This window comes from Limnohabitans sp. JirII-31, from assembly GCF_002778315.1.
GTDB lineage: Bacteria > Pseudomonadota > Gammaproteobacteria > Burkholderiales > Burkholderiaceae_C > Limnohabitans.
The window spans coordinates 1-54479 of sequence record NZ_NESA01000002.1; the positions used below are offsets into that span (position 1 = coordinate 1).

The 54479-nt window shown below is 59.9% G+C and carries 60 protein-coding genes and 1 pseudogene (1 of these 61 running past the window's edge); 27 read left to right on the plus strand and 34 right to left on the minus strand.

Features of this window, described 5'->3' with window-relative positions:
- From B9Z41_RS03550 to B9Z41_RS03560, 3 genes and pseudogenes are all read left to right on the plus strand, one after another.
- A pseudogene (locus B9Z41_RS03550) lies at nucleotides 1-103 on the plus strand (electron transfer flavoprotein subunit beta/FixA family protein); the annotation flags it as partial.
- Between the two features lie 32 nt (nucleotides 104-135).
- Complete coding sequence (locus tag B9Z41_RS03555; protein ID WP_100145155.1) at nucleotides 136-1068, plus strand: electron transfer flavoprotein subunit alpha/FixB family protein; 933 nt, start codon at nucleotides 136-138, stop codon at nucleotides 1066-1068.
- A gap of 31 nt (nucleotides 1069-1099) precedes the next feature.
- Complete coding sequence (locus B9Z41_RS03560) at nucleotides 1100-2260, plus strand: HPP family protein (RefSeq protein WP_100145157.1); 1161 nt, start codon at nucleotides 1100-1102, stop codon at nucleotides 2258-2260.
- A 2-nt stretch (nucleotides 2261-2262) separates the two neighbouring features.
- On the opposite strand, the gene B9Z41_RS03565 is transcribed toward B9Z41_RS03560, so the two are convergent.
- From B9Z41_RS03565 to B9Z41_RS03575, 3 genes are read right to left on the minus strand one after another with little or no spacing between them, the layout of a single operon-like run.
- Nucleotides 2263-2793, minus strand: coding sequence for an isochorismatase family protein (locus B9Z41_RS03565; RefSeq protein ID WP_100145160.1), 531 nt, complete (start codon nucleotides 2791-2793; stop codon nucleotides 2263-2265).
- Nucleotides 2794-2804: 11 nt separating this feature from the next.
- Nucleotides 2805-3635 carry a pirin family protein gene (locus tag B9Z41_RS03570; RefSeq protein ID WP_100145162.1) on the minus strand — a complete coding sequence of 277 codons (831 nt, stop codon included), beginning with the start codon at nucleotides 3633-3635 and terminating at the stop codon, nucleotides 2805-2807.
- 13 nt (nucleotides 3636-3648) lie between these two features.
- A complete protein-coding gene (locus tag B9Z41_RS03575; protein ID WP_100145164.1) occupies nucleotides 3649-4137 on the minus strand; it encodes a hypothetical protein in 489 nt (162 codons plus the stop codon).
- A gap of 104 nt (nucleotides 4138-4241) precedes the next feature.
- Between B9Z41_RS03575 and B9Z41_RS03580 the strand changes: the two genes are divergently transcribed.
- Entirely contained in the window at nucleotides 4242-5138 is an 897-nt protein-coding gene (locus tag B9Z41_RS03580) for a LysR family transcriptional regulator (protein ID WP_100145166.1), read from the plus strand.
- Here the strand turns inward: B9Z41_RS03580 and B9Z41_RS03585 are convergent.
- Nucleotides 5135-5683: a YggT family protein gene (locus B9Z41_RS03585; RefSeq protein WP_100145168.1), complete on the minus strand. Its 549-nt coding sequence runs from the start codon at nucleotides 5681-5683 to the stop codon at nucleotides 5135-5137. The two genes, B9Z41_RS03580 and B9Z41_RS03585, sit on opposite strands and share 4 nt — an antisense overlap.
- Before the next feature lie 61 nt (nucleotides 5684-5744).
- Here B9Z41_RS03585 and B9Z41_RS03590 point away from each other — a divergent pair, with 61 nt between their 5' ends.
- Genes B9Z41_RS03590 through queC form a run of 3 tightly spaced genes read left to right on the plus strand, consistent with a single transcriptional unit; the run spans nucleotide 5745 to nucleotide 7628 of the window.
- Nucleotides 5745-6311 (plus strand): TIGR00645 family protein, encoded by a 567-nt coding sequence (locus tag B9Z41_RS03590; protein WP_100145170.1) that lies wholly within the window; start codon nucleotides 5745-5747, stop codon nucleotides 6309-6311.
- Nucleotides 6312-6327: 16 nt separating this feature from the next.
- Entirely contained in the window at nucleotides 6328-6894 is a 567-nt protein-coding gene (locus tag B9Z41_RS03595) for a DUF2889 domain-containing protein (protein WP_100145172.1), read from the plus strand.
- Between the two features lie 20 nt (nucleotides 6895-6914).
- Nucleotides 6915-7628: a 7-cyano-7-deazaguanine synthase QueC gene (gene queC, locus B9Z41_RS03600; RefSeq protein WP_100145764.1), complete on the plus strand. Its 714-nt coding sequence runs from the start codon at nucleotides 6915-6917 to the stop codon at nucleotides 7626-7628.
- Here queC and B9Z41_RS03605 read toward each other — a convergent pair.
- Together B9Z41_RS03605 and B9Z41_RS03610 are read right to left on the minus strand one after the other, a co-directional pair.
- Nucleotides 7625-8032, minus strand: coding sequence for a type II toxin-antitoxin system HicB family antitoxin (locus B9Z41_RS03605; RefSeq protein WP_100145174.1), 408 nt, complete (start codon nucleotides 8030-8032; stop codon nucleotides 7625-7627). The two genes, queC and B9Z41_RS03605, sit on opposite strands and share 4 nt — an antisense overlap.
- Before the next feature lie 3 nt (nucleotides 8033-8035).
- Nucleotides 8036-8263, minus strand: a complete 228-nt coding sequence (locus B9Z41_RS03610; protein ID WP_143474142.1) for a hypothetical protein — start codon at nucleotides 8261-8263, stop codon at nucleotides 8036-8038.
- 93 nt (nucleotides 8264-8356) lie between these two features.
- On the opposite strand from B9Z41_RS03610, the gene B9Z41_RS03615 reads away from it, so the two are divergent.
- The gene (locus B9Z41_RS03615; RefSeq protein ID WP_100145766.1) at nucleotides 8357-8599 is read left to right on the plus strand and encodes a type II toxin-antitoxin system ParD family antitoxin; all 243 of its coding nucleotides are present in this window, start codon (nucleotides 8357-8359) and stop codon (nucleotides 8597-8599) included.
- Entirely contained in the window at nucleotides 8596-8919 is a 324-nt protein-coding gene (locus B9Z41_RS03620; protein ID WP_100145178.1) for a type II toxin-antitoxin system RelE/ParE family toxin, read from the plus strand. Before B9Z41_RS03615 ends, B9Z41_RS03620 begins: the two co-directional genes overlap by 4 nt.
- 65 nt (nucleotides 8920-8984) lie before the next feature.
- Here the strand turns inward: B9Z41_RS03620 and B9Z41_RS03625 are convergent, their stop codons facing one another.
- From B9Z41_RS03625 to gspG, 13 genes are read right to left on the minus strand one after another with little or no spacing between them, the layout of a single operon-like run.
- The gene (locus B9Z41_RS03625; RefSeq protein WP_100145180.1) at nucleotides 8985-10826 is read right to left on the minus strand and encodes an ABC transporter ATP-binding protein/permease; all 1842 of its coding nucleotides are present in this window, start codon (nucleotides 10824-10826) and stop codon (nucleotides 8985-8987) included.
- A 6-nt stretch (nucleotides 10827-10832) separates the two neighbouring features.
- The gene (locus B9Z41_RS03630; RefSeq protein ID WP_100145182.1) at nucleotides 10833-11735 is read right to left on the minus strand and encodes a 5'-nucleotidase; all 903 of its coding nucleotides are present in this window, start codon (nucleotides 11733-11735) and stop codon (nucleotides 10833-10835) included.
- 47 nt (nucleotides 11736-11782) lie between these two features.
- Entirely contained in the window at nucleotides 11783-12997 is a 1215-nt protein-coding gene (gene gspF / locus B9Z41_RS03635; RefSeq protein ID WP_100145184.1) for a type II secretion system inner membrane protein GspF, read from the minus strand.
- A gap of 18 nt (nucleotides 12998-13015) precedes the next feature.
- Nucleotides 13016-14404 (minus strand): GspE/PulE family protein, encoded by a 1389-nt coding sequence (locus tag B9Z41_RS03640; RefSeq protein ID WP_100145187.1) that lies wholly within the window; start codon nucleotides 14402-14404, stop codon nucleotides 13016-13018.
- A gap of 3 nt (nucleotides 14405-14407) precedes the next feature.
- The gene (gene gspD, locus B9Z41_RS03645) at nucleotides 14408-16546 is read right to left on the minus strand and encodes a type II secretion system secretin GspD (RefSeq protein WP_100145189.1); all 2139 of its coding nucleotides are present in this window, start codon (nucleotides 16544-16546) and stop codon (nucleotides 14408-14410) included.
- Between the two features lie 5 nt (nucleotides 16547-16551).
- Nucleotides 16552-17412 (minus strand): type II secretion system protein N, encoded by an 861-nt coding sequence (gspN, locus tag B9Z41_RS03650; protein ID WP_100145191.1) that lies wholly within the window; start codon nucleotides 17410-17412, stop codon nucleotides 16552-16554.
- A gap of 4 nt (nucleotides 17413-17416) precedes the next feature.
- Nucleotides 17417-17962, minus strand: coding sequence for a type II secretion system protein GspM (gspM, locus tag B9Z41_RS03655; RefSeq protein ID WP_100145193.1), 546 nt, complete (start codon nucleotides 17960-17962; stop codon nucleotides 17417-17419).
- On the minus strand, nucleotides 17959-19164 hold the full coding sequence (gspL, locus tag B9Z41_RS03660) for a type II secretion system protein GspL (protein WP_158236130.1): 1206 nt from the start codon (nucleotides 19162-19164) through the stop codon (nucleotides 17959-17961). Before gspL ends, gspM begins: the two co-directional genes overlap by 4 nt.
- 8 nt (nucleotides 19165-19172) lie before the next feature.
- Nucleotides 19173-20162, minus strand: coding sequence for a type II secretion system minor pseudopilin GspK (gspK, locus tag B9Z41_RS03665; protein WP_100145197.1), 990 nt, complete (start codon nucleotides 20160-20162; stop codon nucleotides 19173-19175).
- Nucleotides 20159-20854 carry a type II secretion system protein J gene (locus B9Z41_RS03670; protein WP_100145199.1) on the minus strand — a complete coding sequence of 232 codons (696 nt, stop codon included), beginning with the start codon at nucleotides 20852-20854 and terminating at the stop codon, nucleotides 20159-20161. The genes gspK and B9Z41_RS03670 overlap by 4 nt, the downstream gene beginning before the upstream one ends.
- A 10-nt stretch (nucleotides 20855-20864) precedes the next feature.
- The gene (gene gspI / locus B9Z41_RS03675; protein ID WP_100145201.1) at nucleotides 20865-21251 is read right to left on the minus strand and encodes a type II secretion system minor pseudopilin GspI; all 387 of its coding nucleotides are present in this window, start codon (nucleotides 21249-21251) and stop codon (nucleotides 20865-20867) included.
- Complete coding sequence (locus B9Z41_RS03680; RefSeq protein WP_100145203.1) at nucleotides 21248-21682, minus strand: prepilin-type N-terminal cleavage/methylation domain-containing protein; 435 nt, start codon at nucleotides 21680-21682, stop codon at nucleotides 21248-21250. The genes gspI and B9Z41_RS03680 overlap by 4 nt, the downstream gene beginning before the upstream one ends.
- Before the next feature lie 10 nt (nucleotides 21683-21692).
- Nucleotides 21693-22124 carry a type II secretion system major pseudopilin GspG gene (gene gspG / locus B9Z41_RS03685; RefSeq protein ID WP_100145205.1) on the minus strand — a complete coding sequence of 144 codons (432 nt, stop codon included), beginning with the start codon at nucleotides 22122-22124 and terminating at the stop codon, nucleotides 21693-21695.
- A gap of 21 nt (nucleotides 22125-22145) precedes the next feature.
- On the opposite strand from gspG, the gene B9Z41_RS03690 reads away from it, so the two are divergent.
- A complete protein-coding gene (locus B9Z41_RS03690) occupies nucleotides 22146-22586 on the plus strand; it encodes a general secretion pathway protein C (protein WP_100145207.1) in 441 nt (146 codons plus the stop codon).
- A 30-nt stretch (nucleotides 22587-22616) separates the two neighbouring features.
- Here B9Z41_RS03690 and ilvA read toward each other — a convergent pair whose 3' ends face one another.
- Nucleotides 22617-24194: a threonine ammonia-lyase, biosynthetic gene (gene ilvA, locus B9Z41_RS03695; protein ID WP_100145209.1), complete on the minus strand. Its 1578-nt coding sequence runs from the start codon at nucleotides 24192-24194 to the stop codon at nucleotides 22617-22619.
- An 89-nt stretch (nucleotides 24195-24283) separates the two neighbouring features.
- Between ilvA and B9Z41_RS03700 the strand changes: the two genes are divergently transcribed.
- The 3 genes from B9Z41_RS03700 (at nucleotide 24284) to B9Z41_RS03710 (ending at nucleotide 26164) form a co-directional block, all read left to right on the plus strand.
- Nucleotides 24284-25198 (plus strand): DUF535 family protein, encoded by a 915-nt coding sequence (locus B9Z41_RS03700; protein WP_158236131.1) that lies wholly within the window; start codon nucleotides 24284-24286, stop codon nucleotides 25196-25198.
- A gap of 123 nt (nucleotides 25199-25321) precedes the next feature.
- Nucleotides 25322-25771 carry an OsmC family protein gene (locus tag B9Z41_RS03705; RefSeq protein ID WP_100145213.1) on the plus strand — a complete coding sequence of 150 codons (450 nt, stop codon included), beginning with the start codon at nucleotides 25322-25324 and terminating at the stop codon, nucleotides 25769-25771.
- 45 nt (nucleotides 25772-25816) lie between these two features.
- The gene (locus tag B9Z41_RS03710; protein WP_143474143.1) at nucleotides 25817-26164 is read left to right on the plus strand and encodes a nucleotidyltransferase domain-containing protein; all 348 of its coding nucleotides are present in this window, start codon (nucleotides 25817-25819) and stop codon (nucleotides 26162-26164) included.
- A gap of 1 nt (nucleotide 26165) precedes the next feature.
- On the opposite strand, the gene coq7 is transcribed toward B9Z41_RS03710, so the two are convergent.
- On the minus strand, nucleotides 26166-26789 hold the full coding sequence (coq7, locus tag B9Z41_RS03715; protein WP_233202501.1) for a 2-polyprenyl-3-methyl-6-methoxy-1,4-benzoquinone monooxygenase: 624 nt from the start codon (nucleotides 26787-26789) through the stop codon (nucleotides 26166-26168).
- Nucleotides 26790-26953: 164 nt separating this feature from the next.
- Here coq7 and B9Z41_RS03720 point away from each other — a divergent pair, with 164 nt between their 5' ends.
- A complete protein-coding gene (locus B9Z41_RS03720; protein ID WP_158236132.1) occupies nucleotides 26954-28180 on the plus strand; it encodes a porin in 1227 nt (408 codons plus the stop codon).
- Nucleotides 28181-28274: 94 nt separating this feature from the next.
- Complete coding sequence (locus tag B9Z41_RS03725) at nucleotides 28275-28991, plus strand: nitroreductase (protein ID WP_233202502.1); 717 nt, start codon at nucleotides 28275-28277, stop codon at nucleotides 28989-28991.
- Between the two features lie 3 nt (nucleotides 28992-28994).
- Here the strand turns inward: B9Z41_RS03725 and B9Z41_RS03730 are convergent, their stop codons facing one another.
- The 8 genes from B9Z41_RS03730 to B9Z41_RS03765 are packed head-to-tail and all read right to left on the minus strand — an operon-like array spanning nucleotide 28995 to nucleotide 36175.
- On the minus strand, nucleotides 28995-30176 hold the full coding sequence (locus B9Z41_RS03730) for a thiolase family protein (RefSeq protein WP_100145221.1): 1182 nt from the start codon (nucleotides 30174-30176) through the stop codon (nucleotides 28995-28997).
- On the minus strand, nucleotides 30155-31594 hold the full coding sequence (locus B9Z41_RS03735) for an AMP-binding protein (RefSeq protein ID WP_100145223.1): 1440 nt from the start codon (nucleotides 31592-31594) through the stop codon (nucleotides 30155-30157). Before B9Z41_RS03735 ends, B9Z41_RS03730 begins: the two co-directional genes overlap by 22 nt.
- Nucleotides 31594-32163: a biotin transporter BioY gene (locus B9Z41_RS03740; RefSeq protein ID WP_100145225.1), complete on the minus strand. Its 570-nt coding sequence runs from the start codon at nucleotides 32161-32163 to the stop codon at nucleotides 31594-31596. The genes B9Z41_RS03735 and B9Z41_RS03740 overlap by 1 nt, the downstream gene beginning before the upstream one ends.
- A 45-nt stretch (nucleotides 32164-32208) precedes the next feature.
- Entirely contained in the window at nucleotides 32209-32802 is a 594-nt protein-coding gene (locus tag B9Z41_RS03745) for an energy-coupling factor transporter transmembrane protein EcfT (protein ID WP_100145227.1), read from the minus strand.
- A gap of 3 nt (nucleotides 32803-32805) precedes the next feature.
- The gene (locus tag B9Z41_RS03750) at nucleotides 32806-33534 is read right to left on the minus strand and encodes an energy-coupling factor ABC transporter ATP-binding protein (RefSeq protein WP_100145229.1); all 729 of its coding nucleotides are present in this window, start codon (nucleotides 33532-33534) and stop codon (nucleotides 32806-32808) included.
- A 9-nt stretch (nucleotides 33535-33543) separates the two neighbouring features.
- Nucleotides 33544-34029 carry a MarR family winged helix-turn-helix transcriptional regulator gene (locus B9Z41_RS03755; RefSeq protein ID WP_369823279.1) on the minus strand — a complete coding sequence of 162 codons (486 nt, stop codon included), beginning with the start codon at nucleotides 34027-34029 and terminating at the stop codon, nucleotides 33544-33546.
- 2 nt (nucleotides 34030-34031) lie between these two features.
- A complete protein-coding gene (locus tag B9Z41_RS03760) occupies nucleotides 34032-35225 on the minus strand; it encodes a Gfo/Idh/MocA family protein (protein WP_100145232.1) in 1194 nt (397 codons plus the stop codon).
- The gene (locus B9Z41_RS03765) at nucleotides 35222-36175 is read right to left on the minus strand and encodes a PDR/VanB family oxidoreductase (protein WP_100145234.1); all 954 of its coding nucleotides are present in this window, start codon (nucleotides 36173-36175) and stop codon (nucleotides 35222-35224) included. The genes B9Z41_RS03760 and B9Z41_RS03765 overlap by 4 nt, the downstream gene beginning before the upstream one ends.
- A 113-nt stretch (nucleotides 36176-36288) precedes the next feature.
- On the opposite strand from B9Z41_RS03765, the gene B9Z41_RS03770 reads away from it, so the two are divergent.
- The 3 genes from B9Z41_RS03770 to B9Z41_RS03780 are packed head-to-tail and all read left to right on the plus strand — an operon-like array spanning nucleotide 36289 to nucleotide 39592.
- The gene (locus B9Z41_RS03770; RefSeq protein ID WP_100145236.1) at nucleotides 36289-37554 is read left to right on the plus strand and encodes a Rieske 2Fe-2S domain-containing protein; all 1266 of its coding nucleotides are present in this window, start codon (nucleotides 36289-36291) and stop codon (nucleotides 37552-37554) included.
- Nucleotides 37555-37598: 44 nt separating this feature from the next.
- Complete coding sequence (locus B9Z41_RS03775) at nucleotides 37599-38597, plus strand: tripartite tricarboxylate transporter substrate binding protein (RefSeq protein ID WP_100145238.1); 999 nt, start codon at nucleotides 37599-37601, stop codon at nucleotides 38595-38597.
- A 2-nt stretch (nucleotides 38598-38599) separates the two neighbouring features.
- Nucleotides 38600-39592 carry a 4,5-dihydroxyphthalate decarboxylase gene (locus tag B9Z41_RS03780; protein WP_100145770.1) on the plus strand — a complete coding sequence of 331 codons (993 nt, stop codon included), beginning with the start codon at nucleotides 38600-38602 and terminating at the stop codon, nucleotides 39590-39592.
- Nucleotides 39593-39663: 71 nt separating this feature from the next.
- Here the strand turns inward: B9Z41_RS03780 and B9Z41_RS03785 are convergent, their stop codons facing one another.
- Complete coding sequence (locus B9Z41_RS03785; RefSeq protein WP_100145240.1) at nucleotides 39664-40671, minus strand: tripartite tricarboxylate transporter substrate binding protein; 1008 nt, start codon at nucleotides 40669-40671, stop codon at nucleotides 39664-39666.
- 31 nt (nucleotides 40672-40702) lie between these two features.
- On the opposite strand from B9Z41_RS03785, the gene B9Z41_RS03790 reads away from it, so the two are divergent.
- Nucleotides 40703-41410, plus strand: coding sequence for a class II aldolase/adducin family protein (locus B9Z41_RS03790; RefSeq protein ID WP_100145243.1), 708 nt, complete (start codon nucleotides 40703-40705; stop codon nucleotides 41408-41410).
- Between the two features lie 46 nt (nucleotides 41411-41456).
- Here the strand turns inward: B9Z41_RS03790 and B9Z41_RS03795 are convergent, their stop codons facing one another.
- On the minus strand, nucleotides 41457-42773 hold the full coding sequence (locus B9Z41_RS03795; protein ID WP_100145245.1) for a Glu/Leu/Phe/Val dehydrogenase: 1317 nt from the start codon (nucleotides 42771-42773) through the stop codon (nucleotides 41457-41459).
- 159 nt (nucleotides 42774-42932) lie between these two features.
- On the opposite strand from B9Z41_RS03795, the gene B9Z41_RS03800 reads away from it, so the two are divergent.
- The 8 genes from B9Z41_RS03800 to htpX all read left to right on the plus strand — a co-directional run bounded on the left by B9Z41_RS03800 (nucleotide 42933) and on the right by htpX (nucleotide 50073).
- Entirely contained in the window at nucleotides 42933-43874 is a 942-nt protein-coding gene (locus B9Z41_RS03800; RefSeq protein ID WP_100145247.1) for a LysR substrate-binding domain-containing protein, read from the plus strand.
- Between the two features lie 156 nt (nucleotides 43875-44030).
- Entirely contained in the window at nucleotides 44031-44930 is a 900-nt protein-coding gene (locus B9Z41_RS03805; protein WP_100145249.1) for a transporter substrate-binding domain-containing protein, read from the plus strand.
- A 57-nt stretch (nucleotides 44931-44987) separates the two neighbouring features.
- Nucleotides 44988-45722, plus strand: coding sequence for an amino acid ABC transporter permease (locus B9Z41_RS03810; protein WP_100145251.1), 735 nt, complete (start codon nucleotides 44988-44990; stop codon nucleotides 45720-45722).
- A 2-nt stretch (nucleotides 45723-45724) separates the two neighbouring features.
- A complete protein-coding gene (locus B9Z41_RS03815) occupies nucleotides 45725-46393 on the plus strand; it encodes an amino acid ABC transporter permease (RefSeq protein WP_100145253.1) in 669 nt (222 codons plus the stop codon).
- A gap of 15 nt (nucleotides 46394-46408) precedes the next feature.
- Nucleotides 46409-47146: an amino acid ABC transporter ATP-binding protein gene (locus B9Z41_RS03820; RefSeq protein WP_100145255.1), complete on the plus strand. Its 738-nt coding sequence runs from the start codon at nucleotides 46409-46411 to the stop codon at nucleotides 47144-47146.
- Between the two features lie 155 nt (nucleotides 47147-47301).
- Nucleotides 47302-48333, plus strand: a complete 1032-nt coding sequence (gene pyrC, locus B9Z41_RS03825) for a dihydroorotase (RefSeq protein ID WP_233202504.1) — start codon at nucleotides 47302-47304, stop codon at nucleotides 48331-48333.
- Nucleotides 48318-49118, plus strand: a complete 801-nt coding sequence (locus tag B9Z41_RS03830; RefSeq protein WP_233202505.1) for a DUF3025 domain-containing protein — start codon at nucleotides 48318-48320, stop codon at nucleotides 49116-49118. Before pyrC ends, B9Z41_RS03830 begins: the two co-directional genes overlap by 16 nt.
- A 76-nt stretch (nucleotides 49119-49194) precedes the next feature.
- Nucleotides 49195-50073: a protease HtpX gene (htpX, locus tag B9Z41_RS03835; RefSeq protein WP_100145772.1), complete on the plus strand. Its 879-nt coding sequence runs from the start codon at nucleotides 49195-49197 to the stop codon at nucleotides 50071-50073.
- Between the two features lie 4 nt (nucleotides 50074-50077).
- Here the strand turns inward: htpX and B9Z41_RS03840 are convergent, their stop codons facing one another.
- The 3 genes from B9Z41_RS03840 to B9Z41_RS03850 all read right to left on the minus strand — a co-directional run.
- Nucleotides 50078-52009: a radical SAM protein gene (locus B9Z41_RS03840; protein ID WP_100145261.1), complete on the minus strand. Its 1932-nt coding sequence runs from the start codon at nucleotides 52007-52009 to the stop codon at nucleotides 50078-50080.
- A 5-nt stretch (nucleotides 52010-52014) separates the two neighbouring features.
- A complete protein-coding gene (gene cysK, locus B9Z41_RS03845) occupies nucleotides 52015-52929 on the minus strand; it encodes a cysteine synthase A (RefSeq protein WP_100145263.1) in 915 nt (304 codons plus the stop codon).
- Nucleotides 52930-52997: 68 nt separating this feature from the next.
- Nucleotides 52998-54479, minus strand: partial view of an NAD(P)/FAD-dependent oxidoreductase gene (locus B9Z41_RS03850; protein WP_100145265.1) — the 3' portion only. 363 nt of this gene lie beyond the right edge of the window; the window shows 1482 of its 1845 coding nt (coding positions 364-1845); its start codon lies beyond the right edge, outside the window; its stop codon occupies nucleotides 52998-53000.

Sequence of the window (54479 nt, forward strand, 5' to 3'; positions counted from 1 at the left end):
GACCCTGAAAGTCAGCGAGCCGCCCAAGCGCAGCGCGGGCATCAAAGTGGCCGACGTGGCCGCTCTGGTGGACAAGCTCAAAAACGACGCCAAAGTTATCTAAGCACACGCAGAACCGATCAAGGACCACACACCATGACATCTCTCGTCATTGCAGAACACGACAACGCCAGCATCAAGGCGTCTACCCTCAACACCGTCACCGCAGCCCTGACCATGGGCGGTGACGTGCACGTGCTGGTCGCGGGCCACCACGCAGCGGGCGCAGCAGCAGCCGCAGCCCAAATTGCTGGCGTGGCCAAAGTGCTGCACGCCGATGGCGCCACCCTGGCCGACGGCCTGGCAGAAAACGTGGCCGCCCAAGTGCTGGCTGTGGCAGCCAGCTACAGCCACATTCTGTTTCCGGCCACCGCAGGTGGCAAAAACGTGGCACCCCGCGTAGCTGCGCTGTTGGATGTGGGGCAAATCAGCGACATCACCCGCGTGGACAGCCCCGACACCTTTGAGCGGCCCATTTATGCGGGCAACGCCATGGCCACGGTGCAGTCGACAGACGCCACCAAGGTGATCACCGTGCGCACCACAGGCTTTGATGCGGCAGCCGCCACCGGTGGCTCCGCCAGCACCGACAGCGTGGCGGCAGTGGCTGACTCGGGCCAAAGCAGCTTTGTGGGGCGTGAAGTCACCAAGAGCGACCGCCCTGAGTTGACCGCGGCCAAGATCATTGTGTCGGGTGGCCGCGCTTTGGGCAGCGCTGAAAAGTTCAACGAAGTGATGACGCCGCTGGCCGACAAGCTGGGCGCGGCCTTGGGAGCCAGCCGTGCGGCGGTGGACGCGGGCTACGCGCCCAACGACTGGCAGGTGGGCCAAACGGGCAAGATCGTGGCACCGCAGTTGTATGTGGCGTGTGGCATCAGTGGGGCCATTCAACACTTGGCGGGCATGAAAGACAGCAAGGTGATCGTGGCGATCAACAAAGACCCCGAGGCACCGATCTTCAGCGTGGCGGACTTTGGCCTGGAGGCCGACTTGTTCACCGCTGTGCCCGAGCTGGTCGCAGCGCTGTAAGTGGGGTAGCTCGGTGGTGTAATTCACCGCTATGTCATCTTCTCGTTCGTCTTTGGCGGTCCGTTGGACGTGGCTGCGCCGCCTTTGGCCTGCGGCCCTCAGCACCACGCCGCAAGAGCGCTTGCGTGCGCTGGCAGGTTTGGGTCTGGGGGTGTTGGTCACTGCTTGGGTCAGCCACTGGCTGGCTGGCACCGCTGGCTTGTGGTTGGTCGCACCCATTGGGGCCAGCGCCTTGCTGGTGTTTGCCGCGCCGTCGAGTCCTTTGGCACAGCCTTGGGCAGTGGTAGGGGGTAACACTTTGTCAGCGTTGGTGGGGGTGGCGTGTGTCAGCCTCATGCCTGACCCCACCCTGGCAGGGGCGTTGGCGGTGACCTTGGCCTTTGCCTTGATGACGGTGTTGCGTTGCTTGCACCCCCCAGGTGGTGCGGTCGCTTTGCTGGTGGTGTTGAGCCAAAGCCATGCCTGGTCGTTTGCACTGTTTCCCGTCCTCACCAACTCTTTGCTGCTGGTGTGGGTGGGGGTGGTCTACAACAGCTGGACGGGGCACCCCTATCCGCACCAGCAAATGGCACAACCGTCGGTGTCTGAAGACAACGGCGCGGTGAGCCGTTTCACGCGTGCCGATTTGGACACGGCACTGGCGCACTACAACCAAGTGCTGGATGTGAGTCCTGATGATTTGATTGACTTGTTGCGTCACGCCGAGTCCGCCGCTTACCAGCGGACTCTGGGGGAGTTGCGTTGCCAAGACATCATGACACCCAACCCCACGGTGGTGGAGTTTGGCACCGCCTTGCGTGAAGCCTGGGATTTGATGCGCCGCCTCAACATCAAAGCGCTGCCTGTGATCGACAAGGCGCGCCGTGTGGTGGGCATCGTGACGGTGGCCGATTTTTTGCGTCATGCGCGGCTGGATGAACACACCGGGTTGGCGGGGCGTTTGCACAGCATGCTCAAGCCCTCAGGCCTGGTCGAGACCGAGCACGCCGAGGTGGTGGGCCAGATCATGACGCGTCAGGTGCGTGTGGCCAGTGCCTCGCGCCATGCGGTGGATTTGTTGCCGCTGTTTTCAACGGCGGGTCACCACCATCTGCCCATCATTGACGAACACCAGCGCTTGGTGGGTATCTTGACGCAGACCGATTTGGTCAAAGCTCTGGGGCGTGCAGTGCAGCCGCCTTTGCAGGCCTGAGGTCACATCAAGACCGAAAATGCCACAGCCCCCACGGGCGATGCCCAGTGGTCCACCAGTTCGGCCACCATGGTCCGTGTGGTGCGCAGTTGCGCACCTGAACGGTCCAAATAGCGCCATGCCAAGGCTTCGTCGATGGCGTGGCCTGCGCCACAAGCATCTTGCATGACATGAACTTCAAACCCGTGGTCCAGTGCCTGGATGGCCGGCCCTACAAGATGGCTTTCTGTAGTTGCGCCCGCGATCACAAAATGGCGTTTTTGGGTGGCAAGACAAGCCTGTTTGAAACATGGGCCGTCCCATGTCGTCATCACATGGCTGTGGTGACGGCCTGTGGGGTGAGCTGAGTTTTGAGGACGCAGGCAGATGATGGGCATGCCTGTGCCGATGGCAAATTGATGCAAAACGCAGGTGTTGTGTTTGAGTGCTTGCAAAGACGTTTGACCGTGCCATACAGGGTGGTTGGTTGGCTCATCGATCAAGATCAAGGCGGTGTTGCCGATGTCGGGTGACTGTGTGGTGGTGTGTTGCATGAACGATGTCCTCAAGGCCGCTGCGGGGGGAGCGTTGGCTGAAGGGCGGCAATGCGCTGCAGCCCTTGGTGCAGTGCTTCGCGCGAGGTGTGGACCGAGTGCGGCCCGAGCACCAAGTGGTAGGGATGTTGGGCAGCAGAGCCCAACAGGAAGGTGCAATCGCCCAGTGCAGTGAAAGTGATCGGGTCATGGCCTGCCTCAAACATCGCGAGCTCTGAATGCAAGCGTTCGTCGTTGGCTTGCAGGGTTCCGGTGCGTGCAAAGGTCCAAGCGAGGTCATGCGAGATGGGCGGTTGGTAGTGCCACGATTGCCCATTGTTCAACTGCACCCAGAAGTAGTTGGCGTCGATCGGTGCCTGTATGGGGCTGATGGCCTGACCGTACTGTCCCAGCAATACTGTCACGGGTCCGTCGACAGGAACTTCGCGCGCTTGGATGAAAGATGCGCTGGGCGCTTGGTGTTCATGAGCAGGGGGCAGCGCAAACCAGACTTGAAAACCTTGCGCAGCGTCGGTGTTCAAGGGCGTTGCACGGTGCCAGATGCCTGCACCTGCCACCATCCATTCGATGCCACCGCGGCGGACGATGTCGGTTTGTCCGCTGGAGGTTTGATGCTGGATGTCAAACGTCAGCGGGTAGGTGAGCGTGGCAATGCCAGAGTGTGGATGAAACCCAAATTGAGGTCCGGCACCACCTTCGATGTTCACATGGTCTAAGAACACAAAAGGTTTGAGCAGCGCACCCAAGTCGTTGGGGCTCATCAATCGGGTGATGGGGCCATGGCGTTGGCCTGAGGTGCGTGTGACGATGCGTCGTTGCATCATGGGGGTGTGCGTTGGCATGAAACGGGCTGCCTCAACGGCGCTTGAACGGGGGCAAACCAAACGGCGTGATAAGAATGGCCAAAAACCAAATCACGGGGCCACTGATGCTTTCCAGGCTGAAGGCAATCACGCCCGAGGTCACCATCGCCAGCAAAAAGGTCATGTCTGCAATGCCAATGATGGCCACGCCTAAAAAGTAGCCCAGCCATGAGGCTTGCGTCCAGATGAGCCAAGCCACCACGAGGCCCAAGACACCATAGCCACCGACGTCTAAGCAGAAGTTCAGCAGCAACTGGCCTTGCGCGTAGGCGGTGGCGGCGTCTTGGGTATGTTGGAAGGCGTTGTGGGGTACCCGGCTGCCGCCAACGACCATGTTCCAAAGGCCTGGCGTACCTTGGCTCAGGTATTGGTGGATGCCCTCGTAGCCCACCCAGATGTGCAAGATGGACCAAAGCAAAAAGAGCATGGCGCCAACTTTGGCGGCAGGTCCGGCAACAGGATGTGTGGCTGTATTCGTCATGAAAAGTCCTTGTAAATTCACGTCAGTGAATTGTCTTTTGCAACTTATATGGGATAAATATGCTTAAATGATTTTTATTGATGCATATGCGGAGTAATAAGACCGTGGAAATTTTCAAAAACATGCACGTGTTTGTAGAGGTCGCCAAGGGCAGCAGCTTTCGGCGTGCGGGCGATGTGTTGGGCATGCCCAGCTCCACCGTGTCACGCCGCATCGCCGAGTTGGAGCGTGAGGTGGGTTTACGCTTGTTCCATCGCACCACGCGGCGCGTGGATTTGACGGAGGCTGGCAAAACCTACTTCGACAACTGCCAGCGCATCGTGCAAGAGGCAGAGCTGGCCCACCTGGAGTTGGCCAGTTTGCATGCCAAGCCCAGTGGGTTGATTCGGGCGTCCATGCCGGTGGATTTCAGCGTGATGTACATCAGCAAGGTGTTGACTGAGTTTGGTGTGGTGTACCCAGACATTCAGTTTGCGTTAGACCTCAACCCAGGACAGTCGAATTTGCTGACCGACGGGGTCGACTTTGCCATCCGAATGGGCCCCCCCAAAGACAACCATTTGATTGCCAGACAGATGGCCACTTTGAAAACGGGTTTGTATGCGTCACCTGGGTATTTGGCGCAGCACGGCACGCCTGAACAGCCACAAGACTTGTTGGCTCACCAATGTTTACGCATGCGAGACGCGCCTTGGGTGTTGACGCGTGCCACAGATGGTCACAGCGAATCGGTGCGTGTTCACGGTCGTGTGATGGCCAACAACTTTGGAATGCTGCGCAATTTGGCTTTGGCGGGTGAGGGCATCATGATGAATGGCGAAAAAATGTTTCAGTCCGACCGTGACAGCCATGTGTTGGTGCGTGTCTTGCCAGAGTGGGACATGCCTTCGGTGCCGGTTTATGTCTTGACAGCGACGCGTTTATTGCCAGCCAAGGTGCGCGTCTTCATTGATTTTTTAATGACAAAAATCAACGACGTTGAATTGCCGGTGACGCCTTAGGTGCCGAGATGGCGCAGCACAATCTCAAGGACTTGCAACAGCACCAGCAACGCCAGGGGCGACAAGTCCACGCCACCGATTTGTGGGATGACGCGACGCAAAGGTTGCAACATGGGCTCGACCAATTGGCCCAAGGCATAGCCCACATCTGAACCAGCGCGTACCCACGACAGCATGGCATAGATGAGTACCAGCCACACCAGGCTGGAGAGGGCCAGGTTGAGCAACTCCAAGCACGACATGACCAGCAGGTCCACCCAATAGGGGATGTGCCCCATCATCAAACCCAGCAGCACAAATTTCGCCAGCACCAAGGCATAGGCGGCCAACAAACTGGCGGTGTCTAAGCGACCGATGGCAGGCACCGAGCGGCGCAAGGGCAGCACCAACCAGTTGGTCATGGCAAAGACAAACGGTGCCAGTGGGTTACCTGCACGCGCTGACAGGTTGATGCGCATGAGGTGCATGTACATGCGCAACAAGCAAGTGCCCGCCACCAAGCCCACGGCGACTTGCAGCAAGAGTGAGAAAATTTGAATCAGCATGCCGAGGAGTTTAGTGCCCTCAGGCAAAATTTCAGCCTACTCTTGTTGCGAAAGCCTCCCCATGAAACAACTGCCGCGCTTGATCTTTGCCAGTCGCTGGATTCAATTGCCTTTGTACCTGGGCCTGATTGCAGCGCAGGCCGTGTTTGTGTTCCATTTCTGGGTGGAGTTGGTGCACTTGGTGGAGGCCTCGTTTGGCAGCCAGACGGCCATCACCGCACTGGTCAACGCGATTGGCTACAAGTCCGACATCGCCATCACCCATTTGAACGAGTCGATCATCATGTTGGTGGTGCTGGGCTTGATCGATGTGGTGATGATCTCCAACCTGTTGGTGATGGTCATCGTGGGCGGCTACGACACCTTTGTCTCGCGCATGTACCTCGAAGACCACCCTGATGAACCCGAGTGGCTGAGCCACGTGAACGCGTCGGTACTGAAAGTGAAGTTGGGCACGGCCATCATTGGCATCTCGTCCATCCACTTGCTCAAGACCTTCATCAACGCCGCCAACTACGACGAAAAAGTGTTGCTGTGGCAAACCGTGATTCACATCACCTTCTTGTTGAGCGCTTTGGCGATTGCCTATGTCGACCGCTTGACCCGTCACACCCCCGACAGCCATTGACTTTGAAAGTGCCTCCGTGCCATTACCTGCTTCTCAACCCCGCACCCTGGCACACACCCGCCAAGTGAGTTACCAAGGCTTTCGCCGTGACGATGGCCTGTGGGACATCGAAGGCCATCTGTGCGACACCAAGCCGCAAGCGTTTCACATTCAAGGTGAGGGCACTTGGCAAGCCGATGAGCCGATCCATGACATGCGCATCCGCGTCACGGTGAATGCGCAGTTGGTCATTCAGGAGATTGCCGTCGCCATGGACAGCGTGCCGCACGGTGAATGCCCGCCAGCCCAAGAGCCCATGCAGCAGATGGTCGGTTGCACCATGGGGGCGGGTTGGCGACGTGCGATTGACGAGCGTTTGGGCAACGCCAAGGGCTGCACCCATCTGCGCGAACTCTTGTTCAACATGGCCACTGCTGCGTTTCAAACCATCACCTCCAATTTCGGACAAACCCAGCCCGATGTGCCGCCGCCTCATCTGGGGCGCTGTTTGTCATGGGGCTTTGAGAGCCCATTGGTGGCGCGTCAATACCCCATGTTTTTCAAATGGCAACCCAAGAAGCCACCCACGAGCACTGCACCATGACTTTCACGCCACATCGCCCCATTCACCGCAACGCCCTGGTTTTGTTCTCGGGCGGGCAAGACTCCACCACCTGCTTGGCGCACGCGCTGTCGCAGTACGAACGGGTGGAGACCTTGGCGTTTGATTACCGGCAACGCCACCACGTGGAGTTGGAAGCACGGCTGAATGTGTTGCAACACATCAAGACCACCTTCCCCCAATGGGCGCACAAATTGGGTGAAGACCATTTGCTGGACTTGGCGGTGCTGGGTCAGGTGAGCGAAACCTCGCTGACGCGCGACATGGTGTTCAAGATGGAGGCGTCGGGCCTGCCCAACACCTTTGTGCCGGGCCGCAATTTGTTGTTCTTGACCTTGGCGGCAGCGCTGGCCTATCGACGCGATCTGGACGTGATCGTCACCGGTGTGTGCGAAACCGATTTTTCGGGCTACCCCGATTGCCGCGACGACACCATGAAGGCCATGCAAATTGCCTTGTCACTCGGCATGGACCGTCGCTTGTTGATTGAGACCCCGCTGATGTGGATCGACAAGGCGCAGACCTGGCAACTCGCACATGACTTGGGTGAGCGTGCGCAAACGGGAGGGGGCGATGCCTTGGTGCAACTCATCGTCGAACAATCGCACACCTGCTACCTGGGGGACCGCACCCATCGCCATGACTGGGGCTATGGCTGCGGCACTTGCCCCGCTTGCGATTTGCGCGCCAAGGGGTGGGTGCGTTGGCAGGGTTAAGCTGGGTTGCGTCGTCCTAAACCTTCGGCGATCAAAGCCAGAACCAACGCGTTGAGCGACACGCCTTCAGTTTTTGCTCTTGCGGTCAGTTGCATGTGCATGGAGCGTGGAAGCCGAGCCAAGACTTTCCCCGATGCGGAGGCAGGGGTGAAATCATTCGCATTGAATGCAGGGGAAGGGATTTGTTGTCCCATATCCACCATGGCGCTGACCGTGGCAATAAATGCTTCTCGGCCATCGGCAATCGCTTCGAGCGCAGTTGCTCCATCGCCCATGACGCCAGGAATGTCGGGCATGGTGAACATGAAACCGCCCCCCTCAGCCGCATCAATGGGGCTGACAACATGGCTGTAGGCGTCGAAGGGAAATGCAGGTTTCGCTTTTGCTATGCGCTTAACGGTCATGACTTACTCCTGAATTTGATCGATCAACGCAACGAAGCGCTTGATGTAGATGGCCTTGATGGGCCGGTGGGCTGGAACGGTGAGCAGTCTTGCCATGACCCAGTCATTCGGGTTTTGGCGCATTGCATTGAGTAACTTGGTTGCCGTGTCCATGGTTGCAATGATATCGCCGGTGATAGCAATTCGCAAGACAATAGGGCCGTGCTGGTATGGCGTGGCGTGGCATGGCATGGCGTGAGCTGGGCAGAGCATTCGCCCTGGGTCTACACCACCTGAAGCACAAACTTCGGCGCTGCTGCCTTTCTGTGTGTTTAAGATATGCGCATGAGTACCATGAATATTTCACTGCCAGACACTTTGAAATCTTTTGTCGATGACCAAGTCGGTCAGCGAGGCTATGGCAGCGGCGGTGAATATGTTCGAGACTTGATACGTAAAGACCAAGACCGCCAGCAATTGCGATCTATGTTGCTGGTGGGCGCACATTCCGAATCTGCAGCGCCTGCTGATGCCGCTTATTTCGAGCGTCTGCATCAGCGAGTTAAACGAACGACACACCTCAAGTGAAGTTCAAACCAGTCGTTCCACGTGCAAAGGCGAACGAAGACGTTGAGCATGCGATCGACCATTACCTAAAAGAGCAGGCAGACGCAGCTGCTTTGGGTTTCATCAAGGCCCTAGAGCTTGCCTATACGCATATTTCTAGGCATCCGGCGACGGGTTCGCCTCAATATGCCCACCGCTTGGACTTGCCGGGTCTGCGTTCATGGTCACTGAATCGCTACCCCTATCTGGTGTTCTACATAGAGTCGGCGGATGCCATTGACGTTTGGCGTGTCTTGCACATGAGCCGCGACATACCTGCATGGTTGGCACAAGAACTATGAAAGACCGGGCACGCTGGCAGGCGTGAGCTGAGCAGGGCCTGAGCCCTGTGCCCTGAGCCCTGTGCTTACACCACCTCAAGCACAAACTTCTGTGCGCTGCCCTCAGGCGCTGGCGTGAACACCCATTGCGTTTGATGAAACACCGCCACACCGGGGCGGTGGGCGATGGACACCAAAGCGCCACCTTGCGCGCGCACCAGAGCCAGCAGTTGCTCGTACAAAACTTTCTCACCCGCTTCGTCCAGCGCACTGGTGGCCTCGTCGGCAAAGACCCAGCGTGGGCGCTTGAGCAGCACGCGCGCCATTGCCAAACGTTGTTGCTCGCCGCCGGAGAGCTGTTGCGTCCAACGGCTCTCGGTGTCGAGCTGCGTCATCAGGTGCGGCAGCAAGGCATCGCTCAAGGCCTGGCGCAGCGCGTCGTCGCTGTAGTGGTCCGCTGCATCGGGGTAGGCCAGGGCCTGGCGCAAACTTCCTTCGGGAAAGTAAGGCCGTTGCGGCATGAACATGCTGCCTGCGGGCAGTGCCACCAGCGCCTCTGGTGAGGTGATGACGTCTTGTTCCGAGGCGATGCTGGCATAGGGCCAGATGCCCGCCAGCACCCGCATCAGCGTGGACTTGCCGCAACCCGATGGCCCGCGAATCAACACGCTGTCGCCCGGGGCAACATGCAAGGCGGTGTCGGCCAGCAGCACCTCGCCGTTGGGCAAACACACCGTCAAAGGCGCGGTGTCGAGCACGTTCAACGTTGTGTCCGACGCGTGTGGTGCGGTGGGGGATGTGGGTGTGAGGGCGATGGCCGCCATCTGCTCTTGGAAGCTGGTCAACCGCAAGGTGGTGGCCTGCCACGAAGCCAAGCGGCTGTAGTTGCTGATGAACCAACTCAGCGACTCTTGCACCTGACCAAAGGCGGAAGAAATTTGCATCAACTCACCCAACTGAATGGCGCCGCTGAAGTAACGCGACGACGCCACCAGCATGGGGAACACCACCGCCGCTTGGCCATAGCCCGAGTTGAACCAGGTGTAGCGCTTTTGCACCCGCAGCAAGCGCATGAAGTTGTCGAGCACTTGGCCAAAGCGCACTTGCAACGAGGCGCGCTCCACCGTGGCACCACGGTCTAGCGCAATGGCTTCGCCGTACTCGCGCACGCGCATCAGGTGGTGACGAAAGTCGGCCTCGTAGCGTTGCTGTGCAAAGTTGAGCGACGCCATGGACTTGCCAATCCAATGGCCGATCCAGCTGCCAGCCAAGGCATAGGCCAGGGCCATCCACACCATGAAGCCTGGAATGTTGAAGGCCTCACCCCCCAGCTCAAAACTGAACCCACCCGACAAGCCCCACAAGATGCCGACAAAGCTCAGCAAGGTGACCGTGGCGTCCAGCAGTCCCAGGCTCAGACCAACGGTGTCTGAGGTGAACTGCTGCACATCTTCTTGAATCCGTTGGTCGGGGTTGTCGGTGCCGCTGCGGGTGCCGGTGGCACTGTGCTGCGATTGCAATTCGAGTTGGTAGAAAGCGTTGTTGGAGAGCCAGCGTTCTAGGTAATCGCGCGTCATCCAGGCGCGCCAACGCAGCTCCAGCAATTGCGTCAAATAAAAGCGGTACACCGCCACCAAAATGAAGCAAGTGGCCAGCAGCGCAAACACGCGCAGTTGCTGCCAGAACACCTCGGCGTTTCGGTTTTGCAAGGCGTCGTAGAACACGCGGTTCCAGTCGTTGAGCAAAACCATCATGTAGACCATGCCCAGGTTCAGCGCCACGCACGCGGCCAATAGGCCACGGGCATGCCATCGTTCTTCGGCGTGTAAAAAATAAGGCGACGACAAGGCCCAGACTCGGCTGAGTTGCAAACGGCTTTTTTGCCATTGGCTCACCAAGCCCAGAGAGACGGCACGAACAGCGTTCATCGGGATTTACTCGGAAGGGTTGCGCACGCCACTGGCCACATGGCCCGCAGGCACGTGACGGGCAGCTGACTCGATGTGGCCGGTTTGGTCATCGAAGAAAAAGTCGGGTTCGAACTCGCGCAAGAACTCGCCCTTTTCCAGCCCGCCCAAGAACATGGCTTCATCCACCTCGATGTTCCAGTTCATGAGCGTGCGAATGGCGCGCTCGTGGGCCGGCGCACTGCGTGCCGTGACCAAGGCGGTGCGAATGCGCATGTGCGGCGTGCCCGCTTGTTGCAACACTTGCAGCGCGGCCAATAGGGGTTTGAAGGGGCCGGCCGACAAGGGCTGGGCAGCTTTGTCTTTTTCGTGTTGCTGAAACGCGCTCAGGCCTTCGGCTTGGTACACGCGCTCGGCCTCGTCGCTGAACAGCACGGCGTCGCCGTCAAAGGCAATGCGCACTTCGTGCGGGTTGGCCTCGGACGCATGGGCCGAATGCGGGTACACCTGCGCGGCGGGCACACCCGCATCGAGCGCCGAGCGCACGTCGGACAAATGGGTGGACAAAAACAAGTTGGCATTGAGCGGACGCAGGTAACGCCAGGGCGACTGGCCCCGCGTGAAGCTGCCGCGCTGGATGGGCAAGCCGTAGTGCTGCGCCGAGCGAAACACGCGCATGCCACTGACCGGGTCGTTGCGCGAGAGGATCACCACCTCCACGCGCTGTGCCGTGGCGTCGTTGAAGGCCAGCAGCTTTTGCACCAGTGAAAACGCCACGCCCGGTTTGGCCGGTATTTCTAGGCGGTCCAACTGCAACTGCATATAGGCGCGGTCGTCGCCTTGTTCGAAGATGAGGTTCTCTTCCTCGAAGTCGAACAGCGCCCGCGACGAAATGGCCACCACCAACTTGCCATCCAAAGAAACGCTCATGTTTTTTCCATCCCTTGCGTGAATCGTTAATTGGGGTCAGAACCCAATTATTTGATCAGGTTGTTGAGCTGAATGATGGGCAGCATCACCGACAAAACGATCAGCATCACCATGCCCCCCATCAGCACAATCAGCAGGGGCTCGAGCACCGTGGCCAGTTGCAAGGCGCGGCGTTGCACCTCGGCGCTGAGTTGGTTGGCCGCGCTTTGCAGCATGGCGGGCAAGGTGCCGGTTTGTTCGCCCAAGCGCGAGAACATGACCAACAGCCTTGGAAACCGTGGGTGCTGCCCCAGCGCTGATGCCAAGGGCGCACCTTCGCGCACCAGCACCAGCGCGTCTTGCGCGTCGTGGCGCAAGGCGGTGTTGGACAGGGTGTCGGCAGCGGCCTGCAGGGCTTTCAAAATTGGCACGCCTGCTGCGGCCAGCATGGCCAAGGTGCTGGCAAAGCGCGCTGCGTTGTAGCCGCGTGCCAGACGGCCCACCAAGGGCAGTGTCAACCAAGCTGCATCAAAGCGCAAGCGCAAGGCGGGTTGTTTCAGGGCCTGGCGGGCTGCCAAGAACCCCGCAACGATCAACACCAAGCCAGCGAGCCAGAAGTTTTGCACGGCATCACTCAAGGCCAACATGGCGCTGGTTAGAAACGGCAGCGCGCGTTGACTGCTGGTGAACACCTGGGCCACTTGGGGCACCACATAGGCGAGCAAGAACAACACAATCATCAAAGCCACCAAGCTCACGATGGCCGGGTACAAGCCTACAGCCAGCAGTTTGCCGCGTAGCTCTTGTTGCGCTTGCAAGTCGTCGGCCAGTCGCTCAAGCACCAGACCCAAATGGCCACTTTGCTCGCCTGCACCAATGACCGCGATGTAGATGGCCGAGAACTCGCGCGGGTACTGCGCCAGAGCTTTGGCAAACGGAGCCCCGGCGTTGACCTCGGCGCGCAGGGCCGACACCACATCGCGCTGGCGCGGTGTTTCGGCTTCTTCGGCCAGGGCGCTGAGTGCACGCTCCAATGGCAAGCCCGCGCCCACCAGCCCGGCCAGCTGGCGCGTCCAAGTGGCCAGGGCCGAGCCGCCAAAGACCCGCGATTGCCAAATGACGGTGTTGAGCCCCTGGCTGGGCTGCTGCATGGCATCCACCTTGAGTGGCACCAGGCTTTGCGCACGCAGCTGGCTGCGGGCGGTGCGGGCGGTGTCGGCCTCTAGCACGCCCCGGCGTGTTTGGCCTTGGGCGTCGAGGGCTTCGTAGGTGTAGGCAGGCATGGCGTGTGTGGGGTGGCTTCAGTCCCGCGTCACGCGCACCAGTTCTTCAGCGCTGGTGATGCCGGCACGTACCAGGCGTTCGCCGTCGTCGCGCATCAGGGTCATGCCGGCACGCAAGGCCGCTTCGCGCAGTTGCGCTTCGCTGCTTTGTTGGTGAATCAGGGCGCGGATGTCGTCGTTGGTGGTGAGCAGCTCGAAGATGCCGGTGCGGCCTTGGTAGCCGCTGTGGCCACAGGCGTCACACCCTTGACCTGCGCAATGGGTGCAGCGCTTGCGCACCAAGCGCTGGGCCAGCACGCCCAGCAGCGACGAGCTGAGCAAGAAAGGCTCCACGCCCATGTCGGTCAAACGGGTCACGGCACTGGCGGCGTCGTTGGTGTGCAAGGTGGCCAGCACCAGGTGGCCGGTGAGCGAGGCCTGGATGGCGATTTGCGCGGTCTCGTAGTCGCGGATCTCGCCAATCATGATGATGTCGGGGTCTTGCCGCAAGATGGCGCGCAGGGCTTTGGCAAAGTCGAGATCGATTTTGGGGTTGACCTGGGTTTGACCCACCCCCGCGAGTTCGTATTCGATGGGGTCTTCCACCGTCATGATGTTGTTGCGCGTGGCATCGAGCCCTTGCAGTGCGGCGTACAGCGTGGTGGTTTTGCCCGAGCCTGTGGGGCCGGTGACCAAGATGATGCCGTGGGGCTGTTGCACCAGGGCTTCAAAGCGACGCAGGGTCTCGCCCTCCATGCCCACGGCTTGTAATGTGAGACGACTTTCTGATTTGTCCAGCAAGCGCAGCACCGCGCGTTCACCGTGTGCACTGGGCAGGGTGGACACGCGCACATCGATGGCGCGCTGCCCCAAGCGCAGCGAGATGCGGCCGTCTTGTGGCAAACGCTTTTCGGCAATGTCGAGCTCGGCCATGATCTTCAGGCGGGAAATGAGCGCCGCGTGCAAGGCGCGGTTGGGTTGCACCACTTCGCGCAGCGTGCCGTCCACCCGAAAGCGCACGCTGCTGTGGCGCTCGTAGGGTTCGATGTGGATGTCGCTGGCACCGTCGCGCGCGGCCTGGGTGAGCAGCGCATTGAGCATGCGGATGATGGGTGCGTCGTCGGCGGCTTCGAGCAGGTCTTCCACCGCAGGCAGCTCTTGCATCATGCGGCTGAGATCGGTGTCGCTCTCCACCTCGCTCACCACGGCAGCGGCGTTGCTGTCGGCTTGGGCATAGGCCTCGCTCAGGCGCTTGGCCAGGGTGGCTTTGTCGGTGTACTCAAACGCTTGTACGGCGTGGCGGCGCAGCACCTCGCTCCAGGCTCCGGGGTCTGGCGCATCGCTGTGCCACAGCGTCAGGGTGTGGCCATCGTCCTCCAGCAGCAGCTGGTGGGTGCGGGCAAAGGCGTAGGGCAGCGGGCGACGCATGGCTTATTTGCTGGGCGTGGCTGCGGGCACCGAGCCGGGCAGGGCCGGCATGATCGCCGCGCCGCCGGTGTCGAGCGGGCCGTTTGGGGATGGTTGGGCGTTTTGTTGCAAACCCAGCATTTGTTGGTAACGGTTGTTGCTCAAGGCTTCGGTGGCGTTGGCGTCACGCACCACCACGGGCCGCAAGAACACCATCAGGTTGGACTTGGTGCGGCTGCGTGAATCGCTTCTGAACAACCAGCCCAAGCCCGGAATGTCACCCAGGCCCGGCACTTGGCTTTTGTTGCCTGAGTATTCGTCAGACAGCAAACCACCCAACACCACGATGGAGCCGTCTTCTACCAACACGTTCGACTCGATGGAGCGTTTGTTGGTGATGTAGCCCGAGGTGGTGGAGGTGCCGATGCTCGACACCTCTTGGAAGATGGTGAGCTTGACGGTGCCCGTCTCGCTGATTTGGGGTTTGACCTTGAGCGTCAGGCCCACGTCTTTGCGCTCGATGGTTTGGAACGGATTGACCGATCCTGTGGAGCTGTTGTTGCTGGTGTACTGGCCGGTGAGAAACGGCACGTTTTGGCCCACCACGATCTTGGCTTCTTCGTTGTCGAGCGTAAGCAAGTTGGGCGTGGACAGAATGTTGGCGTCGGTGTTGGTCTGCAAAAAGTTGGCCAGGCTGCTGAGCACATTGGTGCCATTGATGTTGCGCACCGTGCCAATATTCAAGCCGCTGGAGATGCTGGCTGTGCTGGCTGTGGTGCCCCCTTGCGACAAGGCGACGATGTTGCCGGTGGTGCCAAAGCTGGTGCCTGCCACGCCGGACGACCCCACGGCAGTGAGCCACTGGATGCCAATTTGTTGGGCCTTGCTGGCGTTGACCTCGGCAATCAAGCTCTCCACCATCACCTGGGCGCGGCGTTGGTCGAGCATGTCAATCACGGCGCGCAGTTGGCGGTATTGCGGTTCAGGCGCGGTGATGATGAGCGAGTTGGTGGCCGTGTCGGCCTGAATTTGGCCGCCGGTGGTGCTGGCGTTTGAGCTGCTGCTCCCCAACGTGCTGCCCATGCTGCTGCCTGCACTGCTGCCGCCCGTACCGCTGTTCATGCCCGGGGGTTGCGATGCCATGGCACTGCTGTTGCCCGTGCTCAGCGATGGGCTAGCACTGCTGCCTGTGCCACCGCTGACGGCAGCGCGCAAGGTGGCGGCGAGCTTGGTGGCGTCGGCGTTTTTCAAATACACCACATGGATGTTGCCGCTGGGGCTGCTGCTGCCGGGTTGGTCGAGTTTTTCAATCAAGGCGCGCACCAGCGCCAGGCGTGCCGGGTTGGCGGCGCGCACGATCAAGGCGTTGCTGCGCGGCTCGGCCATGAGGGTGGTTTTGTAGTCGCTGCCGGTTTGCCCCGGTGTGGTCGCGGCTGCTGAGGTGGTGCCAGACTCGATCAAGCGGGTGACCAAGGGTGCCAGGTCGACGGCGATGGCGTGTTTGAGGGCAATCACTTCCACGTCGCTGGCGTTGGGTACATCCAAGGCCGCAATGATGCGCGCCATGCGCTGCAAGTTGTCGGCGTAGTCGGTGATGACCAGCGAGTTGTTGCCAGGGTTTACGTTGAGTGTGTTGTTGGGGCTGATGAGCGGGCGCAGCACCGGCACCAGGTTGTTGGCTTGCTCAAAGTTGAGCTTGAAAATTTGTGTCACCACCTGCCCACCCGACGCGCCGGGGCTGGCCTTGGACTGGTCCACCTGTTGCACGCTGCCGCCTTGCAGCTTGGCATCGGCTTCGGGCACCACCTTGAACAAGCCTTGGGTTTCCACCACGGCAAAGCCTTGCAAACGCAAAGCGGCCAAGAACTGGGCCCAGGCCTCGGCGGGAGACACGGGTAGTTCGGTGCTCAGGTTGAGCGTGCCTTTGACACGCGGGTCGACCACCAAGTTTTTGTTGGACAAGGTGGCCAGAGTGCGGGCCACGCTCTCGATGTCGGCGTTGACAAAGTTCAGGGTGATGGGCTCTGGCGCGGCAGATTTTTTAGCGGGACCAGCAGCGTACGCCAATGACCCGCCGCTGAGCGCGGGCAGCAACGCCAAGGCCAAGCTGAAGGCCCAAGTCAAGGCGCTGGGTGTGGGCGTGTGTGTGTGTGGCTTGGGCATAGGTCTTAACTCAGTTCCATGATGGATTTGGCACCCCGGCGCTGGCCCAGGATGTTCAATAAATTAGAGAGTGCGGCTTCGAACTCTGGCGCTGCCGATGCCTCACCTTGAAAGCGCAAGCGTTGGTTCAGCCACTGGCCCGTGCCTTGAAGTTGCAAGCTGCCTTCCAGGGTGTCGAGGGTCATGGCCATTGTGTCACCGCCGCGCACTTGCACCCGGTAGCTGCCCAGTGGGCGCAGGGTGGACAAACGCGTGCTCAATTGCAGCAGCTGCAACTCGGCAAGCCCCTGGAGTTGTGCCTGACCCGCTTGCACCTGCCACGACAGGCCTTGGGTGCGCAGCAGCATTTGGCCTTCTGGCTCAATGGTGTTCCACGGTGCGCCCAGGCCCACCAGCCAGTGGGCCGGCCATTGGGAGGGGGAGGGTTGGTCGTCGATGGCCACCCGCAGACCGCCCCACAAGGGCGAGAGCGACAGCGTTAAAGGCTGTGGGGTGCAGCAGGCGCTGGACAGGCGAAGCCCCAGCGCCACACCTGTGCTGCGGCTGAATTGTGGTTGCAACTGCCAGTGCAGCGGGGTGGGCAAGGCTCTGTCGGTGGTGGCATCTGGTACGCCGTTGCGCAGGCCTGTGCTGAGGACCCATTGCGCCGACCCTTGCCACACCGTGCCTTGCGCGTGCTTGAGCAAGACGCGTTGTTGGCTGAGTTGCGCCACGCCGTAGGCCACCCACTGTGCGGGTGCTTGCGTGACCAAGCCCACCAACACACCCAGTGCTGCGCCCCAGCAGGCCCAGCGGCGGCTGTGGGCGGCGCTTGTGGGCTTGGGCGCTGTGCGCTGGGCAAAAGAGGGCGAGCTGCTTGGCGGCACCGGGCTACCTCAAGGTGCTGGTGTCAGCGTTGGGGCTGCGGCTGGGCAATCGCAGCACCAAGCTGCCGCTCCATCTGACGGAGGCGCTGGCTGCGTTGGTTTGTGTCAGGTGCGCTTCGATGGGCAAGGTTTGCGCCTGGGCGCGTATTTGGCTGAGCCAAGTGGCCAAGGCGCTGGCGGGCAAGGCCTTGAGTTGCACGGTCACACGGTCGCCTTGCACATTCAATTGCATGGCCGGCCCGTGAGGGCTGCTGAGGCTTTGCAGCGTGCGCAGCGCTTCGTCGCGTGGCAGTGGCGTGCGTTGTTGCAAGGCCTGGGTTTGGGCTTGCAAGGCTTGCATGTGGGCGACTTGCTGCGTGAGTTGCGCGCGTTGTGCGTCGCTGTGACGCAAGGTGCGCCAAGCCGGGGCCACGGACAGGCTGTAGACCAAGGCCGCCAGCAGCACCCAGCCCAGCCAGGTCAGACTGCGCTGTTTGTTGCCAGACAGGGCTTGCCAGCGGGCAGACACGGTGGCGCGCCAAGAGGTCTTCATGGAGTGCAACCGGGTCATGGTGTGCCCTCGGCTTGCAGCAACCAGGCGTCGTTGCTTTCTTGGCGCAGGCGCAGGCCTTGCGCGTGCAAGGCATTGTTCGCTGAGCTGCTTTGTTCAGTCGTCAAGTTCAGGCCTTGCAGGCGCAGGGTGCGGTCGGCAAAGTGCAGTTGCGTGGGAGTCTGTCCGCTTGGCAGTACGCCGGCCAGCCCTGCCAGCAAGGGCTCAAAGTCGGTGCTGGAGATGGCCCCCGTGCGTTGCTTTAAGGCGTCGACCTCGCGTTGCATTTGCAGTGGGGCGTCCACCACCAGCGTGACATGCGGGAAGGTGGTTTTCAAGATATTGGGCAGAGTCCGTTGTTGCTGCTCAATGGCGTGTTGTTCACGCCAGGCCAGGGCGTTGAGCCCCACCAGTTGCACCACCAGCAGGCTAACCACGCCAACGCGCACCGGGTGCCACGCGGGGGCACGGCGCACGCTTTGCCAACTGCTTTGCAGCCAGCGTTGCAGGCGCTGTCGCCCACCTTGGGTCCATTCGCCCTGGGCCAAGTCCCAGCGGGTTTGGCAGGCAGCGGCCAGCCAGCGCTGCGGCGCGCTTTGCAGCACGGGGGGTTGTGGCAGCAGTTGCTGCGCGCGCGCCACCATGGCGGGCTCGGCGTGGACGCCCAAAGCCGGGTCGCGCAGCGCGGCAAACGCTGGCCATTGCGCGGTGTTGGGCGGTAGCAGGGTGACGCCTTGCGCGTGGGTGAGGACGCAGCTGGCATGGTCGGGCGTGCCTGACACATGGAGCAGGGGCGTTTCGCTGGGGCTGAGTTCGGGCACCAGGCGCTGCACCGTCAAGCCTGCGCCTTGTAAAGGGGCCAGGCTGTCGCGCAACCACTGTTTGTCGCAAACGGCCACCCAAGTGTCGCCGCCGCTTCGGGCCTGTGCGCGGGCGTCGTTGGGCAGCACCAGGTGCAGTTGTTGCGGGTCGTCCAGCAAGCGGTCTTCCAGCAGGCCCGCCAACACCGCGTCCAGGCGGTTGCCTTGACTGCCCGGTGGCAAGGGCACGCTGAACCACGACAGGCGGCTGTGTGGCACCACCGCCACCACTTCGCCCGCATGCAAGGGCAACCCAGCAGCGGCGCTGGTGGCGCTGTGCAACACGCTTTGGCCGTCCGATTCTGCGTAGGCGAAATCAGTGCTTGCGGTGCTGGGGCTGTGAGGAAGGGCGATGATCAGCATGAGAACATTCATTGTAGAGACGGTGTCTGTGCGCTAGCCCACTGACCGGCCTCGCGCCAGAGCACTTTCACCTCAGTTTGATCGCGCTCTAGCAGCGTGTGTTCCTGCATCAGGGTGTGGGCCATGCGCAGCCGTCCAAAAACTTCAAAAAAGCGTGTGTTGACGCTGTGCGTGGCTTCGCTCACGCCCGAGCTTTGGGCCCCGGCTGCTTTTTGAAAATCGGCCAAGCTGGCCCAGTGGCTGCGGCTGCGTTGCTGCACCAAGCGTTGGGCATCGGCCAGCCCCAGGCCCTTCACGCTGGCGAACAGCACTTCGGCACTGGCGGTGTTGACGTTGACAGGGGTGCGCACCGGCAACAAGGTGATGTGCGGCGAGAGCTGGCGCAAGGTGCTGGGTGTGAGGCCGAGCCAGGTGAGCTGCTCGATGTGTTGCGGCATCAATGGGGACGATGCGCTGTTGACTTTGCGCTGTGCGTTGGCCAGCCCTTGAGCCAGCACGCTGAGCTGTTCGGGCGGCAGGTTCAGCGCTTCGAACAGGCGGGCAAAGACTGCCAGGGCTTGGGGGTCAACGCGCTCACCGTCGAACAGGTTGATGATGTTGAGTCGGGCTTGCAAGTCGTTGATCTGGCCCGACAAAAAGACTTGGTCGGCCAGGGTGTCGTCGTCGCGGTTGCTGGTGCCGTCGGGCAGGGCCGACAAAAAGCTCGACAAGCGCGCTTCTTGCAGCGGCACGGCCCAGGGTTCTGCCAGATGGTCGGTGGGGGTGCTGGCCTTGTCGGCCCGCGCGTCTTCGCGCAAGATGACGCGCGCCCAATCAAGCGCGCCCGCCAGCAGCCAGCGGGCTTGGGCATGTTGTCGTTCAGCGCTTTCTACCTCGATGGTGCGCCATTGCTGCCACAAGGCACCTGCCGCCAAGGTAGCCACCAAGGCCACGGTAAGCATGGCCGCCAGCAAGGCGGCACCACGCTGTGGGCGGTGGGTGCTGGGCAGGTGCTTCATGACTTGGTGTTGCTGAAGTTGGGGCGCACCCAGTCGAGGCTCAGGCGGCCGCGCATGCCGGCGCTGGCTGGCAAGTCGATGAGCAGGCGGATGGCGTCGGGCGTGTTGTTGGCGCTACTGCCCGGAGTGGGTGTGGTGGTGTCGCTGCTGGCGGCGCTGGAGAGTGGGTTGGTCCAGGCGTTGCCCCGAAAGTAGCTGAGTTGCCACTGATCAAGTGGCAGCAGCACGGTCTCGCGTGTTTGGTCGTCGGTGCTGGGGTTTTGCGCCCAGCGCGCGGCTTGTTGCCAGGCTTGTGCCAGCGTGCTTCGCTCGGTGATAGCCGGGGATTGCCACCGTACCCATTGGCCGGTGCCGGCCTGAGGCGTGCCTCTGCGGCTCCAGGCCACCACCCACATACCAGGGTCGCTGCCGTCGTTGCCCCACGCACTGCTGCGCCGGGTGATGCGCAGCACTTGGCCGTCCCACAGCACCCCGGCATCGCTGAGGCCGGGCACGGGCTGCATGGCGTCGAGGTCGGCCTGCCACTGGGCCAGCACGGTTTGCAGCACGGCGGTTTGGTCCACGTGTTGCTGGGTGGCCTCGCGGGTGCGCAGCAGGCCGTCGATGCCACGCCAGCTCAAACCCGCCAGCACCGCCATCAGGGTGATGGCGATGAGCAGTTCGATCAGGGTGAAGCCGCGCTGTGTTTTCATGCTGGCTCGGTCAATAACGCCCGAGCACGGTGGCTACGCGCAAGATGGGGTTTTGGGCGTCAAACACCTGGGCTTCGACGCGGCGAAACGAGGGGTTGGGTGTGCTGCGAATGGTGAGTGCCACTGCGAAGTTGCGCTCGGCCTGCACGCAGGGCACGCGGGTGTCGCCCACGCCGGGCAATTGTTGCGACAGGCGCAGTTGGTGCAGGGCGTTGTCAGCGCAAATTTGGGCCAGCAACACGTCGCTTTGACGCTGGGCGTTGAAGATCAAAGCCCCGCTGACTTTCATGCCCGTCATCAAGGCCAAGGCCACGATGGCCAAGGCCACCAAGACTTCGATCAGGGTGAAGCCCTTCCCTGCGTGCGGGGTGTGTGTGCGGGCGCGGTGCTGCGTCATGGCTGCACCACCTGAAAAGGCCGCAGCCCATCGCTGGCAATGCGTCGGGTGGCGATGTTGTTGCCAGTTGTGACGGGCGCGACCAAGGTGATGCCCGCTGGCGCAATGATGGGTTCCGGCCCCAACACCACCGCAGCCGCTTGTGCGGTGGTGTCAGGCGTGAGCCAAGCTTGTTCGTTGGGTGTTTGACGCGGGGCTGTGGGGGCTTGGATGACAAAGCCTTGCGCGGTACTGCGCCAAACCAGAGGGATGCCGCTGGTGCGCGATTGGGCACGGGCAGCTTCGAGGTAGGCGATCAGGCGTTGTGCCTCGCGGTCGAGCTGGGTTTGGTTGCTATCGCGCAAACTCAAGGCCACGCCCGCCATAGCAAAGCCCATGATGGCCAGCACCACCAACAGCTCCAACAGGGTCAGGCCACGTTGGCGCTGCATGCGCGGGGGCTTATTGCCAGCTGCCGATGTCGGCGTTTTTGCCTTCGCCACCGGGCTGACCGTCAGCGCCCAGGGACAACACATCGACTTCACCTTTGACGCCTGGGTTCATGTACTGGTAAGGGCGGCCCCAGGGGTCGTTGGGCAGTTTGTCGATGTAGGGTTTCCAGTTCAGCGGTGCGGGGCCGCTGCTGGGTTTGACCACCAGGGCTTGCAAGCCTTGTTCGGCAGCGGGGTAACGCTGGTTGTCCAAGCGGTAGAGCTTGAGCGCTTGCATGAGGTTGTTCACATCGGTGCGGGCGGCAGTGCCGCGTGCGTCGTCGGCGCGGTCGAGCACATTGGGCACGATCAACGCTGCGAGCACCCCTAGGATGGCCAGCACCACCATCAACTCAATCAGGGTGAAGCCGCGCTGGCGCTTGGGTGTTGGGAGGTGTGTCATGCCCTGAATCATAATCCGCGTATGTTTTTGCCACGTTACCCATTCCTCTTGGTGCGCACTGCTTCTTTGGTGGTGTGGGCGCTGGTGGCTTTCAGTGCCGTAGCGTGGGGCTTGCGTTGGTCGGCCAGTGGCAATGCCGATGCGCTGAGTCCACTGGCCCAGCCCACACCCACTGAGCCTGAATTGGAAGCTGCCGCGCGCAGTTTGGGTGCGTTGCCTGCGGCGGCTGTGGCTGCACCGACCTTGGCCAGTCGTTTTCAGCTGGTGGGGGTGCTGTCGGGCGGGGCGTCGCAAGGTGCCGCGTTGATCGCGGTTGACGGCAAGCCGGCACGGCCCTACCGCGTGGGCCGCGTGGTGGTGGATGACTTGGTGTTGCAGTCGGCGCAAGGCCGACGCGTGAGTTTGGGGGCCAGTGCGCAAGGCCCCGCCACTTTGACGCTGGAACTTCCTGCCAAAAAATAATGTGGTCACCACGCTGTGGTGACACATGTTTCAGCGCTGCAAAAACAAACGGTAAGCCGGGTTGCGCGTTTCTTCCACGTAGGGGTAGCCCAGTGCTGACAAGAAGGTGGCAAATGCCTTGTCGTCGGCCTTGGGCACTTGCAGACCCATCAAGATGCGGCCGTAATCGGCGCCTTGGTTGCGGTAGTGGAACAGGCTGATGTTCCAGCCCGGGCGCATGGCGAGCAAGAACTTCATCAAAGCACCCGGACGCTCAGGGAACTCAAAACGCAGCAAACGCTCTTCGTGGGCCAGCGCCGAGTGGCCACCCACCATGTGGCGGAGGTGTTCTTTGGCCAGTTCGTCGTGCGTGAGGTCGATGGCTTCAAAACCGTGTTTGGTGAAGTGGGCTGCAATCTTGCTGCTCTCGCCTTTGACGCCGGTGGTCAGGCCGACAAACACATGGGCTTTGTCGGCGTCGCTGAGTCGGTAATTGAACTCGGTCACATTGCGTGGTGTTTTACCGCCGCCAAAGCTGGGCAGCTGGCCAATCAGCTCGCAAAAGCGGCGCAGGCTGCCGGGTTGCTCGGGAATGGTGACGGCAAACAAAGCTTCGCGTTCTTCGCCCACCTCGGCGCGCTCGGCCACAAAGCGCAGGCGGTCGAAGTTCATGTTGGCGCCGCACAAAATGGCGGCGTAGGTCTCGCCTTTGGTTTTGTGCTCGGCCACGTACTGTTTGATGGCGGCCACGGCCAGGGCGCCAGCGGGTTCGACGATGCTGCGGGTGTCCACAAACACGTCTTTGATGGCGGCGCACACCGCGTCGGTGTCGACGGTGATGTAGCTGTCGACCAATTTGCGCGAGATGCGGAAGGTTTCTTCGCCCACCAGCTTGACGGCGGTGCCGTCGGAGAACAGGCCCACATCGGTGAGCGCAACGCGTTTGCCTTTGGCGACGGATTGCATCATGGCGGAGGAGTCGTCCATTTGCACACCGATGACTTTGATCTCTGGACGCACCGCCTTGATGTAGTTGGCCACGCCGGAAATCAAGCCGCCGCCGCCAATGGCCACAAACACGGCGTCAAGTGGGCCTTGGTGCTGGCGCAGCATTTCCATGGCGATGGTGCCTTGGCCTGCAATCACCTCGGGGTCGTCAAACGGATGCACAAAGGTCATGCCGTTTTTCTGCTCCAACGTGAGCGCGTGTTGGTGTGCGTCGGAGTAGCTGTCGCCATGCAACACCACCTCACCGCCGAGTGCTTTGACGGCTTCAATCTTCAAGGCGGGTGTGGTCACAGGCATCACGATCACGGCTTTGGCGCCTAAGCGGTTGGCACCCAGGGCCACGCCTTGGGCGTGGTTGCCTGCGGAGGCGCAAATGACGCCTTTTTTCAATTGCGCGGGTGTTAGGTGCGCCATCTTGTTGTACGCGCCGCGCAGTTTGAAGCTGAACACCGGTTGTTGGTCTTCGCGTTTGAGCAACACGGTGTTGTGCAGTCGGCGACTCAGGTTTTTGGCCACTTCCAGCGCGGACTCTTGGGCCACGTCGTAGACGCGTGCCGTCAAGATTTTTTTCAGGTAGTCGGCAGGGGTCAGGGCGTTGGTTTTGGCGGGACGGGTAGACATGGGGCTGATTGTCTCTTATGCATGAAGGCAGAGGCCTGTGAGACGGTCAGCCACTACACTCATCCGGTATACAAATTTGTGATTCTTCTGTGCTGCCTACCCCCCAATCCCTTTTTCAACGAACCGACGATGCCGCGGGTGGCAGCTTGCAAACGTTCAAGCGGTGGCTGAAGTTTCGGCTGCGTTTTTTCTGGCACCGTCGCCATATTTTTGCGGTGCACGACCACCTCCGTCAGTTGGGTTTGGCGTCTGTGCTTGAGAGCGACCTCTTGTTGGTGGTGCGCTGCACCCGTGCGTATTTGTGGAGCGGGTTGACAGCGCAGGGGCGTGCCGCGGCTCAAATGGCGCACTTTGATTGGCTGGTGCAGACCTTTTCATCGACCCAAGCCTCGGCGCTTTACGCGTTGCATTCTTGGTTGTTGTGTGAATGGACCTTGAAAGACCGGCAGGTGCGCATCGTGCTCAGACCTGGCCGTGCCTTGGCGCGTGAGGGTGAGCTGGAGCTGCACCTTGAACTCGATGGCAGTCCGGTCATGCGTGCTGCGTTCAGCGTGTTGCCCGCGCACATGGTGGGTGGCACAAGCTCAGGCGCGGTGTTGGTGGTGGGCAATGTGCAGGGTTCGCAAGAAGGCAAAGATTTGGTGAAAGACTTCACCCAATTGATGGAGCGCACTCGGCCCAGCGGCATTTTGCTCAATGCCTTGCAAGGACTGGCCCAAGGTTGGGGTCTAGAGGGCTTGTTGGGTGTGAGCGATGTGGGCCACGCGTATGCCGACTACCGCAGCTTGTCTCAGCGGGTGGGTATGAGCTACGACACGCTGTGGCAAGAACTGGGGGCTGAGCAACGGCTGTCGGACATGCATTGGAGCCTGCCGCTGGTGTGGCTGCCCCGTCCCGAGAGTGAGGTGGCCTCTAGCAAAAGATCACAGTTGCGTCGGCGCAATGACATGCGCCAGCAGGTGCTCGGTGCTTGTTTGGCGGCGGCACAAACACGACGCCCATAAAAAAACCCCGAGTCTTGCGACTCGGGGATAAATCCACTTTTGAGGGTGGAGGAGACAAGTCTTAAGTGTATACATAATTTGAAGACTTGTGCATATTTGTCAGACATATCAGGAGAAGAAAACATGGAATGCACCGTAAGCTGGACGGGTCAAAGTGGCACACGTTCAGGCATGGGGTTTATCGCTGAAACAGGCAGTGGTCACGTCATTGCCATGGACGGCGCACCAGACGCAGCCAAGCCCGAAAACGGTGGCCAAAACCTGGCGCCTCGCCCCATGGAAACCGTGTTGGCTGGCACGGGTGGTTGCACCGCTTATGACGTGGTGTTGATCTTGAAGCGCGGACGCCATGATGTGCGTGGTTGCAGCGTCAAGCTCACCAGCGAACGCGCCGAGGTCGACCCCAAGGTGTTCACCAAAATCAACATGCATTTCACGGTGACAGGCAAAGCCATACCTGCATTGGCTGTGGAGCGTGCCATTGCCATGAGCCATGACAAATACTGTTCGGCCAGCATCATGCTGGGCAAGACCGCAGAAATCACCACCAGCTTTGAGGTGGTGGAGGTTTGAGCGACGGTCTTGCTCGTGTTGGCGGCCCGACCTAAGATCAATCGCATGCGCCTGACACCCGAAGCCATTCAAACCATCACCCAAGCTGCTCAAGCTCGCTGGGGCGATGGTGCTTGCGTGCGTTTGTTTGGCTCACGTTTGGACGATGCAGCCAAAGGCGGAGACATTGATTTGCACATCATCGTTCCTGCCAAGCTCGATAACCCGTTGTGGGAAAGTGCGCAATTTGCTGCTTATTTGCAGAGGCAATTAGAGGGTAGAAAAGTCGATGTCCGCCTGCTCGAATTTGGACAAGAGCAAACCTCGATTGATCGCGTGGCGCTGGCTGTGGGCGTGCTCATCTCTACGCACGCCACTCAAAGCTTGGTTGAGCGAACGCAAGCCTTGCTGTGAGCTAAACCCGATGCGCCACGGTGGTCATCACCTTGGCCATCACGCGCATCAACCCTTGCACGGGGCGCGGCAACGCCGAAGCACCTGCCGACTCTGCCTCTTTGGCATGACGTGCCTCGTCGGTTTTCATTTGCGTCACGATGGCACGTGACGCCAGGTCGTGGCTGGGCAATTGGTCTAGGTGGCTTTGCAGGTGCGCTTCCACCTGACGCTCGGTTTCCACCACAAAGCCCAAGCTCACGCGGTCTCCCCCCAGCTTGCCCGCCACAAAGCCAATGCCAAAGGCGCCGGCGTACCACAACGGGTTCAGCAGGCTGGTGCGCCCGCCCAATTCGCGCAAACGTTCTTCGGTCCAGGCCAGGTGGTCAGTTTCCTCTTCGCTGGCCGCCAGTAAGTGTTGGCGCAATGCGCTGTCGCGTGTGGCCAAGGCTTGGGCGGTGTAGAGCGCCTGTGCGCAAACCTCACCCACATGGTTGACCCGCATCAACGCAGAAGCTTCTCGTTTTTCGGCCTCTGACATGGGCGGGGTGGATGTGTGCACGGATCCAGGGTTAACCCTGGCTGCGTGGTGAGAGGCGAATACGGTGCGCAAGGCACTGTCGAGAGCTGAGATCAGGGTATCCATGGACAAAATCTTAAGCCATGTTGCATTCATGCAACGCAATAGCCCTATTTTTCATGCTTGTCATAGCTTGGCCCTTGGGTCTCTGGTTCAATAGCTCCAACTTCCAGAAATGGTGGTTGTCCCGGTTAGCCGGAGACCTTGTTCAAACCTTGGAGAACCTTGAAATGAAAAAAACCCTCGTTGCATTGGCTGCATTGGCTGCCACCGCTTCTTTCGCGCAATCTTTCGTGACCCTGTCTGGCCGCGCCAGCATGGACGTGTCTACCTTCGAAACCACTGGTTCGACAACTGCCACTAACGACTTCAACCGTAAGGTTCGTGTTGCTGACACCTCGTCACGCATCACCTTTGCTGCTCAGGAAGACCTGGGCGCTGGTACACGCGCTGGTGTGTATTGCGAAACTGGTATCAACATCGACACCGCCAACGCCAGCGGCCAAGCCAACACTGCCAACGCCAACACCTCTGAGTGGTGCTCGCGCGAAGGCCGTTTGTACTATGGCAACAACCTGGCTGAAATCCGCTTGGGCCGCCAAAACGTGTGGTGGACCCAAGGCGCTCTGAACCAAGTGGGTTCACGTCACATGGGCTCTGACACTTTCACCAACCTGCAAAACGGTGGTGTGGGCGTGTACGGCGTTCGCGTTGAAAACACCGCTTTGGTGAACTTCGGTGGTGACGCAGGTGCATTCGCTGGTTCGCAAGTGTATGCAGGCCGCATGGGTGGCTCAACTGGCGAAGGCGCAGCTGCTTCCGCTACACAAATCAGCAACGGTCAATTCGCTGGTGGTAAGTTGGTGTACACGGCTGGTCAAATCATTGGCATGTTGGACTACCAAACTTCGCACAACTCACCAACCGCTACAGCTGCAACCGGCTTCACTGGTGGCGCAAACAGCTTTGACCGTACTGCAACCAAACTCGGTTTGGGTTACAAATACGCAGGTGCAGCTAGCTCCAGCATCGTGTCTGCTCAAATGTGGAACAAGAAGCGCACTGACTTGACTTCAGCATCCGCATCTTTGGTTTTGCCAGGTAACTCTGGCTTGACCAACACCACCAACACTGGTTCGGGTAAAGATTCTGGCTACGGTTTCGTGGTTGAGCACGACTTGGGCGCCAACCGCATGGTGGTGGCACAGTGGGGCAAAGCCAACAACCTGAAAGACAGCACTGGTGCTGAAGTTGCTAACACGGGCGCTACTGCTTACACCATCGGCTTCCGTCAAGCCCTGTCTAAGCGCACCCATGTGTACACCGCTTACCACACCATCAAGAACGACTCTGCTATCAACTACAACATGAGCGGCGGTAACTACTCTTCCGCTAACTTGGTTGGTAACGGCGCACAAATCAAGATGTTGGCTGTGGGCATGCAACACGACTTCTAATCCCTACGCTGGCGCAAGTCAGCGAAGGATTTGAAAAGTCTCAAACCCCGTCACTCGCAAGAGTGGCGGGGTTTTTACATGTGGGTGGTTAAACTTGCAAGCTTATGTGGATGTCTATTTCAACCCCGACGCTGTGACTGCTAACGCCTCTTTTGCACACGTGTTGGCCGAGCGCCATTCGGTTCGTGGCTATCTTGAAAAACCTGTTTCTGAGGATGTGCTGCGTGAGGTGGTGGCGTTGTCTCGCCTAGCACCCAGCGGGGCCAATTTGCAGCCAGGCACTTTCATTGCGGTGCAAGGCGAGGTGCGCCGAGCCTTGAGTGCCGATTTGCTGCAAGCCTGGCGCAACCAGCAGCAAGAGGCAGAAGACTACAGCTACTTTCCTAGCCCCATGCCCCTGACATTGAAGCGTCGCCAAATTGCATCGGCCAAGGCTTTGTATGACGCCTTGGGTATTGCGCGTGAGGACCGCGCTGGGCGGGATGCGCAGTTTGAACGCAATTTCACCTTCTTTGATGCACCTGTGGCACTGGTGGTGACCATTGCCCATGACTTGGGCCGTGGCTGTTACATGGATTTGGGCATGGCCTTGTATGGCCTGATGTTGGCGGCGCAATCCAAAGGCCTGTCCACCTGTGCCATTGGTGCCATGGCCTCTTACCCCAGCCTGATTCGTCGGCATTTGTCGCTGGACGAGACGTCCAAAATTGTGTGCGGTGTGGCCATGGGCTATGCAGACCCCGATGCAGCGGTGAACCAAACCCGAACTTCACGGGTCCCGCTCAACGACTATTTCAAGACCGTAGGCTAAAGGCTAGAGCCGTTCTACAACGGCTGCTGCACCAATGCCGCCAGCGCCTGCCACTGCCACCAACCCTTGCCCACCCGCTGGCGCATCCAGCGCCAAATTGGCCAGCAATTGCACCAGCGCAATGGCACCGGATGCCCCAATGGGGTGACCACGGGCCAAGCCACCACCGCGTGGGTTGATGCGCTGTGGGTCTAGGCCGAGGGCGCGACAAAAGCTGAGTCCCTGAACGGCAAAGGCGTCGTGCAGCTCGACGGCAGACAAGGCCTCACATGAAGGTATTCCCGCACGTTGCAAGGCTTCTGCTGCTGCATGCTGCGCTGCCAGCAAGGGGGTGTCTGGCGTGCCGCCGACAGATGCGCTGCTGATCCACGCTGCGGCCGGCTGAAGGCCTAACTGGCCACAAGCTTGTGCGCTGACCAGCACCACAAAAGCCGCCCCATCGGCTTTGGCTGAAATGCCCAAGCGGCTGATGCTGCAATCTGACGCGATGCCCACAAGTGTTAAAGCATCCAAAGCATCGGTTTGTGCGGCTATGGGCATGCGTGCCGCGCGCGTGGCATTGATGGTTCTGGGGTACAGGTCGTGGCGCACGCCTGCAACCGCCACGATGTCATGCGCCAATTCCGCTTGGTGTGCCACTGCGCGTTGGTGGCTCAGCACGGCATAGGCGTCTTGTTGCTCACGTGTGTTGCCGTGTTGTGCGGCATAACGGGCGGCAGACAACAACAGATCGGGGTCGTGTGCAGGGTCGGGGGCAAAGGGCGGGCGCTCATAAGGCACGGGGGCTTCGCCGGGCTGGATCGGGCGGGTGAAGCGCATCGGCGAGCGACTCCAAGCCTCCACACCACCCGCGACGACGACATGTGCCTGACCCGACGCAATGAGTGCTGCGCCCATGCTCACTGCGTCCAGGCCCGAGCAGCATTGGGTGTCCACGCTCAAGGCCGCGCAACGCTCAGGCAAGCTGGCCGCCAAAGCCACCATGCGGGCCGGGTTGCCGCCTGCACCCAGCGCGTTGCCCACCAGCACCGCATCCACCGCCTGAGGGCGGATGCCTGCGCGCGCCAGCATGGCTTGCACCACGGGTGCAGCCATCTCATGCGCATGCAACAAGCCGAAGGCGCCGCCGTGTGGCACCACCGCGCTGCGGGCCCATGCCGCGATCAAGACAGTGGGTGCAGACATGGTGACGTGGTGCCCTCGGAAGAGTTCAGGTGTTGGCTCAACATGAGCCCCAGGGCGTGGTGGTCGGTTTTGCCGCTGGCCGTGAATGGCCATGTGTCGCAAATGAAATAACTCCGGGGCACTTTGTAGTTCTCTAGCTGCGTTCGGCACCAATTGGCCAATGCAAATGCCGACAGCACGCCCTCGGTCGTGGTGCCGGGTGTGACGTGCAAGATGGCCACCACTTGCTGTCCGCGTAGCGGGTCAGGCACCCCGTGCACGGACGCTTGGTCGATGGCGTCACAGCGGGTGAGCACCGCTTCGACTTCTTCTGGAAAAAGATTTTTGCCCTGGGTCACCACCATGCGGTTTTCGCGTCCGACCAGGCAAAGATAACCCTGTGGGTCGATGTACCCCATGTCACGCACTGACAACCAGTCGCCATCACGCAGCGCGGCCGTGGCGTCTTGCTGGCCGCCAACATAGTCCATGAACAACATGGGGCTGCGTACAAAAATTAGTCCAGCCTCTTGTCCGGGTTGACGACGTATGTCTAACTCAACACCTGCGAAGGGACGTCCTACAGCATTGGCGGGAGCTGCCTCATCGGCATTCATCCAGGCCATGAAGCTGGTCTCTGAGGCACCGTAAAACTCCACGATCTGCGCGTCAGGAAACAAGGCTTTGAGTTCAGGGGTGCGGTCACGCATCCAGCGTGCACCGCTGATCAAAATCAAGGCCACATCCGCTATGGGCGCTAAGCTGCGGCGTGCAGCCAGCTCCAGCATCATCACCAACTGGCTGGGCACGGCCACCAGGCAGGGGGTGCGTCCTTGGCGCAGGGTGTCTAGTGCGCGTGCTGCCGAAAACCGGTCTTGCACCACCACGCCCGCGCCGGTCCAAAGCCCCAGCAACATACCGAATAGAAACAAGGAGTGAGAGGCGCGACCCGGCGCCAAAACGCGGGTCTGCGCAGCGGCTGCGAAGGTGTCAACACAGACCTTGAAGCTCTCGGTCCATGACCGATGGTGTCGCTGAAAGCCTTTTGGGATGCCCGTGCTGCCTGAGGTGAACCCAATGTAGAAGGGCGATTCGGGTTGAGGCAATCCACTGTCAAAGGGCTGGTGGGGGAACGATTGGTGCACGGCTTCGCGTGTGCCTGCGGTCCAGTCTGGATCACAGACTGCGGCGCATCTGCCGCTGCTGACAATGCCCAAGAAGTCCACCACCTGATGTAGCGTGGACAAGCGGTCGTTGACAAACACCGTGGCAGGTGCCTGCGCTTGGCTCAGGGCGTGTGCAGCTTGTGTAACCGCGTGGTGCAGTTGCGCAAACGTGAGAGAGATGGTGCCGTCTTCAATGGCGATGGCATCGCCGCGCAAGCGGGCCCAATGCGCCAAAGGGGCATGCACCCCGTCTTGCGCGAGCACAGAATGCATCACACAGCGCGTCCGCCAAAGCGCCAATCTGGCATGCCACGTGCCACGGTGTGCACGACCATGGCGCACATACCGCACTTGATGAGGTCACCGGGCACAAACGCCAATGTGCCGAGGAAGGCTTGCGACACATTGAGGTTAGCCAGGTAAACCAAGCCCACCACCCCGCAAGCGTGGACCACCAGCAAACCACCCAGGGCCGAGGCGATGAAGGCGCTGATGGCAGCACGTTGTGGTGAGTGTGTGGGCAGCAAGGCCATGAGCCCGCCAGTGACGAGTGCGCCCAAGGGCCAACCGATCAAGTAGCCGCTGGAGGGCGCGAAAAATACGCCCAAACCGCCCCGCCCGCCAGACAGCAAAGGCAAGCCCAAGGCCACCGCAAACAAAAACAACATCAGGGCTTGAAAGCCCCGTTTGGGCCCAAGCATGCAGCCAGCCAACATCACACCCAAGGTTTGCAGCGTGATGGGCACGCCCAGAGGCAAATCAATTTTGGGGATCAGCCCCAAGACAGCCAACAAGGCGGCAAACAAAGCAATGAGGGGCGTGGCACGTAGCGAGGTGTTCATGGCAAATCAAATCAATTCAATGGGGGCAACAAGATGCAAAAGCAGTCACTTGCCTAGCCGAAGTTCAAGTGTATCTGCCACCCTTTTGGCCGACACCAGCATTTGCATGGTCAGTGGCGCCAGCAAACGTAAACCACCTGGCTGCCCGGTTCGCACACGGTGGGCATCGTCCAAGCGTTTCCACAGCACAAAGAAGTGTTCCACGAAGCGCAGCATGAGCGCCAGTTGCAGGGCTATACGATCCACGCGGACACCGAAGCGCGTCAGCGGTGACAACAAACGCTCGAACACATCCAGCAAGTCGCTGTAGCGTGTGGTCAGGGTCAGTGCGACGCCCATCAAGGCCGTGCTCAACAGACGCAACGCACTCGACACACCCAGCATGGGCTGTTGCATGAAGGCGTGAAAAGCGACGATCAACAAGCTCGCCACCACGATGGACGTGAGTAACTTGCGCGCAGCCAAGGTGGCGCGTCCCAAAGACGCGAACACCGACACACAGATCACTGCGCTGAACAGCAGCAGATCAACCCGGTGGGTAAGAAACAGCCCTGCGCTTAGCAACGCCAGCACCAGCAGCTTCACGCCAGCACGCACGTTGTGCAGCCAGGTGTGGTGTTCGCTGTAGAGGCTTCCCATGGTTTAGGCCGCGTTCAGGCTGCGGGCCGCCACATCTGCTTCATAGGCTGCGCATACTTCGTGGCCGGGGCCATCGCAACGCACAGCCCCAAGGTCCAGCCAAATCACGCGCTCAAAGTGGCGGATGTGGCGCAGCACATGGGTGGAGACGATCACTTGTTGGGGGGCTTTTGCAATTTCGTGGTCCAGACGCGCTTGGCCTGGCAGATCGAGGCTGGAAAACGGCTCATCCAGTAGCAGCAGATCATGTGAGGCAATCAACAAAGCCAACCAACACACATGCTGGCGCTGCCCTTGGCTCAAGCTGCCAATGGCACGCTCTGCCCAAGCCCCTAAGCCGCGCGCCTTCAGCCACTCACGGGCGTGTGCACGGGCTGCCTGACGTGTCAGGCCTGAGGCTTGCAAACTCAAGCCCAACTCTTCTTCCACGGTGGGGAAAATGATTTGTTCGTCGGGGTTTTGAAACATCATGCCCACCGACGATGGGCTGCCCAGTTGCACGCGTCCGCCTTGCGCTTGCTCCAAGCCACAGATGAGTCGAAACAGGCTGCTTTTGCCCGCGCCGTTGTCACCAATCAAGCCAATGCGGGGCTCATGCAAGTGCAGAGTCAACCCATCAAAAACCTGGGTTCGACCACGCACCAACCTCACGTTGTCTAACACCACGCCCGAGTCATTGACTCTGGCAACATGAGGTTCTGGCGTTTGTGACGAGGGCGCGGTGTTGGACATGGTGCGGGCTCAGCCGTGGTCGTCTTGCGCCAAATTGTTCAAGATGGCCAGCAGCACGCGACGTGTGGTAACCACATCTTGGGCGCTGATGCCTTGAATGCTGACGCGGTTGCTCTCTTCTGCCAACGGCACCAATTTTTTCTTCAGCGCCTTGCCTTTGGGTGTGAGGTAGACGTACATGTTCTTTTTGTTGTCAGGCAGTTGACGCCGCTCGATATAGCCCAGGCCTTCCATCGTCTTCATGGCAGAGAACGTCGTGGGCTCCATCACGCCGGCACGCTCGCTGAGCTCACGCTGCGTCAAGCCATCGCCGTCCCACAGGATGCGTAAAAAAGTCCAATGGCCAAAGGGCACATTGTGTTGGGCTAATCGCACCTGCAAGGCACGCGCGTATGCGCGTCCTGCATCGCGCACCAAGTGTGCCAAACGGTCGTTGGGTACAGCTTCTTGCCAGTGACGCAAGATGTGGTGGGTGTTGTCTGCGGGCTTCTTCATGGTCATCGAATCGGTGGAACTTGAAACTCTGGCACCACCGCTTGGGCGCTTTGGGCAGATTTCAAAATCGCCAAGCTGACCGCGGTGGTGGCACGTGCCCATTCTCCACTGTGCAAGACAGGGTGCCGGTGAATTACTGCGTTGTACAACTCATCAATCACTTCTTGGCGCGGGATCTGGGGTGACTCCAAGGCGTCCAGCGTGGAAGCACCATCGCCATCCACCCACACGCCGTGGGGCATGGGGCGCAAGTCGGCGCGGTCACAGCTCACCACCAGTGGGCCAAAGTGCTGGTGTTGCAAGCCGGTGGGGGGCGCCGTGTTGCCCACCCACTGAGGCGCGCCGTAATTGCGTGCGGCTTTGAGGGCCGCTTCCTGCTCGGCGTTGACGGCATTCGCCAACCGGCGCCGTGCGGCCCCGTAATCGGCTTGGTCTTTGTGCTGTCCCAGCTCGCCGATGTTGTTCATCCATTGGTCACTGTCAAAGTGGCCATAACCGCTATAGCTCACGCTGGCAAAAGCACCCCCTGCAAAGCCCAACAAGGCGCTGTAGGCCCCCTCGGTGGGGCGTGTCGGGTCCCAGGCGCCGGTGTGCGCCATCACGCTGGTTACCCGGCCACCACCGAGCAGACGAACGATGTCGAGTTGGTGTGCGGCTTGGCTGAAGATCACGCCCCCGCCTTGTGCCGTGTCAAGTTCTTCGGGGCGGCGAGGGCGGTACAAAAAGTCGGTGTAGTTCAGCGCTTGAATCATGCGCACAGCACCAAATTCACCGCTTTGGATGCGCTGGTGCGCACGCAGAATGGGTGCGTTGAAGCTGTGGCTGTGCCCCACCAACAGCACAGTCCCTGCACGCTGCGTGGCTTCGATCATGCGGGTGCAATCCTCCAGGCTCAGCGCCATGGGTTTTTCCACCATCACATGCTTGCCATGCGCAGCGGCCATTTCCACATGGTCTACATGCAGCTGGTGTGGTGTGGCAATGTAGATGGCCTCGACCTCGGGGTGGGCACACAAGGCCTGCACACTGTCCACACAGCGCACGCCAAAGTCACGTTCGAATTGGGCGCAAGCCAGGGGTTGCGGATCGGTGGCGCTGATCAGTTGAATGCGCGGGTCATTGGCCAGCGTGGGCAGCATGAGCGTGAACGCACGACCCAAGCCAGCCACACCCAAGCGAAGACGTGGCGTACTCATAGGTCCAGCACCAGCTCAGGTGTGCGGGCACGTGACACACACACCATGATCTGTTGTGCTTGTTCGTCCGGGCGCAACACCAAGTCGCGGTGCTCGGCTTCGCCCGCCAATAAACCCGTGCGGCACGAGCCGCAGGTGCCGCTCTCGCACGAACTCGACACCGCGTGTCCGCAGGCACGCAGGGCGTCCAGGATCGACAGGTTGGCAGCCACATGCACACGTTCGCCCGATTGATGCAGCACCACATCGAAGGCGCTGTTGTCGGCAAAGCCTGTTTGCACGACGCCAAAACTCTCGAAGTGGATACGTTCCGTGGGCCAGTGGCCTGTCATGTCGCGCACGCTGTCCATCAGCCCTTGTGGGCCGCAGCAATACACATGGGCGTTGCTGGGACGCTCGAACACGGGCCAAAAATCAAACGCTTTTGCCATATCGCCATGGTCATGGTGGATGTGCACTTTGCCTGCCAGCTCTGGGGCACTGAGCTCTTGTGCAAATGCGGTGTTGGCGGCGTCGCGTGTGCAGTAAAACAGTTTGAAGTTGCTGAGTCCCTCATTCAACAAATGCCGAATCATCGACAAGATGGGTGTGATGCCAATGCCACCCGCCACAAAAATATAAGACGGTGCGTTGGCTTGCAACGCAAACATGTTGGCCCACGGCAGGGTGGGCAACACATCACCCACCTTCACGTCATCCACCATGCTGCATGAACCACCGCGTCCGCGCGCATCGCGCTTGACGGCAATTTGCCAGCGTTGTGTGTCGCTGGACAAGCTGCACAGTGAATAGCTGCGACGCATGCCATTGGGTGCTTGCACGGTGATGTGTGCGCCGGGTGTGAATTCGGGCAAAGGCTGTGACTCAGGGTGCACGAGCTCGAACAAGACGATGTCTTGGGTCAAGGCTTGCTTGTTTGCGACGCGCAGGGGAATGAAAGTTTCGCTCATACAGAAAAAGTGACGTGTGTGACAGGGCTTGGCTTGACATAGATCAAATCCTGCAATAATCTTAGCCATCTAACTATTATTTGGCAACCCCCAAACCAGCGACGAGGAAAATCATGCTCACTTCAGAAGAAAACGATTTATTGTGCCGTGTCGAAGGTCAGGCCCCCATGGGACAACTGATGCGCCGCCACTGGCAAGCTGTGTGTTTGCTGGAAGAGGTGAGCGAGCCCGACGGTGCGCCTATCCGTGCGCGTGTGCTGGGCGAAGACCTGGTGGTGTTTCGTGACACCGAAGGGCGTGTGGGTGTGATGGACGAATACTGCCCGCACCGTCGTGCATCCTTGGTGTACGGACGCAATGAAAACTGCGGTTTGCGGTGTCTGTACCACGGCTGGAAGATGGACGTGGCGGGCAATGTGGTCGAGATGAGCTCTGAGCCCGTTGCCAGTGGCATGGCTGGCAAGGTCAAGCACACGGCTTATCCCACCAAGGAGTGGGGTGGATTCGTGTGGGCCTACATGGGGCCCGCCGACACCATGACCGAATTCACGCCCCCGCCTTGGGCCCCGACCGAGGATGTGCGGGTGTCGATTGCCAAGATCATCATTCCTTGCAACTGGGCGCAAATTCTGGAAGGTCAAATCGACTCGGCCCACAGCTCCAGCCTGCATTCTTCAGACATGGTGCCTGCCCGTGTGGACGGTGCCAAAGCGACCGATAAAAATTGGCTGCGTCCATCGACTGACAAAGCACCACGCATGCAAACCCAGCGCGACGGCTATGGCTTCAGATACGCCGCTATTCGCCGCCCCATTCACAACGCCGCTACGCACGACTACGTGCGCTCGACGGTGTTTGTGGCACCTGCATCGGCGTTGATTCCGCCCAACAACTTGTACAACGTGGCCAACATCAACACGGCGATTGACGACACACACACCGCGTTCCATTTCATTGCTTGGGGTAATCCTGCCAGCACACCCGAAACAGCCACATGGCGGCAGTTTTTGAATGCTCAAGTGGGAGTGGATGTGGACCAGCAATTCAAACCGCTGCGCAACGTGGGCAACCATTTCTTGCAAGACCGTCAAGCCATGAAAGCGGGCAACTTCACAGGCATCACCGGCATTCCCAACCAAGACATGGCCATGTGGGTCACCATGGGGCCGATTGCTGACCGCTCGCATGACCGCTTGGGTGCCAGCGATTTGGCGATTGTGGAATTCCGACGCCAAATGGTCGATGCCGTACAACGTTTTGCCAAAGGGGAACCCCCTATTGGGGTGGGCGATTCGCGCATCCCTTCAACGGTATGCTCCTACCAGAGCGTGGTGCCCAAAGACACGGATTGGCGAGATTTTCAGGCCTCACCTGTTTGAGCTGATGGCCTTCAACGTTTGTTTTAAATGATCAGGAGACTTTCATGAACCCCCTCAACCCTTCACGCCGAAAGACGTGGCTTTCAGCCTTGATCGCATTACCCCTGATGGCACTGCAGGCGTCTACCGCCTGGGCGCAGGCACAGGCTTACCCCAACAAGCCCATCAAATTCATCATCACACACGCCGCAGGTGGCTTGCCTGACACTGTGGCGCGCGTCTACGCACAGAAGTTGACCGAGCGCTTTGGCCAAGCCGTGGTGGTCGATAACAAGCCGGGCGCGAATGGCATGGTGGCGGCACAAGCCATGGCCACGGCACCCAAAGACGGCTACACCTTCATGGTCACCGATGGTTCGACGTTCTCTATCAATCCGGTGATTCACAAGAACCTGAGCTACGACTACAAACGTGACTTTGTGACCGTGTCTTTGGCTGCACGCGCGCCCTTGTACTTGGCACTGAACCCCAAAACACCCGCCAACAACTTGCGTGAATTGATTGCGCTGGCCAAGGCCAAGCCCGGTACCTTGACCTACGGTTCTTCCGGCATCGGCAGCACCCACCACTTGACGATGGAAGCTTTCAAGTCGGCCTTGGGGTTGGACATCGTGCACGTGCCGTTCAAAGGCACAGGACAGTCTGTCCCGGCTTTGATCGGTGGCCAGGTCGACATGTTGTTTTCGGCCTTGCCCTCCTTGTCGGGTTTTGTGAAAAACAACCAAGTTCGCCTGATCGGTAACAACGCTGCCAAGCGCTCACCCCAAGAGCCGCAAGTGCCTGCCATTGCCGAGCTGATTCCTGGCTTTGACTTTGCGCCCATCGTCACAGTGTTCGCCTCAACCGGCACGCCACAAGCCGCCATTGACCGTGTCAGCGCAGAGATGGCCGTGATCGCCAAGATGCCCGATGTGGTGCAGCTCTTGAGCAACGCTGGCATTGAAGCCATTGGCGGCAGCCCCGCCGATTTGAGCCGTGCCATGAACGAAGAAATTGAACGCTTGGGTAAGGCCGTTCAAAACGCCAACCTGAAGCAGGAATGATGATGAGTAAATTGAATTTAACTTTTGCCTGCTGGAACTATGACCGCACCCGTGCCTTGATGGATGGCACAGTCAAGGTAGACGGTATCGATCTGAATTATTTGAACTTGCCGGTCGAAGAAACCTTTTTCCGCATGGCCCGTTTCCGTGAGTTCGATATCTCCGAAATGTCGCTGTCGTCCTACTGCGTCACGCTCTCCAAGCCTGAGCGTCCGTTTGTGGCGTTGCCAATTTTCCCCTCGCGTTTCTTTCGCCACTCGTGCATTTACGTCAATGCCAACAGCGGCATTCGTGAACCCAAAGACCTGATTGGCAAACGCATTGCCAGCCCCGAATACCAAATGACGGCACCGGTGTGGATTCGTGGCATTTTGTCGGACCACTACAACGTGCCCGTGGACGCTCAGCCTTATCTGTATGGTGGTGAAGAAGAGGTGGGACGCATTGAAAAAATGAAGCTGGCCTTGCCACCCAACATCCAGGTCAGCCCCATCGCGCCGCATCAAACCTTGTCGCAAATGCTGTACGACGGCGAGTTGGACGCGCTCTACACCGCGCGCATGCCCTCGTCATTTTTGAAAGGCGATGGCAAGGTCAAACGCTTGTTCGAAGACTACCCCGAGGTGGAGCGCCGCTATTACCGTGAGACCGGCATCTTCCCCATCATGCACACCGTGGTGATGCGTCGTGAGGTGTACGAAGCCAACCGTTGGATTGCCCAGTCCTTGACCAAGGCCTTCATCGAAGCGCAGCGCCATACCTACGAAGACTTGAAGGACACCGCGGCCTTGAAGGCCATGTTGCCTTGGTTGTCTGCCTACGTGGACGAGACCCAGCGCGAATTTGGCGACGACTGGTGGCCTTACGGTTTGGAGAAAAACATCAAAACCCTGGACACCTTCACGCGCTACCACCATGAGCAAGGCCTGTCACCGCGCAAGCTGGATGTGCATGAGTTGTTCGCCCCCGAGTCGCTCGAAGCGTTCAAGATTTAAGACCTTGTGTCTTTCAACAACAAAGGCCGCAATTGCGGCCTTTGTTGTTGGTGCGTCTATGCGTTGTCGTCTTAATCGGCTTTGATGCCTGCATACGCTGCCACGCGTGCCCAACGCACGAGTTCGGCGCGCATGAAGTCTGTGCCGCCTTCTGGCGTGGTGAAGAAAGCTTCAAACCCCAGCTTGTCGAATTTGGCTTTCATCTCGGGTGTCTTGCCCACCTTCACAAAAGCCGCATTGAGTTTTTTGATAACGGCAGGCGGCGTGTTGGCTGGCGCATACACCGCAAACCAATTCGAGAACTCAGCGCCTTTGTAGCCCAACTCCAGCAGCGTGGGCACATTGGGCAGCGCCGGGTAGCGCTGCGGGAAGGCCACGGCCAGCGCTCGGATACGACCTTGCTGGATATAGGGCAGGGCGTTTTGCAAGGGGCTGAACATGTAGGTCAGTTGGCCGCCCACCAAATCGGTCATCGATTGGGATTGGCCTTTGTAGGGAATGTGGTTGGTTTTGGTGCCTGCGAGTTGGTTGAACAACTCGGCATGAAAGTGCTGAGGGCTGCCCAAACCGGCTGAACCAAAGTTCAATTCACCGGGATGTGCTTTGGCCAAGTCCACAAACTCGCGCAGGGTGTTGGCTTTGACCGAAGGATGCACCACCAGCACCACACCGGTTTGTCCAATCAAGGTCACGGTCTGCAAGTCTTTCAGCAAGTCATAGGGCAGCTTGTTGTACACGGCCACGTTGGTGGCAATCGTGGCGGGGGACACCAACAAGGTGTAGCCATCAGGCTTGGCACGCGCCACCATCTCCACGCCAATGTTGCCGCCAGCACCCAGACGGTTTTCAACGATCAGGTTTTGTCCTAGCTCTTCCCCTACTTTTTGACCCAGTGTGCGGGCCAGCAAATCGGTGCCTCCACCGGCGGCCACAGGCACGATCACTTGGATGGGTTTGTTCGGAAAGTTTTGTGCACAGGCCAGCCCCAACAAGCCGCTTAAAAACCACACACACACAATTTTTGAATAAATACGTTTCACCATGTCTCCTTGGGGGCTGTCTTCAAAGCGTGCAGCCATTACGATTCGCGAATCTTTTGGAGGATATCAAATGGTTTCGGAAGTTTTGTCAGATTTGGTGGTGGCTAACCACATCTTGGTCAACGAAGGTGTGCTCGATGGTTTTGGTCACATCAGTGTGCGTGACCCCAGCAACCCTGAGCGCTTCTACATTGCCCGCAGCATGGCTCCAGCATTGGTCACGCTCGAAGACTTGGTGTCTGTCGACTTGGACGGTGTGGTGCACGATGCACAAGGTCGTCACACCTATGTCGAGCGATTCATCCACAGCGAAATTTTTCGGGCCCGCCCTGAGGTGATGTCCGTCATCCACAGCCATTCACCTGCCGTGATCCCCTTTGGCGTGACGGGTGCCCGCTTGCGCCCCATCTGCCACATGAGTGGTTTCTTGGGCGCGGTGACGCCCGTCTACGAAATTCGCCACAGCGCTGGCGAAACCTCTGACCTGTTGATTCGCAACCAAGCCCTGGGCGTGTCGCTGGCCCAATGCCTGGGCCAAGCCAATGTGGCGCTGATGCGCGGCCACGGCAGTGTGACGGTGGGCACCTCGATCCAACAAGCGGTGTACCGCGGCATCTACACCGAAAGCAACGCGCGCTTGCAAGCACTTGCAGCACCCTTGGGTGAGATCAACTTCTTGACCGACGCCGAAGCTCAAGCCACCTCCGACATGAACGACCAGCATTTGGACCGTCCATGGCAGATGTGGAAACGCAAGGCCTTGGCCAATCCCTTCTAAAGCAAAGCTTCGCGAGCGCAATTGCGCTGTCTCAGCGTCTGTCAATTCAGGGGTACAGCCCGCGCAACTCACGCGCTTGCAAAATGCGCGTACACGCCACGATGAACGTGGCGGTGCGCAAGCTCACACGATGGGTTTGCGCCACTTCCCAAATGCCCTCAAAGGCCTCGCGCATGATGCGCACCAAGCGCGCGTTGATGTCGGCTTCGGTCCAAAAGAAGCTCGAAAAATCCTGCACCCATTCGAAGTAGCTCACCGTCACACCACCGGCGTTGGCAATCACATCGGGCACCACCAAAATCTGGCGCTCGGCCAAGATGTCGTCGGCCTCAGGGGTGGTCGGGCCGTTGGCACCCTCAATCAGCAAGCGCGCTTTGATGCGTGAGGCGTTATGGACCGTGATCTGGCCTTCGAGCGCGGCAGGAATCAGCACATCGCAATCGACTTCCCAAAACACATCGGGGTCCAAGGCTTGCGCCGCGGCAAAGCCCGCCACGCCGCCGTGTGCCTGAACGTGTGCCTGCAATTCGGCCACATCCAGCCCCGCACCGTTGAACACCGTGCCACTGTGGTCTTGCACCGCCACCAAGATGGCACCCGCTTGCACAAACAGTTGCGCCGCCACGCTGCCCACATTGCCAAAGCCTTGCACGGCCAGTTTGGCACCCGTGATCGAGAGCCCGATTTTTTGTGCGGCCTCCACGCCCACGGTGTAGACGCCGCGCCCGGTGGCCTCGCGTCGGCCCAAAGAGCCACCCAACGCAATCGGTTTGCCCGTCACCACGCCCGTGGCGGTGCTGCCTTCGTTCATGGAATAGGTGTCCATCATCCACGCCATGATGCGTTCGTCGGTATTCACGTCGGGCGCCGGAATGTCCTTGGTCGGGCCGATGATCACCCCAATCTCGCTGGTGTAGCGACGCGTCACGCGCTCCAACTCGCCCAATGACAACAGCTTGGGGTTCACGCGCACACCGCCCTTGGCGCCGCCAAAGGGTAGATTGACGGCGGCGTTTTTCACCGACATCCAGGCGGAGAGCGCCATCACCTCGGACAAGGTCACGTCTTGGTGAAAACGCACGCCGCCTTTGCCTGGTCCGCGCGAGGTGTTGTGCTGCACGCGGTAGCCCTCAAAGTGGGCCACGGTGCCGTTGTCCATGTGAATGGGCACGTCCACGATCAGCATGCGCTTGGGGCGCTTGAGTGTTTCCACCCAACGCGACAGCGTGCCCAGGTACGGTGTGACGCGATCCACCTGCTGCAAATAGGTGCCCCAAGGGCCCAGTTGATCGGCCTGCAAAAAAGAAGGCAAGCTGTTCGGGGTGAAGGCTGCTGCGGGGCTGTGTGGGGTCGATAGGGACATGGGCTTTCCTGTGAAGTCAAACAAGGAGGTGAAGATACGTACCTTAAGTGGATCTGTCGCCCATGTCTAAGGCCAACATCGCCTAAGGCCATGCCGAATTGACATTGCCTTGATGTTGCGTGGGCTGTTGTCGTCGAATCTGCCCTCCATAATCGAAATATGGAAACCAAATGGTTAGAAGATTTCGTGAGCTTGGCAGAAACACGCAGTTTCAGCCGTTCGGCGCAGTTGCGGCATGTCACGCAGCCCGCCTTTTCAAGGCGTATCCAAGCCCTGGAAGCGTGGGCGGGTACCGACTTGGTTGACCGCAGCTCTTACCCTACCCGTTTGACCTTGGCGGGCGAGACCTTGCGCAGCCAAGCGCTCGAAATTTTGCAGTCCTTGCAGTCCACCCACGCCATGCTGCGTGGCTATGCATCCACAGACGAAGCCGTGATTGATTTCGCTGCGCCGCACACCTTGGCCTTCACCTTCTTTCCTGCTTGGATCAAGGGGCTGCAACAGCACTTTGGCGAACTCAAAAGCAGCCTGACGGCACTCAATGTGCACGATGCCGCGCTGCGCTTGGTTGAGGGGGGCTGCGATGTGCTCATCACCTACCACCACCCATCGCAGCCCTTGCAGTTAGACCCCCATCGGTTTGACATGGTGAACTTGGGGCATGAGGTGTTGGCACCCTTTGTGAAAACATCAGACGACGGCTTACCCCTCTTCACATTACCCGGAAGTACGAGAGCACCCACCCCGTATTTGGCCTACTCTTCGGGTGCTTATCTGGGCCGCGTGGCGGACTTTGTGGTGCAAGACGCCAAGGCGGCCATTCACTTGAACCGGGTGTACGAGACCGACATGGCCGAAAGCCTCAAAGCCATGGCTTTGGAGGGACATGGCGTGGCGTTTTTACCCTACAGCGCGGTCCACAAAGAGGTCGCTGCACAAAAACTCAGTCGCTTGCACCTGCCCAAGAAAGCACATGCGCTGGAGGCCACACTAGAGATTCGGGCTTACCGAGAAAAACCACAGCAATTCAGACCCACCAACAGCACGACAGAAGCGCTGTGGACTTATTTGACAAACCAAGCCTTGTCTACCAAGGCATAGAACTGGCGTTCAGGGCTGGCTGGGGCAAAGGCTATGCTTTTTATGCATACCAACTGTCGGAATTGGAATTGATGCTTAGGGTTCGCTTGTAGCATTGCGTAGAAGCTACTGATTTCTAATACAGTTCATCTTTTTACTTATCTCTGGAGCAACCTCATGAAAAAGCAGTTATTTGCCTTGGCCCTGGCTACTTTGGTGGCTGGTGGCGTGCACGCGCAAGCCAATGACACCATCGCCAAAGTCAAAGCCTCTGGCAGCGTGACCATGGGTGTGCGTGACTCCTCGGGTGCCTTGTCATACACCTTGGGCGACGGCAAGTACGTGGGCTACCACGTGGAAATTTGCCAACGCATTTTGGCCAACCTCGAAAAAGCCGTCGGCAAAAAGCTCGACATCAAATACCTGCCCGTCACCTCACAAAACCGTTTGCCTCTGGTGCAAAACGGTACGGTCGACATTGAATGCGGCTCCACCACCAACAACCTGACGCGTCAAAAAGACGTGGCCTTTGCCTTCACCACCTATGTGGAAGAAGTGCGCATCGCGGTGCGTGCTAACTCTGGCATCACCACCATTGCCCAATTGAACGGCAAAAACGTGGCCACTACCACCGGCACCACGTCGGTCCAATTGCTGCGCAAAAACGAACGCGCCACGGGCGTGGACTTCAAGGAAGTGTTTGGCAAAGACCATGCGGACAGCTTCTTGCTGTTGGAGTCGGGCCGTGCCGACGCGTTTGTGATGGACGGCCAAATTTTGGCGGGCAACATCGCCAGCAGCAAATCACCTGCCGACTTCAAAATTGTGGGTGAGGTGTTGAGCGTGGAGCCCATCGCCATCATGCTGCGCAAGGACGACCCGGCATTCAAAAAAATGGCCGACGACACCATCAGCGCCCTGGCTAAATCGGGCGAATTGGCCAAGCTCTACGACAAGTGGTTTGTGCAACCCATCCCCCCCAAGAACATCCGCATGAACATGCCTGCCAGCGACGCCAACAAAGCGGCCTGGACCAACCTGAACGACAAGCCGGTGGAAGAGTACGCCAAGAAGTAAGCGTGGTGCTTGAACCAAGCACTGCACAATCCCACCCTCGCAAGATAAGGTAAACCGATGGCACTTGATTGGCAGGTCTTCTTGGAAGACGACGGCGGCGGACGCACCTACCTCGAGTGGATGTTTGACGCCTGGGGTTGGACCTTGTCGGTGGCTGGCAGCGCCTGGCTGGTGGCCATGGTCGTGGGGGCTTTGATGGGCACCCTGCGTACCTTGCCCCCAGACAACGCGCTCAACCGCAGCCTCACGCATGTGGCGAATGCGTGGGTGGAGTTGTTCCGCAATATCCCTTTGTTGGTTCAAATTTTTCTTTGGTACTTCGTGTTGCCCAAGGTTTTTCCGGCCATGCAGCAGGTGCCGGGCTTCGCCTTGGTGGTGCTGGGGCTTGGGTTTTTCACCTCGGCGCGCATTGCCGAACAGGTGCGTGCAGGGATTCAAGCCTTGCCGCGCGGCCAACGCTACGCGGCCATGGCGATGGGATTCACCACTTGGCAGACCTACCGCTACATTCTGTTGCCCATGGCGTTTCGCATCATTTGGCCACCGCTCACCAGCGAGTCGATGAACTTGCTGAAAAATTCGTCGGTGGCTTTTGCTGTGTCGATTGCTGAGCTCACCATGTACGCCATGCAGGTGCAAGAAGAAACCTCGCGCGGCGTGGAGGTGTACTTGGCGGTCACTGCGCTCTACACCGTGTCGGCGTTCGCTGTGAACCGTGTGATGGCGCTGGTGGAGCGTCGCATGCAAATTCCGGGGCTCACCGTGGCCACCTCATCGGGCGGGGGGCACTGAACATGGGCAACCTTGACCTCTCGTTTCTCGACTGGGACATCCTGAGCAAATTTGTCTCGAAGGGATTGTTTTTCAGCGTTGAGCTCACCATCGTCGCCACCTTCGGCGGCGTGCTGTTTGGCACCTTGCTCGCGCTCATGCGCTTGTCGGGCAACAAATGGTTGGCCACGCCTGCTGTGGTCTATGTCAATGGCATGCGCTCCATCCCGCTGTTGATGGTGATCCTGTGGTTCTATTTGCTCATCCCGACCTTGATCGGTCGCCCCATTGGGGCTGAGCTGTCGGCCACCATCACCTTTGTGGCGTTTGAGGCGGCCTACTTCAGCGAGATCATGCGCGCGGGCATTCAGTCCATCCCACGCGGTCAGGTGTTTGCCGGACAGGCCTTGGGGTTGACCTATGGGCAGAACATGCGCTTGGTGGTCTTGCCTCAAGCCTTTCGCAACATGTTGCCGGTGCTGCTGACGCAAACCATCATCTTGTTTCAAGACACCTCGCTGGTGTACGCCATTGGTGCCTATGACTTGCTCAAAGGCTTTGTCACCGCAGGCAAGATTTACGGTCGCCCCGAAGAGGCCTACCTGCTGGCCGCGGTGGTGTATTTCGTCATTTGTTATGGCCTGTCGGCCTTGGTGCGACGCTTGCAAGCGCGCATTGCCATCATCCGTTGAGTCTGGAGAAACCCTGTGATTGAACTCAAAAACGTCTCCAAATGGTACGGCCCTGTGCAGGTGCTGACCAACTGCTCTACCACCATCCAGCGCGGTGAAGTGGTGGTGGTCTGCGGCCCTTCGGGCTCGGGAAAATCCACCCTCATCAAAACCATCAACGCGCTGGAGCCGTTTCAGCAAGGCGAGATTTTTGTGGATGGCGTGGCCGTGCACGGCAAAGACACCGACCTGCCCAAGCTGCGCAGCCGCGTGGGCATGGTGTTTCAGCACTTCGAGCTGTTTCCCCATCTGTCGGTCACCGAAAACCTCACCATGGCGCAAGTCAAGGTGTTGGGGCGCAGTGCTGACGAGGCGCGCTCGCATGGTCTGAAATACCTGGAGCGTGTGGGTCTGATGGCGCACAAAGACAAATTCCCTGGCCAGCTCTCCGGTGGTCAACAGCAACGTGTGGCCATTGCCCGTGCCTTGAGCATGGACCCGATCGTGATGCTGTTTGACGAGCCCACCTCAGCCCTTGACCCCGAGATGGTGGGCGAGGTGTTGGATGTGATGGTCGACCTAGCCAACGAGGGCATGACCATGATGTGCGTGACCCACGAAATGGGCTTTGCCCGCAAGGTGAGCAGCCGCGTGATCTTCATGGATGTGGGCGGCAAGATTTTGGAGGACTGCTCCAAAGACGAGTTCTTCAACCACCCCGAGAACCGACAGCCCCGCACCAAAGAGTTCTTGAACAAGATCTTGCAGCACTGAGTTAATTGGGGTCAGAGCCCAATTAACTTGGATGCACGGAGGGTGTCGCGCCGGACGCGGTTGCGCAGTTCGGGCACGGAGGCTTCCTCATACGGTGTACCGGAAATCGTCAGCCGCAGAACTGAACAAAAACAAGTTCGAAGACAATGGCAGGCATGACGCAAGAACTCACCATCACCCGCCCTGACGACTGGCACCTGCATGTGCGCGACGGCGCCGCTTTGAACACCGTGGTGCCTCATACCGCCGCCGAATTTGGCCGGGCCATCATCATGCCCAACCTCAAGCCACCGGTCACCACCGCGGCCCAAGCCTTGGCCTACAAACAACGCATCCTGGCTGCTGTCCCTCAAGGGGTGAGTTTCGAGCCCTTGATGACGCTCTACCTCACCGACAACCTGCCTGCCGACGAAATTGTCCGCGCCAAAGACGCTGGCGTGGTGGCCGCCAAGCTCTACCCCGCAGGTGCCACCACCAACAGCGATGCCGGTGTGACCGATTTGCGCAAGACCTACAAGACCTTGGAGGCCATGCAAAAAGCGGGCATATTGCTGCTGGTGCACGGCGAGGTGACGTCCAGCGACATTGACCTGTTCGACCGCGAAGCGGTGTTCATCGACACCCAGCTCATCCCGCTGCGCCGCGACTTTCCTGAACTGAAAATTGTGTTCGAGCACATCACCACCCGCGAAGCGGCGCAGTATGTGGCGCAAAGTGATGCCTTCACGGCGGCGACCATCACAGCGCACCACTTGCTCTACAACCGCAACGCCATCTTCACGGGCGGTATTCGTCCGCATTTCTACTGCTTGCCCGTGTTGAAGCGCGAGGTGCATCGCCAGGCCCTGGTGCAAGCGGCCACCAGTGGCTCGCCCAAGTTCTTCTTGGGCACAGACAGCGCGCCACACCCAGCCCACCTCAAGGAACACGCCACCGGTTGCGCCGGTTGCTACACCGCGCATGCGGCCATGCCCTTGTATGCCGAGGCTTTTGACAACGCAGGTGCGTTAGACAAACTCGAAGGCTTTGCCAGCTTTCATGGTGCCGACTTTTACGGCCTGCCACGCAACACCGGCACGCTCACCCTGCGTCGTGAAAGTTGGACACCGCCTGAGAGCTTTGCGTTTGGCGATGCCGAACTCAAGCCTCTGCGCTCTGGTGAGTCGCTGCCTTGGCGCGTGGTCTAACACCTGCGCCCAGCACTTTTGCGGGTGTAGTGCTGGCCGACATCGATTGGGCACAACCCTGGTTTGCGCCTTGGCAACACCCCGGTGAGCACGTGGCCCAAGACGCGCTGCGCTTGCACAGCGTGGCGCAAGCCCTCAATCACATCGCGCGCGACGTCCAGTTCGTCGCGCAATCCGAGTTGCCTGCCACCCAAGCCTACGAAGACTTCATCTTTCAGCAAGGCCGTGTTCCTACGCGCGACGGCTTGCACGACTTTTTCAATGGGCTTTGCTGGCATCGTTTCCCTCAGACCAAGCGGCGGCTTAACCTGTTGCAAGCGGCTGAGATTGCGCGCCAAGGTGTCGGTGCAACGCGTGGCCCCGTGCGCGATGCCTTGACCTTGTTCGACGAAAACGCCGTCTTGCTGCAACTGCCCGATGCACTCTGGCAGGCCTTGCAAGCGCGCGACTGGCGCAGCTTGTTGGTAGACCAACGCGCCCAATGGCAACACGTGCACATCGTGCTGTTTGGCCATGCTTTGTTGGAGAAATTGGTCACGCCTTATGTGTCCATCACCGGCCATGTGTACCGCATCGCGCCCAACGTGGACGCCCGCAGTGATGCGGCGCTGGACGACTGGTTGAGCACCGATTTACAGCCCGAGAAACTGGCCACCAAACCGTTTGAGCCTTTGCCCGTGCTCGGTGTGCCAGGCTGGTGGTCGGCCAACGAAGCGCCCGGTTTTTATGACAACACCCAGGTGTTTCGACCTAAAAACCGTGGGGCTATCGCGTCACATTCTTGAATTTGAGAAGCTTGCCCCTACTATGGAGGTTCAGCGCGCAATGTCGCACGCTGTCAATGCACAAGGAACGTCACGCATGAAACGCATTCTTCTGTTCGTCCTCACCAACCTCGCCGTCATGGTGGTGCTGGGGGTCGTCGCCAGTTTGCTGGGTGTCAACCGCTACCTCACCGCCAATGGTCTGAACCTGTCGGCCTTGATGGGGTTCTCGTTGGTCATGGGCTTTGGCGGCGCCATCATCTCGCTCTTGATGAGCAAGTGGATGGCCAAAATGTCCACGGGTGCCGAAGTCATCACCCAACCACGTAATCAAGACGAAGCCTGGATCTTGGACACCGTGCGCCGCTTGTCCGAGCGCGCTGGCATTGCCATGCCTGAAGTCGCTATTTACGACGGCGAGCCCAACGCCTTTGCCACCGGCGCGTTCAAAAACTCAGCCTTGGTGGCGGTGTCCACAGGTTTGTTGCAAGGCATGACGCGCGAAGAGGTGGAGGCGGTGTTGGGCCACGAAATTGCGCACATCGCCAATGGTGACATGGTCACGCTCACCCTCATCCAAGGCGTGCTCAACACCTTTGTGGTGTTCTTGAGCCGTGTGGTGGGCTATTTTGTGGACGGCATGTTGCGCAAGAACGATGAGCAATCCAGTGGTCCTGGTATCGGCTACTACGTGACCAGCTTTGTGCTCGACATCGTGCTGGGCTTTGTGGCCAGCATGATCGTGGCCTGGTTCAGCCGCCAACGTGAGTTCCGTGCCGATGCGGGCTCTGCCCACTTGCTCGGTCGCAAGCAACCCATGATCAACGCCCTAGGTCGTTTGGGTCAGATGCAAGCCGGTGTGCTGCCCAGCAGTGTGTCGGCCATGGGCATCACCGGTGACTTGGGTAAGTTGTTTGCCACCCATCCGCCGCTGGAAGAACGCATTGCGGTGCTGCAGGCCGCGCAAGGACAATGAGCCTTCAATAGCCCAGTGCCTTCTCAATCGCCTGCCGCTTGACGGTGGGCTTGGGGCACTGGCCTTTGGGTAATTCAAACCAATTGCGCACATCGTTCTCTAGGCCGATGCCGTGCATGAAGTTGTAAATCGCCTTCTTCAAACCACGGCCCAGCAGGTCGTGGTCGGTGCCGGTGGGGTCGACAAAGCCAATGTCGTTCTCGCCAAATGTCACCGTCGGGTTGGGCACCAGCGTGATGCCGTAGGCGGCTGGGTCTTTGCCTACCGGTGAATGCACCGTGCAGGCAAAGCGGTGAAAGAACCCGCTTTGAATACACCCGTTTTCAAACAACTGGCGCACATACTCCAGTGCGTCCACCGTGTCTTGCAGGGTCTGGGTGGGAAAGCCATACATCAGGTAAGCGTGTACCAAAATACCCGCCTCTGAAAAGCCCTTGGTCACGCGTGCCACTTGGTCCACCGACACGCCTTTTTTCATCAAGGCCAGCAAGCGGTCGGAGGCGACTTCCAAGCCACCCGACATGGCAATGCAGCCACTCTCGGCCAACAGCTCGGCGAGTTCGGGTGTGAAGGTTTTTTCAAAACGTATGTTGCCCCACCACGAGATGCGCAATTCACGGCGCAAAATTTCTTCGGCCATCGCCTTCAAAGCTTTGGGCGGTGCCGCTTCGTCGACCAAGTGGAAACCGGTCTGTCCGGTTTCGGCCACGATGGCCTCAATGCGGTCCACCAAGGTGGTGGCGGACGCGGCGTCGTAGCGCGAGATGTAGTCCAAGCTCACGTCGCAAAAACTGCATTTCTTCCAGTAGCAGCCATGGGCCACCGTGATCTTGTTCCAGCGCCCGTCGCTCCAGAGCCGATGCATGGGGTTGAGCATGTCCAGCAGCGACAGGTAGCGCTCAATCGGCAGACCGTCCCAGGTGGGCGTGCCCACGTCTTCAAACGCCACATCGGGCTCGGCCCAGTTCACATAACGCACCTGTGCGGTCTCTGCATCTCGCACGAAGGTGCGCACCAGGCGTTGTGCGCTGCGCTGGCCTTGCAGGTGGGCCAGCAGCGCCAGCAAGGGTCGCTCGCCCGCGTCCAGCGTGATGTAGTCCACATAGTCAAACAAGCGCGGCTCAGACAAGCTGCGCAGCTCGGTGTTGACAAAGCCGCCGCCCATGGCGATCACGGTGTGTGGGTGGTGCGCTTTGATGGTTTGCGCGATGCGCAGCGCGGCATACACCGCCCCGGGAAACGGCACCGACAGCAACACCAACTGCGGCTGGTGCTGCGCCATGCTCTGCAAGGTCAAGTTTTGCAGTACCTCGTCCACCAGTGTGGGAGCCTGTGCCAAGGCGTGGGCCAAGGGCTCAAAGCTGGCTTGGCTGCTGGCCAGCGATTCGGCGTAACGCACAAACTCAAACCGTGGGTCCACCGCATCGCGCAGCACATCGGCCAAGTCGTTGAGGTACAGCGTGGCCAGGTGGCGGGCCCGGTCTTGCTGGCCCAAGGCACCAAAGGCCCAGGCCAGCGAGTCGCCACCTTCACCCTCTACGTCATACGCATCCAGCGCGGTAAAGCGTGGGCCCTCGGGCAGCAAGCCCCGCCCCGCAATGCGGTGGCTCAGCGTGGCGTCACGCCCTTGCAAAAAAGCAATCGTGGGGGCGATGGTGTGGTGGTAGCGGGCGAAGTGGTCGAGGAAGAAATTCACGCAGGCGCTGCGCGCCTCGACCGCCAAGGCCAGGGCACGTTCTCGCACCTGCAACAGGCCCTCAGGCGTGAACAAGGCCAGCACCAGCTTCAAGGCCAGGTCGTCTTGCACCGCACCCACCCCTTGACCACGCAAAAAACCCGTCAAGTACGCGGTGGACGGGTAGGGGGTGTTGAGCTGCGTCATCGGTGGGATGAGGCTCAACACGCGCAATGCGCGTGGGGCTGAGGTGGTGCTCATCGGGTTCAGGCAGGCAAGTAGCCTTCCACCGACAGGTAGCGTTCACCCGTGTCGTAGTTGAAGCCCAGCACGGTGGCACCGGCAGGCAACTCAGGCAATTTTTGGGCAATGGCTGCCAATGTGGCACCCGACGAAATGCCCACCAACAAGCCTTCTTCGCGGGCGCTGCGGCGGCCATATTCGCGTGCGGCTTCGGCGTCCACCTGAATCACGCCATCGAGCACCGTGGTGTCGAGGTTCTTCGGAATAAAACCCGCGCCAATGCCTTGGATCGGGTGCGGTGCAGGCTGTCCGCCCGAGATGACGGGCGAAGCCGCAGGCTCGACGGCAAACACTTTGAGCGCAGGCCATTTGGCTTTGAGCACGCGTGCCACACCGGTGAGGTGACCGCCCGTGCCCACGCCTGTGATGAGTGCGTCCAGGTGCGTGAAGTCGGCCAAAATTTCTTGCGCCGTGGTGCGCACATGCACATCGATGTTGGCGGGGTTTTCAAACTGCTGTGGAATCCAGGCGCCAGGCGTGGCCGCGGCCAGTTCTTGGGCGCGGGCGATGGCACCCTTCATGCCTTTTTCGCGCGGCGTCAAATCAAAGCTGGCACCGTAGGCCAGCATCAGGCGACGGCGCTCGATGGACATGCTGTCGGGCATGACCAGCACCAGCTTGTAGCCCTTGACCGCAGCCACCATGGCCAAGCCCACGCCGGTGTTGCCGGAGGTGGGTTCGATGATGGTGCCGCCGGGCTTCAAAGCGCCCGACTTTTCCGCGTCTTCGACCATCGCCAAGGCGATGCGGTCTTTGATGGAGCCACCGGGGTTGGTGCGCTCAGACTTGATCCAAACCTGGTGTGTGTCTCCGAACAAACGCTGCATGCGGATGTGGGGCGTGTGGCCGATGGTGTCGAGAACGGTGTTGGCTTTCATACGGGTCTCCTTGTGGTGTGTCTGTGGGTGATGTGGGGCAGATTGTGTCAGTGCCGGGCTTGTCGGCTTCAGTGCAGGGTCATCAACTGGCGCGCCAGGGCCTCGCCCACTTTGATGCCGTCCACCGCTGCCGACAAAATACCACCGGCGTAGCCAGCGCCTTCGCCAGCGGGGTAGAGCCCCGCCATGTTGGGGCTTTGCAGCGAGTGGTCGTCGCGGGCCATGCGCAAGGGCGATGAGGTGCGGGTTTCAACCCCTGTCATCACCGCGTCGCGCATGTCAAAGCCTTTGATCTTTTGGCCAAACACGGGCAAGGCCTCGCGCATGGCGGCAATGGCGTAAGACGGCAAGGCGCTGTCCAAGCTCACCATCTTCACGCCTGGTTTGTACGACGGCTCGACCGTGCCCAAAGCGGTGGAGGCGCGGCCCGCCACAAAGTCGCCCACCAACTGCGCGGGTGCTTCGTAGGTGCCCCCGCCCAAGGTGTAGGCGTGTGATTCGAGCTGGCGCTGCAACACCATGCCAGCCAGTGGGTGAAAACCGCCCGGTGCATCGCGGGTGTCGTGGCGCACGCTGTGTGGAATGTTGTGGCCCATGTCTTCGCCCAACGCAGCTTCAAACGCCGCCGGGTCGGTGGGGTAGTCGCGTGGGTCAATGCCCACCACGATGCCGGCGTTGGCATTGCGTTCGTTGCGTGAGTACTGGCTCATGCCGTTGGTCACCACGCGATGCGGCTCGCTGGTGGCTGCCACCACCGTGCCTCCTGGGCACATGCAAAAGCTGTACACCGCTCGACCATTGGCCGCGTGGTGGACCAACTTGTAGTCGGCGGCACCCAGCAAGGGGTGGCCTGCGTGTTGACCCCAGCGCGCGCGGTCAATCACGCTTTGTGGGTGTTCAATGCGCACGCCCACCGAAAACGGTTTGGCTTCCATCGACACGGCATGGCGATGCAGCATGGTGAAGGTGTCGCGTGCGCTGTGGCCCAAGGCGATCACCAGATGGTGCGCATTCAGCGTGTGGGTCTCGCCACTGGCCAAGTCGAACACGCGCAAGCCGCGCACTTGGCGTTGACGGGTTGCTGTGGCCATGTGCGGGGCAGACGGTGCGTCCTCGTACAACAAGTCCACCACGCGCTGCTCAAAGCGCACTTCGCCGCCCAAGCGGATGATTTCTTCGCGCAGGCCTTCCACCACCTTCACCAATTTGAAGGTGCCCACGTGCGGATGCGCGGCCCACAAAATTTCTTCGGGTGCGCCAAAACGCACCAGCTCTTGCATCACCTTGCGGCCCAAGTGCCGAGGGTCTTTGATTTGGCTGTACAGCTTGCCGTCTGAGAAGGTACCCGCCCCGCCTTCGCCAAACTGCACATTGCTCTCCGCCTTGAGCACATGCTTGCGCCACAAGCCCCAAGTGTCTTTGGTGCGTTGACGCACTGTGGTGCCGCGCTCGATCACGATGGGCTTGAACCCCATTTGCGCCAACACCAACGCGGCAAACATGCCGCAAGGCCCAAAGCCCACCACCACCGGGCGTTCGCCCTCGGTGTG

Coding starts and splice junctions, on each gene's coding strand:
- B9Z41_RS03555 (WP_100145155.1), top strand. CDS start 136: ATGACATCTCTCGTCATTGCAGAACACGACAACGCCAGCATCAAGGCG.
- B9Z41_RS03560 (WP_100145157.1), top strand. CDS start 1,100: ATGTCATCTTCTCGTTCGTCTTTGGCGGTCCGTTGGACGTGGCTGCGC.
- B9Z41_RS03565 (WP_100145160.1), bottom strand. CDS start 2,793: ATGCAACACACCACCACACAGTCACCCGACATCGGCAACACCGCCTTG.
- B9Z41_RS03570 (WP_100145162.1), bottom strand. CDS start 3,635: ATGCCAACGCACACCCCCATGATGCAACGACGCATCGTCACACGCACC.
- B9Z41_RS03575 (WP_100145164.1), bottom strand. CDS start 4,137: ATGACGAATACAGCCACACATCCTGTTGCCGGACCTGCCGCCAAAGTT.
- B9Z41_RS03585 (WP_100145168.1), bottom strand. CDS start 5,683: ATGCTGATTCAAATTTTCTCACTCTTGCTGCAAGTCGCCGTGGGCTTG.
- B9Z41_RS03590 (WP_100145170.1), top strand. CDS start 5,745: ATGAAACAACTGCCGCGCTTGATCTTTGCCAGTCGCTGGATTCAATTG.
- B9Z41_RS03605 (WP_100145174.1), bottom strand. CDS start 8,032: ATGACCGTTAAGCGCATAGCAAAAGCGAAACCTGCATTTCCCTTCGAC.
- B9Z41_RS03610 (WP_143474142.1), bottom strand. CDS start 8,263: ATGCCATGCCACGCCACGCCATACCAGCACGGCCCTATTGTCTTGCGA.
- B9Z41_RS03615 (WP_100145766.1), top strand. CDS start 8,357: ATGAGTACCATGAATATTTCACTGCCAGACACTTTGAAATCTTTTGTC.
- B9Z41_RS03625 (WP_100145180.1), bottom strand. CDS start 10,826: ATGAACGCTGTTCGTGCCGTCTCTCTGGGCTTGGTGAGCCAATGGCAA.
- B9Z41_RS03630 (WP_100145182.1), bottom strand. CDS start 11,735: ATGAGCGTTTCTTTGGATGGCAAGTTGGTGGTGGCCATTTCGTCGCGG.
- gspF (WP_100145184.1), bottom strand. CDS start 12,997: ATGCCTGCCTACACCTACGAAGCCCTCGACGCCCAAGGCCAAACACGC.
- B9Z41_RS03640 (WP_100145187.1), bottom strand. CDS start 14,404: ATGCGTCGCCCGCTGCCCTACGCCTTTGCCCGCACCCACCAGCTGCTG.
- gspD (WP_100145189.1), bottom strand. CDS start 16,546: ATGCCCAAGCCACACACACACACGCCCACACCCAGCGCCTTGACTTGG.
- gspM (WP_100145193.1), bottom strand. CDS start 17,962: ATGACCCGGTTGCACTCCATGAAGACCTCTTGGCGCGCCACCGTGTCT.
- gspL (WP_158236130.1), bottom strand. CDS start 19,164: ATGCTGATCATCGCCCTTCCTCACAGCCCCAGCACCGCAAGCACTGAT.
- gspK (WP_100145197.1), bottom strand. CDS start 20,162: ATGAAGCACCTGCCCAGCACCCACCGCCCACAGCGTGGTGCCGCCTTG.
- B9Z41_RS03670 (WP_100145199.1), bottom strand. CDS start 20,854: ATGAAAACACAGCGCGGCTTCACCCTGATCGAACTGCTCATCGCCATC.
- gspI (WP_100145201.1), bottom strand. CDS start 21,251: ATGACGCAGCACCGCGCCCGCACACACACCCCGCACGCAGGGAAGGGC.
- B9Z41_RS03680 (WP_100145203.1), bottom strand. CDS start 21,682: ATGCAGCGCCAACGTGGCCTGACCCTGTTGGAGCTGTTGGTGGTGCTG.
- gspG (WP_100145205.1), bottom strand. CDS start 22,124: ATGACACACCTCCCAACACCCAAGCGCCAGCGCGGCTTCACCCTGATT.
- B9Z41_RS03690 (WP_100145207.1), top strand. CDS start 22,146: ATGTTTTTGCCACGTTACCCATTCCTCTTGGTGCGCACTGCTTCTTTG.
- ilvA (WP_100145209.1), bottom strand. CDS start 24,194: ATGTCTACCCGTCCCGCCAAAACCAACGCCCTGACCCCTGCCGACTAC.
- B9Z41_RS03705 (WP_100145213.1), top strand. CDS start 25,322: ATGGAATGCACCGTAAGCTGGACGGGTCAAAGTGGCACACGTTCAGGC.
- B9Z41_RS03710 (WP_143474143.1), top strand. CDS start 25,817: ATGCGCCTGACACCCGAAGCCATTCAAACCATCACCCAAGCTGCTCAA.
- coq7 (WP_233202501.1), bottom strand. CDS start 26,789: ATGGATACCCTGATCTCAGCTCTCGACAGTGCCTTGCGCACCGTATTC.
- B9Z41_RS03720 (WP_158236132.1), top strand. CDS start 26,954: ATGAAAAAAACCCTCGTTGCATTGGCTGCATTGGCTGCCACCGCTTCT.
- B9Z41_RS03730 (WP_100145221.1), bottom strand. CDS start 30,176: ATGTCTGCACCCACTGTCTTGATCGCGGCATGGGCCCGCAGCGCGGTG.
- B9Z41_RS03735 (WP_100145223.1), bottom strand. CDS start 31,594: ATGCATTCTGTGCTCGCGCAAGACGGGGTGCATGCCCCTTTGGCGCAT.
- B9Z41_RS03740 (WP_100145225.1), bottom strand. CDS start 32,163: ATGAACACCTCGCTACGTGCCACGCCCCTCATTGCTTTGTTTGCCGCC.
- B9Z41_RS03745 (WP_100145227.1), bottom strand. CDS start 32,802: ATGGGAAGCCTCTACAGCGAACACCACACCTGGCTGCACAACGTGCGT.
- B9Z41_RS03750 (WP_100145229.1), bottom strand. CDS start 33,534: ATGTCCAACACCGCGCCCTCGTCACAAACGCCAGAACCTCATGTTGCC.
- B9Z41_RS03755 (WP_369823279.1), bottom strand. CDS start 34,029: ATGAAGAAGCCCGCAGACAACACCCACCACATCTTGCGTCACTGGCAA.
- B9Z41_RS03760 (WP_100145232.1), bottom strand. CDS start 35,225: ATGAGTACGCCACGTCTTCGCTTGGGTGTGGCTGGCTTGGGTCGTGCG.
- B9Z41_RS03765 (WP_100145234.1), bottom strand. CDS start 36,175: ATGAGCGAAACTTTCATTCCCCTGCGCGTCGCAAACAAGCAAGCCTTG.
- B9Z41_RS03770 (WP_100145236.1), top strand. CDS start 36,289: ATGCTCACTTCAGAAGAAAACGATTTATTGTGCCGTGTCGAAGGTCAG.
- B9Z41_RS03775 (WP_100145238.1), top strand. CDS start 37,599: ATGAACCCCCTCAACCCTTCACGCCGAAAGACGTGGCTTTCAGCCTTG.
- B9Z41_RS03780 (WP_100145770.1), top strand. CDS start 38,600: ATGAGTAAATTGAATTTAACTTTTGCCTGCTGGAACTATGACCGCACC.
- B9Z41_RS03785 (WP_100145240.1), bottom strand. CDS start 40,671: ATGGCTGCACGCTTTGAAGACAGCCCCCAAGGAGACATGGTGAAACGT.
- B9Z41_RS03790 (WP_100145243.1), top strand. CDS start 40,703: ATGGTTTCGGAAGTTTTGTCAGATTTGGTGGTGGCTAACCACATCTTG.
- B9Z41_RS03795 (WP_100145245.1), bottom strand. CDS start 42,773: ATGTCCCTATCGACCCCACACAGCCCCGCAGCAGCCTTCACCCCGAAC.
- B9Z41_RS03800 (WP_100145247.1), top strand. CDS start 42,933: ATGGAAACCAAATGGTTAGAAGATTTCGTGAGCTTGGCAGAAACACGC.
- B9Z41_RS03805 (WP_100145249.1), top strand. CDS start 44,031: ATGAAAAAGCAGTTATTTGCCTTGGCCCTGGCTACTTTGGTGGCTGGT.
- B9Z41_RS03810 (WP_100145251.1), top strand. CDS start 44,988: ATGGCACTTGATTGGCAGGTCTTCTTGGAAGACGACGGCGGCGGACGC.
- B9Z41_RS03815 (WP_100145253.1), top strand. CDS start 45,725: ATGGGCAACCTTGACCTCTCGTTTCTCGACTGGGACATCCTGAGCAAA.
- pyrC (WP_233202504.1), top strand. CDS start 47,302: ATGACGCAAGAACTCACCATCACCCGCCCTGACGACTGGCACCTGCAT.
- htpX (WP_100145772.1), top strand. CDS start 49,195: ATGAAACGCATTCTTCTGTTCGTCCTCACCAACCTCGCCGTCATGGTG.
- B9Z41_RS03840 (WP_100145261.1), bottom strand. CDS start 52,009: ATGAGCACCACCTCAGCCCCACGCGCATTGCGCGTGTTGAGCCTCATC.
- cysK (WP_100145263.1), bottom strand. CDS start 52,929: ATGAAAGCCAACACCGTTCTCGACACCATCGGCCACACGCCCCACATC.